General features: G+C 68.8%; 53 protein-coding genes and 4 pseudogenes (1 of these 57 running past the window's edge). 16 read left to right on the top strand and 41 right to left on the bottom strand.

Features of this window, described 5'->3' with window-relative positions; all coding sequences use genetic code 11:
- The 3 genes from ACFWAY_RS29810 to ACFWAY_RS29800 form a co-directional block, all read right to left on the bottom strand.
- Positions 1-2,998: the 5' portion of an error-prone DNA polymerase gene (locus ACFWAY_RS29810; protein WP_378452019.1), read on the bottom strand. The gene continues 257 nt to the left of window position 1, outside the view; 2,998 of the gene's 3,255 nt are visible here — the first part of the coding sequence; its start codon is at positions 2,996-2,998; the stop codon falls past the left edge of the window.
- 143 nt (positions 2,999-3,141) lie between these two features.
- Entirely contained in the window at positions 3,142-3,885 is a 744-nt protein-coding gene (locus ACFWAY_RS29805) for a (2Fe-2S)-binding protein (protein WP_378513088.1), read from the bottom strand.
- Positions 3,878-4,117, bottom strand: a complete 240-nt coding sequence (locus ACFWAY_RS29800) for a hypothetical protein (protein WP_378513087.1) — start codon at positions 4,115-4,117, stop codon at positions 3,878-3,880. Before ACFWAY_RS29800 ends, ACFWAY_RS29805 begins: the two co-directional genes overlap by 8 nt.
- 218 nt (positions 4,118-4,335) lie before the next feature.
- Here ACFWAY_RS29800 and ACFWAY_RS29795 point away from each other — a divergent pair, with 218 nt between their 5' ends.
- Positions 4,336-6,456 (top strand): MMPL family transporter, encoded by a 2,121-nt coding sequence (locus ACFWAY_RS29795; protein WP_378513086.1) that lies wholly within the window; start codon positions 4,336-4,338, stop codon positions 6,454-6,456.
- 32 nt (positions 6,457-6,488) lie between these two features.
- Positions 6,489-8,483, top strand: a complete 1,995-nt coding sequence (locus ACFWAY_RS29790; RefSeq protein ID WP_378513085.1) for an SDR family oxidoreductase — start codon at positions 6,489-6,491, stop codon at positions 8,481-8,483.
- A gap of 5 nt (positions 8,484-8,488) precedes the next feature.
- Here ACFWAY_RS29790 and ACFWAY_RS29785 read toward each other — a convergent pair whose 3' ends face one another.
- The 9 genes from ACFWAY_RS29785 to ACFWAY_RS29745 all read right to left on the bottom strand — a co-directional run bounded on the left by ACFWAY_RS29785 (position 8,489) and on the right by ACFWAY_RS29745 (position 15,987).
- A complete protein-coding gene (locus ACFWAY_RS29785) occupies positions 8,489-9,367 on the bottom strand; it encodes a sucrase ferredoxin (RefSeq protein WP_378513084.1) in 879 nt (292 codons plus the stop codon).
- Between the two features lie 29 nt (positions 9,368-9,396).
- Positions 9,397-9,975, bottom strand: a complete 579-nt coding sequence (locus ACFWAY_RS29780) for a YdeI family protein (protein WP_378513083.1) — start codon at positions 9,973-9,975, stop codon at positions 9,397-9,399.
- A gap of 10 nt (positions 9,976-9,985) precedes the next feature.
- Complete coding sequence (locus tag ACFWAY_RS29775; protein ID WP_378452012.1) at positions 9,986-10,498, bottom strand: hypothetical protein; 513 nt, start codon at positions 10,496-10,498, stop codon at positions 9,986-9,988.
- A 36-nt stretch (positions 10,499-10,534) separates the two neighbouring features.
- Positions 10,535-11,509: a R2-like ligand-binding oxidase gene (locus ACFWAY_RS29770; protein WP_378452011.1), complete on the bottom strand. Its 975-nt coding sequence runs from the start codon at positions 11,507-11,509 to the stop codon at positions 10,535-10,537.
- A 151-nt stretch (positions 11,510-11,660) separates the two neighbouring features.
- Positions 11,661-12,446: an alpha/beta fold hydrolase gene (locus ACFWAY_RS29765; RefSeq protein ID WP_378513082.1), complete on the bottom strand. Its 786-nt coding sequence runs from the start codon at positions 12,444-12,446 to the stop codon at positions 11,661-11,663.
- Between the two features lie 28 nt (positions 12,447-12,474).
- Entirely contained in the window at positions 12,475-12,858 is a 384-nt protein-coding gene (locus tag ACFWAY_RS29760; RefSeq protein WP_378513081.1) for a VOC family protein, read from the bottom strand.
- A 144-nt stretch (positions 12,859-13,002) separates the two neighbouring features.
- Positions 13,003-13,605 (bottom strand): dihydrofolate reductase family protein, encoded by a 603-nt coding sequence (locus tag ACFWAY_RS29755; RefSeq protein ID WP_378513080.1) that lies wholly within the window; start codon positions 13,603-13,605, stop codon positions 13,003-13,005.
- Entirely contained in the window at positions 13,598-15,151 is a 1,554-nt protein-coding gene (locus ACFWAY_RS29750; protein ID WP_378513079.1) for a DNA polymerase Y family protein, read from the bottom strand. The genes ACFWAY_RS29755 and ACFWAY_RS29750 overlap by 8 nt, the downstream gene beginning before the upstream one ends.
- The gene (locus ACFWAY_RS29745; RefSeq protein WP_378452079.1) at positions 15,148-15,987 is read right to left on the bottom strand and encodes a hypothetical protein; all 840 of its coding nucleotides are present in this window, start codon (positions 15,985-15,987) and stop codon (positions 15,148-15,150) included. Before ACFWAY_RS29745 ends, ACFWAY_RS29750 begins: the two co-directional genes overlap by 4 nt.
- Positions 15,988-16,198: 211 nt before the next feature.
- Between ACFWAY_RS29745 and ACFWAY_RS29740 the strand changes: the two genes are divergently transcribed.
- Positions 16,199-17,410, top strand: coding sequence for a serine/threonine-protein kinase (locus ACFWAY_RS29740; protein WP_037244821.1), 1,212 nt, complete (start codon positions 16,199-16,201; stop codon positions 17,408-17,410).
- Positions 17,411-17,422: 12 nt separating this feature from the next.
- Here the strand turns inward: ACFWAY_RS29740 and ACFWAY_RS29735 are convergent, their stop codons facing one another.
- The 3 genes from ACFWAY_RS29735 to ACFWAY_RS29725 form a co-directional block, all read right to left on the bottom strand.
- On the bottom strand, positions 17,423-18,082 hold the full coding sequence (locus tag ACFWAY_RS29735; protein WP_015889975.1) for a response regulator transcription factor: 660 nt from the start codon (positions 18,080-18,082) through the stop codon (positions 17,423-17,425).
- A 38-nt stretch (positions 18,083-18,120) separates the two neighbouring features.
- Entirely contained in the window at positions 18,121-18,462 is a 342-nt protein-coding gene (locus ACFWAY_RS29730) for an RDD family protein (RefSeq protein WP_378513078.1), read from the bottom strand.
- A gap of 97 nt (positions 18,463-18,559) precedes the next feature.
- Positions 18,560-18,718 (bottom strand): hypothetical protein, encoded by a 159-nt coding sequence (locus ACFWAY_RS29725; protein WP_378513077.1) that lies wholly within the window; start codon positions 18,716-18,718, stop codon positions 18,560-18,562.
- A gap of 443 nt (positions 18,719-19,161) precedes the next feature.
- On the opposite strand from ACFWAY_RS29725, the gene ACFWAY_RS29720 reads away from it, so the two are divergent.
- Positions 19,162-19,437 carry a hypothetical protein gene (locus ACFWAY_RS29720; RefSeq protein ID WP_378513076.1) on the top strand — a complete coding sequence of 92 codons (276 nt, stop codon included), beginning with the start codon at positions 19,162-19,164 and terminating at the stop codon, positions 19,435-19,437.
- 74 nt (positions 19,438-19,511) lie between these two features.
- Positions 19,512-21,316, top strand: a pseudogene (locus ACFWAY_RS29715) (zinc ribbon domain-containing protein).
- Between the two features lie 161 nt (positions 21,317-21,477).
- On the opposite strand, the pseudogene ACFWAY_RS29710 reads toward ACFWAY_RS29715, so the two are convergent.
- Together ACFWAY_RS29710 and ACFWAY_RS29705 are read right to left on the bottom strand one after the other, a co-directional pair.
- A pseudogene (locus ACFWAY_RS29710) lies at positions 21,478-21,582 on the bottom strand (hypothetical protein); the annotation flags it as partial.
- Positions 21,583-21,797: 215 nt separating this feature from the next.
- The gene (locus ACFWAY_RS29705; protein WP_378452003.1) at positions 21,798-23,180 is read right to left on the bottom strand and encodes a PspC domain-containing protein; all 1,383 of its coding nucleotides are present in this window, start codon (positions 23,178-23,180) and stop codon (positions 21,798-21,800) included.
- A gap of 68 nt (positions 23,181-23,248) precedes the next feature.
- Here ACFWAY_RS29705 and ACFWAY_RS29700 point away from each other — a divergent pair, with 68 nt between their 5' ends.
- Positions 23,249-24,706, top strand: a complete 1,458-nt coding sequence (locus ACFWAY_RS29700; RefSeq protein WP_378513075.1) for a PspC domain-containing protein — start codon at positions 23,249-23,251, stop codon at positions 24,704-24,706.
- Entirely contained in the window at positions 24,699-24,926 is a 228-nt protein-coding gene (locus ACFWAY_RS29695; RefSeq protein ID WP_378452001.1) for a hypothetical protein, read from the top strand. The genes ACFWAY_RS29700 and ACFWAY_RS29695 overlap by 8 nt, the downstream gene beginning before the upstream one ends.
- A gap of 59 nt (positions 24,927-24,985) precedes the next feature.
- Here ACFWAY_RS29695 and guaA read toward each other — a convergent pair whose 3' ends face one another.
- The 4 genes from guaA to guaB form a co-directional block, all read right to left on the bottom strand.
- Positions 24,986-26,557, bottom strand: coding sequence for a glutamine-hydrolyzing GMP synthase (gene guaA / locus ACFWAY_RS29690; RefSeq protein ID WP_378452000.1), 1,572 nt, complete (start codon positions 26,555-26,557; stop codon positions 24,986-24,988).
- Between the two features lie 64 nt (positions 26,558-26,621).
- Positions 26,622-28,364 (bottom strand): GMC family oxidoreductase N-terminal domain-containing protein, encoded by a 1,743-nt coding sequence (locus ACFWAY_RS29685; protein ID WP_378513074.1) that lies wholly within the window; start codon positions 28,362-28,364, stop codon positions 26,622-26,624.
- A gap of 209 nt (positions 28,365-28,573) precedes the next feature.
- Positions 28,574-29,713 (bottom strand): GuaB3 family IMP dehydrogenase-related protein, encoded by a 1,140-nt coding sequence (locus ACFWAY_RS29680; protein ID WP_378451998.1) that lies wholly within the window; start codon positions 29,711-29,713, stop codon positions 28,574-28,576.
- A 33-nt stretch (positions 29,714-29,746) separates the two neighbouring features.
- Positions 29,747-31,270: an IMP dehydrogenase gene (guaB, locus tag ACFWAY_RS29675; RefSeq protein WP_005570999.1), complete on the bottom strand. Its 1,524-nt coding sequence runs from the start codon at positions 31,268-31,270 to the stop codon at positions 29,747-29,749.
- A 243-nt stretch (positions 31,271-31,513) separates the two neighbouring features.
- Here guaB and ACFWAY_RS29670 point away from each other — a divergent pair, with 243 nt between their 5' ends.
- Positions 31,514-31,918 carry a DUF5319 domain-containing protein gene (locus tag ACFWAY_RS29670; protein ID WP_005239778.1) on the top strand — a complete coding sequence of 135 codons (405 nt, stop codon included), beginning with the start codon at positions 31,514-31,516 and terminating at the stop codon, positions 31,916-31,918.
- A gap of 85 nt (positions 31,919-32,003) precedes the next feature.
- On the opposite strand, the gene ACFWAY_RS29665 is transcribed toward ACFWAY_RS29670, so the two are convergent.
- The 5 genes and pseudogenes from ACFWAY_RS29665 to ACFWAY_RS29645 form a co-directional block, all read right to left on the bottom strand.
- Positions 32,004-33,041: an anti-sigma-D factor RsdA gene (locus ACFWAY_RS29665; protein WP_378513073.1), complete on the bottom strand. Its 1,038-nt coding sequence runs from the start codon at positions 33,039-33,041 to the stop codon at positions 32,004-32,006.
- Positions 33,025-33,603: a sigma-70 family RNA polymerase sigma factor gene (locus ACFWAY_RS29660; protein ID WP_072945778.1), complete on the bottom strand. Its 579-nt coding sequence runs from the start codon at positions 33,601-33,603 to the stop codon at positions 33,025-33,027. The genes ACFWAY_RS29665 and ACFWAY_RS29660 overlap by 17 nt, the downstream gene beginning before the upstream one ends.
- Positions 33,604-33,763: 160 nt before the next feature.
- Complete coding sequence (locus ACFWAY_RS29655; protein WP_378513072.1) at positions 33,764-34,597, bottom strand: hypothetical protein; 834 nt, start codon at positions 34,595-34,597, stop codon at positions 33,764-33,766.
- Positions 34,598-34,631: 34 nt separating this feature from the next.
- Positions 34,632-35,279: a transcriptional regulator gene (locus ACFWAY_RS29650; protein WP_378513102.1), complete on the bottom strand. Its 648-nt coding sequence runs from the start codon at positions 35,277-35,279 to the stop codon at positions 34,632-34,634.
- A gap of 120 nt (positions 35,280-35,399) precedes the next feature.
- Positions 35,400-35,648: pseudogene (locus tag ACFWAY_RS29645) on the bottom strand (MerR family transcriptional regulator); the annotation flags it as partial.
- A gap of 247 nt (positions 35,649-35,895) precedes the next feature.
- Between ACFWAY_RS29645 and ACFWAY_RS29640 the strand changes: the two are divergent.
- From ACFWAY_RS29640 to ACFWAY_RS29630, 3 genes are all read left to right on the top strand, one after another.
- Positions 35,896-36,189, top strand: coding sequence for a WhiB family transcriptional regulator (locus ACFWAY_RS29640; RefSeq protein WP_005239766.1), 294 nt, complete (start codon positions 35,896-35,898; stop codon positions 36,187-36,189).
- A gap of 165 nt (positions 36,190-36,354) precedes the next feature.
- Entirely contained in the window at positions 36,355-36,987 is a 633-nt protein-coding gene (locus tag ACFWAY_RS29635; RefSeq protein ID WP_378452077.1) for a sigma-70 family RNA polymerase sigma factor, read from the top strand.
- Position 36,988: 1 nt separating this feature from the next.
- Entirely contained in the window at positions 36,989-37,708 is a 720-nt protein-coding gene (locus ACFWAY_RS29630; protein WP_378513071.1) for an anti-sigma factor domain-containing protein, read from the top strand.
- Positions 37,709-37,803: 95 nt separating this feature from the next.
- Here ACFWAY_RS29630 and groL read toward each other — a convergent pair whose 3' ends face one another.
- Complete coding sequence (gene groL / locus ACFWAY_RS29625; protein ID WP_378451994.1) at positions 37,804-39,417, bottom strand: chaperonin GroEL; 1,614 nt, start codon at positions 39,415-39,417, stop codon at positions 37,804-37,806.
- A gap of 92 nt (positions 39,418-39,509) precedes the next feature.
- Positions 39,510-39,809 (bottom strand): co-chaperone GroES, encoded by a 300-nt coding sequence (groES, locus tag ACFWAY_RS29620; RefSeq protein WP_003940763.1) that lies wholly within the window; start codon positions 39,807-39,809, stop codon positions 39,510-39,512.
- Between the two features lie 230 nt (positions 39,810-40,039).
- On the opposite strand from groES, the gene ACFWAY_RS29615 reads away from it, so the two are divergent.
- Positions 40,040-41,758, top strand: coding sequence for a TIGR03767 family metallophosphoesterase (locus ACFWAY_RS29615; RefSeq protein ID WP_378513070.1), 1,719 nt, complete (start codon positions 40,040-40,042; stop codon positions 41,756-41,758).
- Here ACFWAY_RS29615 and ACFWAY_RS29610 read toward each other — a convergent pair.
- The gene (locus ACFWAY_RS29610; RefSeq protein ID WP_378451992.1) at positions 41,755-42,291 is read right to left on the bottom strand and encodes a potassium channel family protein; all 537 of its coding nucleotides are present in this window, start codon (positions 42,289-42,291) and stop codon (positions 41,755-41,757) included. The genes ACFWAY_RS29615 and ACFWAY_RS29610 overlap by 4 nt on opposite strands.
- A 205-nt stretch (positions 42,292-42,496) precedes the next feature.
- Here ACFWAY_RS29610 and ACFWAY_RS29605 point away from each other — a divergent pair, with 205 nt between their 5' ends.
- Positions 42,497-44,119: an Hsp70 family protein gene (locus tag ACFWAY_RS29605; protein WP_378513069.1), complete on the top strand. Its 1,623-nt coding sequence runs from the start codon at positions 42,497-42,499 to the stop codon at positions 44,117-44,119.
- Here the strand turns inward: ACFWAY_RS29605 and tsaD are convergent.
- From tsaD to ACFWAY_RS29570, 7 genes are read right to left on the bottom strand one after another with little or no spacing between them, the layout of a single operon-like run.
- A complete protein-coding gene (gene tsaD / locus ACFWAY_RS29600) occupies positions 44,112-45,149 on the bottom strand; it encodes a tRNA (adenosine(37)-N6)-threonylcarbamoyltransferase complex transferase subunit TsaD (protein WP_378513068.1) in 1,038 nt (345 codons plus the stop codon). The genes ACFWAY_RS29605 and tsaD overlap by 8 nt on opposite strands.
- On the bottom strand, positions 45,146-45,625 hold the full coding sequence (gene rimI, locus ACFWAY_RS29595; protein ID WP_378513067.1) for a ribosomal protein S18-alanine N-acetyltransferase: 480 nt from the start codon (positions 45,623-45,625) through the stop codon (positions 45,146-45,148). The genes tsaD and rimI overlap by 4 nt, the downstream gene beginning before the upstream one ends.
- On the bottom strand, positions 45,622-46,281 hold the full coding sequence (gene tsaB / locus ACFWAY_RS29590) for a tRNA (adenosine(37)-N6)-threonylcarbamoyltransferase complex dimerization subunit type 1 TsaB (protein ID WP_378451988.1): 660 nt from the start codon (positions 46,279-46,281) through the stop codon (positions 45,622-45,624). Before tsaB ends, rimI begins: the two co-directional genes overlap by 4 nt.
- A 50-nt stretch (positions 46,282-46,331) precedes the next feature.
- The gene (gene tsaE, locus ACFWAY_RS29585) at positions 46,332-46,820 is read right to left on the bottom strand and encodes a tRNA (adenosine(37)-N6)-threonylcarbamoyltransferase complex ATPase subunit type 1 TsaE (RefSeq protein WP_378513066.1); all 489 of its coding nucleotides are present in this window, start codon (positions 46,818-46,820) and stop codon (positions 46,332-46,334) included.
- Positions 46,810-47,874 (bottom strand): alpha/beta fold hydrolase, encoded by a 1,065-nt coding sequence (locus ACFWAY_RS29580; protein WP_378451986.1) that lies wholly within the window; start codon positions 47,872-47,874, stop codon positions 46,810-46,812. Before ACFWAY_RS29580 ends, tsaE begins: the two co-directional genes overlap by 11 nt.
- 3 nt (positions 47,875-47,877) lie before the next feature.
- Positions 47,878-49,083 (bottom strand): alanine racemase, encoded by a 1,206-nt coding sequence (alr, locus tag ACFWAY_RS29575; RefSeq protein WP_378513065.1) that lies wholly within the window; start codon positions 49,081-49,083, stop codon positions 47,878-47,880.
- Between the two features lie 20 nt (positions 49,084-49,103).
- Positions 49,104-50,582, bottom strand: coding sequence for an NAD(P)H-hydrate dehydratase (locus tag ACFWAY_RS29570; protein ID WP_378513064.1), 1,479 nt, complete (start codon positions 50,580-50,582; stop codon positions 49,104-49,106).
- A gap of 52 nt (positions 50,583-50,634) precedes the next feature.
- Here ACFWAY_RS29570 and ACFWAY_RS29565 point away from each other — a divergent pair, with 52 nt between their 5' ends.
- Positions 50,635-51,009 (top strand): cupredoxin domain-containing protein, encoded by a 375-nt coding sequence (locus ACFWAY_RS29565; RefSeq protein ID WP_378451983.1) that lies wholly within the window; start codon positions 50,635-50,637, stop codon positions 51,007-51,009.
- 33 nt (positions 51,010-51,042) lie between these two features.
- On the opposite strand, the gene glmS is transcribed toward ACFWAY_RS29565, so the two are convergent.
- A complete protein-coding gene (gene glmS, locus ACFWAY_RS29560; RefSeq protein ID WP_378451982.1) occupies positions 51,043-52,905 on the bottom strand; it encodes a glutamine--fructose-6-phosphate transaminase (isomerizing) in 1,863 nt (620 codons plus the stop codon).
- A gap of 97 nt (positions 52,906-53,002) precedes the next feature.
- Here glmS and ACFWAY_RS29555 point away from each other — a divergent pair, with 97 nt between their 5' ends.
- On the top strand, positions 53,003-53,839 hold the full coding sequence (locus ACFWAY_RS29555) for a dienelactone hydrolase family protein (protein WP_037245016.1): 837 nt from the start codon (positions 53,003-53,005) through the stop codon (positions 53,837-53,839).
- A gap of 9 nt (positions 53,840-53,848) precedes the next feature.
- Here the strand turns inward: ACFWAY_RS29555 and ACFWAY_RS29550 are convergent, their stop codons facing one another.
- From ACFWAY_RS29550 to ACFWAY_RS29535, 4 genes are all read right to left on the bottom strand, one after another.
- The gene (locus ACFWAY_RS29550; protein ID WP_378513063.1) at positions 53,849-54,073 is read right to left on the bottom strand and encodes a hypothetical protein; all 225 of its coding nucleotides are present in this window, start codon (positions 54,071-54,073) and stop codon (positions 53,849-53,851) included.
- Positions 54,070-54,510: a hypothetical protein gene (locus ACFWAY_RS29545; RefSeq protein ID WP_378513062.1), complete on the bottom strand. Its 441-nt coding sequence runs from the start codon at positions 54,508-54,510 to the stop codon at positions 54,070-54,072. The genes ACFWAY_RS29550 and ACFWAY_RS29545 overlap by 4 nt, the downstream gene beginning before the upstream one ends.
- Before the next feature lie 592 nt (positions 54,511-55,102).
- Positions 55,103-55,495, bottom strand: a complete 393-nt coding sequence (locus ACFWAY_RS29540) for a hypothetical protein (protein ID WP_378513061.1) — start codon at positions 55,493-55,495, stop codon at positions 55,103-55,105.
- Entirely contained in the window at positions 55,488-56,369 is an 882-nt protein-coding gene (locus ACFWAY_RS29535) for a transposase (protein WP_378513060.1), read from the bottom strand. The genes ACFWAY_RS29540 and ACFWAY_RS29535 overlap by 8 nt, the downstream gene beginning before the upstream one ends.
- Positions 56,370-56,661: 292 nt before the next feature.
- Here ACFWAY_RS29535 and ACFWAY_RS29530 point away from each other — a divergent pair.
- Positions 56,662-57,671: pseudogene (locus tag ACFWAY_RS29530) on the top strand (transposase); the annotation flags it as partial.

The following is a 57,671-nucleotide window of genomic DNA, read 5'->3' as shown; positions in this document are numbered from 1 at the left end:
CCACCAGAACCCGATCGCCGTCGGGGACATCGAGCAGGTGCGCCGCCGGGATCACCCCGAGCGCGTCGAGTTGCGGGCGCAGGAACTGGGTGGGGTACGTGTCCGGTGACACCCCGGTGGCCCACACGTCGGCCGCGGCCAGTTCCAGATCGCTCATTCCCGGCAGGGTCGGCGCGCGGGTGGACGCCCCGATCCCCGGCAGCCGGTCGCGGCGCTCCCCCGCCGCGGCGCCTGCCGCCCACAACGCCTCCCGGCGGGACAACCCGAAACTGTCGAGAGCACCTGCGGTAGCCAGTGATTCGGCTTGCGCCGTGCTCAGTTCCACCCGCCCGGTGAGGTCGAGGAACGACGTGTACGGCCCTCCGTCGCCGCGCGATTCGACGATTCGCTCGGCCAGCGAGGTGCCGATGTGCCGCACCTCTCCGAGCCCGAGACGTACCTCCGTCCCGCCTGCCTCGACGGTGGCGTGCGCAAGACTTGCATTGATGTCCGCGCCGTGCACCTGCACCCCGTGCCTGCGGGCGTCGGCCACCAGCGACTGCGGCGAGTAGAACCCCATCGGCTGCGCCCGCAGCAGACCGGCGCAGAACGCCGCCGGGTGATGCAGCTTGAACCACGACGAATAGAACACCAGGGCGGCGAAACTCTGCGAATGACTTTCGGGGAAACCGAAATTCGCGAACGCGTACAGCTTCTCGTAGATCCGGTCGGCCACGTCGTCCCCGATCCCGTGCATCTCCCGCATGCCCTGGTAGAGCCGCCCCCTCAGCCGTTCCATCTTCTCGGGCGACCGCTTGGACCCCATAGCCCGGCGGAGCTGGTCGGCCTCGGCCGGACTGAAACCCGCCACGTCAACCGCCATCTGCATCAACTGCTCCTGGAACAGCGGCACACCCAGCGTCCGCTTCAGCGCCTTCTCCAGGGACGGGTGGTCGTAGGTCACCGGTTCGAGCTTGTTGCGGCGGCGGATGTACGGGTGCACCGATCCGCCCTGGATCGGACCGGGGCGGATGAGCGCCACCTCCACCACCAGGTCGTAGAAGTTCCGTGGTTTCAGCCTCGGCAGGGTGGCCATCTGGGCCCGTGACTCCACCTGGAACACCCCCACCGAGTCCGCCCGCTGCAACATCTCGTAGACGGCCTCCTCGGAGAGGTCCAGCTGCGCCAGATCCACCTCGATCCCCTTGTGCTCGGCCACGAGGTCCATCATGTAGTGCAGCGCGGAGAGCATGCCGAGGCCCAGCATGTCGAACTTCACCAGACCCACCGCCGCGCAATCGTCCTTGTCCCACTGCAGAACACTGCGGTTCTCCATGCGCGCCCACTCCACCGGGCACACGTCGGCGATCGGCCGGTCGCAGATCACCATGCCGCCCGAGTGGATGCCGAGGTGCCGCGGAAACCCCTCGATCTGAGCGGCCAGTTCGAGGACGGCCGGCGGAATGTCGGTGCCGACCTCCTTCCCGATGCCACCCCAGCGGCTGACCTGTTTGCTCCACGCGTCCTGCTGCCCCTGCGAGAAACCCAGCGCCCGGGCCATGTCCCGCACCGAGGACTTTCCGCGGTACGTGATGACATTCGCCACCTGCGCCGCGTACTGGCGTCCGTACTTGGCGTACACGTGCTGGATGGCCTCCTCCCGCCGATCGGATTCGATGTCGACGTCGATGTCCGGGGGGCCGTCGCGTTCGGGCGAGAGGAAACGTTCGAACAACAGCTTGTTGCGGACGGGATCCACGTTGGTGATGCCGATGGCGTAGCAGACGGCGGAGTTGGCCGCCGAACCCCTTCCCTGACAGAGGATGTCGTTGTTCTTGCAGAACGACACGATGTCGTGGACCACCAGGAAGTAGCCCGGGAAGTTCAGCCCGGTGATGATGTCCAGTTCGTGCTCGATCTGCCGGTAGGCCTCCGGGCGGTCCGCCGGCGCACCGTAGCGGCGGCGGGCCCCGTCCATCGTGAGCTGACGCAGCCAGCTCGCCTCGGTGTGCCCACCCGGAACGTCGAACGGTGGCAGTTGCGGCGCGATGAGCCGCAGGTCGAACGCACACTCCAGCCCGAGGTCCGCGGCACCGCGGACGGCTTCCGGGTACGCGGCGAAGAGGTGCGCCATCTCCTCACCGGACCGCAGGTGCGCTCCCCCGGCAGGCGCCAGGTGCCCGGCCGCGTCGTCGAGGCTCTGCCGGGCCCGGACGGCGGCCATCGCCATGGCCAGTCTCCGGCGCGGCGGTCCCGCGAAGTGCGCCGCCGTGGACGCGATCACCCGAAGTCCGTGCTGCTGTGCGAGTTCGGCGAGGTCGGCGTTGCGCTCACCGTCCTCCGCGATGCCGTGATGGGTGAGTTCCACCGTGACCCGGTCGGCGCCGAACCGGTCGATCAGCTCCCGCAGCCGGGCGGCCGCGGCATCCGGGCCACCGTCGGCCAGCGCCTGCCGCACATGCCCTTTCCGGCACCCGGTCAGGATCTGCCAGTGCCCCCCGGCCGCGTCGGTGAGACGGTCGAGGTCGTAGCGCAGTGTGCCCTTCTCCCCGCCCGCGAGATGCGCCGCCGCGATCTCCCGGGAGAGCCGCCGATACCCCTCCTGACCTCGCGCCAGCACCAGCAGGTGCGCGTCGTCCAACGTCAGTTCGGACCCGAACACGGTGCGCATGTTCAGTTCCTTCGCCGCCTCCGCGAACCGGACCACACCGTAGAACCCGTCGTGGTCGGTCAGTGCGATGGCCTCGAGACCGAGCCGGACGGCCTCCTCCACCAACTCTTCCGGTGGGGAGGCGCCGTCGAGGAAACTGAACGCCGAGTGCGCGTGGAGTTCGGCGTACGGAACGGTGGAGCCGGTGCGCTCCTGCGGGCCCGCGCGGTACTCCCCCCGTTTGCGCGACCACGCGGGGCTGTCGCCGCCGTCGCCCGGATACAGCGACTCCGGGCTGACCCGCCCCGGCCTGCCCGACAGGACGCGCTCCATCTCGGACCACGTCGGCGGACCGTTTCCCCAACCCATCTGGCACACCTCTTCATGTCGCGCACGTGCCGTGCCGAAACCATGGAAGATGCCGCCGGGGAAGATGCATCATTCGAACGGGAGTTCGAACGCTTTCAGTCTGCCATCACACGCGCGGACCGGTCAACGCGGGTCACCCGGACTTACGTCACGAGCGCGGCCAGACCTCTCAAACGGTCCTCGGCCGGCCTCCTCGGGCAGCTCACACACTTGCCCGACCCCGGGGTCTCGTAGATCAGGCAGCACGACGCCCGCTGCGTGAACCGGCGCGACAGTGTCCCGGCCCGGACGTCGACGAACCGCGGGTCCGGCATCACCACACCGACGCGGCGGAGTGCGTCCACCAGCCCCCGGGCGAAGATGCTGCCGCGTGCGCGATCACCGCACGCCGTTCCCGCGTCGAGCGCCCGGTTGGCGATCGAATCCGTCGTGATCGCCCACATCGCGGCCCGCCGCACCCCGGACGCCGCGGCGAGAGCGTCGATGATCGGCGTCAGCGCCGCGGCCATCTCGGACGCCAACTCGGACAGCCCCTCGGTGACCGGCAGCGCCGACGACGCGGTCAGGCCGCCGAGATACCCGTCGTCCCGCAGGAATGCCACGGCGTCGCCGAGCCTCGGCCGGGCGGCGGCACCCGTGACGAGCGCGGTCGCGATCGGAATCCCGGTCAGTGTCGAGCTGGCCGAGTACCACCACAGGGTGCCGTTGACCCGGGGGTCGTCGCTGCCCCACCGCCTCGCCGTGTCCGCGACCCGGTCCGCGAGCCAGCCGGGATCGGTCAGGCGCACGGCCGGGAACGCGGCGACGCCGCGGTGCCCGATCTGGTCGGCGATCATCGGGACGCGGCGGGCGGTCAGTTCGTACGCACGCCGCAGTTGCTCATCCATCGGCCAACCCCAGGATCTCCATCGACAGCCGCGGCGTCGACCGCACGGCGGCGCGGATGCCGAACACCCCGCCGAGCACGGCGTCGTCCAGCACGTCGGCAGGCGGACCGATGCTGATCATCCGTCCATCCTGCATCACGGCCAGCGTGTCGCAGTACTCGACGGCCAGCCGGAGGTCGTGCATGGTCACGACGATCGCCAGACCGTCGCGTCCGAGGAAACAGATTCGCACACAGTCAGTCCCGCGGACAGCCGTGGTTCCTGGGTGCTCGCCCCGTTGCGGGTCAGCGCCGGATTCGGCCCGGCTTCCCCCGTGCGTGTGGCTGCAAGTGCGATGCCGAGTATGCACGATTTGCCGGGAGCCGCGTCACACCCCCCGCCGGTGTCACCCCGATCCGCACTACAGTCGGCAGTCGCAGTTGCCCGCCCCAGACAAGCCGGAGATGACGCATGACTCGTTGGGCCTCTACCGTTGTTTCACGCAAATGGTGGGTCCTGAGCCTCGCCGTCGTCGCCGTTCTGGTGAGCGGCGTGTGGGGCACCGGTGTCTTCGCGAAACTCAGCTCGGGCGGGTTCACCGATCCCGGTAGCGAATCCGCCGAGGTGGCCCGGATCGTCCAGGACAACCTGGGTCCGCAGACGCCGGACATCATCGCCATCTACACCGCACCCGACGGGAAGACCCTGGACGACATCGGCCCCGAGGTCACCGCGAGTCTCGACCGGTTCGCCGCCGAGGTGCCGACGTATTCGGTGACGTCGTACTGGACCGCGGACGCGACGAGGAAGCAGCTGATGGTGTCGCAGGACGGCACCAAGGCGTCGGCCGCGATCACCGTCGACCCCGACGCCGGGATCACGGCCGCCACGTTCAACGACCTGCTACCCAAGCTCGAGGTGGAGGGCATCGACACCGAGTTCGCGGGCAATTCGGTGGTGGGTGTCGCGTTCAACAACCGGCTGCAACAGGACCTGGTGCTGGCCGAGGCGATCGCGCTTCCGATCACGCTCGTGTTGCTGGTCTTCATCTTCGGCGGACTGGTGGCCGCGGCCGTTCCGGTGTTCGTCGGGCTGCTCTCGATCTTCAGCGCCCTGGCCACTCTGCGCCTGCTGACCCTGTTCACCGATGTCAGTTCGTTCGCGATCAACGTGGCGTCCCTACTCGGCCTGGGGCTCGCGATCGACTACGGCCTGTTCATCGTCGGACGTTTCCGCGAGGAACTCGAGTCCGGCGCCGACGTCGCCGAGGCGACCCGGCGCACTGTGCTGACCGCGGGCCGCACCGTGTTGTTCTCCGGTCTGCTTCTCGTGTGCGCGTTCTCGGGCATGCTCGTGTTTCCGCAGGACGTGATCAAGTCGCTCGGGTTCGGCGCGATGGCCGCGGTCGCGAGCGCGGCGCTGCTGTCGCTCACCGCGGTCCCGGCGCTGCTCGCGATCCTGGGACACCGCATCAATGCACTGACGTGGCGCAAGGATGCGGCGCAGCGTGGTGAGGTTCGCGCCCGTAAGTTCTGGGGCTCCGTCGTCACGTGGGTGATGCGGCGGCCGGTCGCCATCGCGGTCGGCATCGTCGCGGGGTTGATGGTCCTCGCCTCGCCACTGCTCAGCGCGTCCCTCGGCGAGGTCACGTACACGGCGCTGCCGGAGAACGACCCCGCCCGCATCGCCACCGACACTCTCACCACCGAATTTCCCACCACCGGAAACGGCGCAACCCTCATCGTCAGGGGCACCGACGGCGCGGCCCCGACGGCCGCCGACGGCGCCGCGGTCGCCCAGGCCGCCGGCCAGGTGGAGGGCATCGGGGCGGCCACCGTCGTGGCGTCCGGCAACGGACTGGTCGCGGTCCAGGCCGTCTACTCCGAGGGTGTCACCACCGACGACCAGAGCGCCGCGGTGGACGGTCTCCGTGCCATCACGCCGCCCGAGGGAACCGAACTCCTCGTCGGCGGCGGACAGGCGACCGTCGACGACGGGAACGCGGCGATCGTGCACTGGATGCCGGTCATGATCGCGATCATGGTGGGCTCGACGCTCGTGTTGCTGTTCCTGGCGTTCGGCTCGGTGGTGCTGCCGATCAAGGCGGTCGCGATGGCGGGCCTGAGCCTCGCCGCCACGTTCGGTGTGCTCACGTGGATCTTCGAGCTGGGCAACGGCGCGAGTCTGCTCGGGGTCAGTCCGGCACCGCTCGAGGCGACGTTCGTGGTCCTCATCCTCGCCGTGGTCTTCGGCCTGTCGACCGACTACGAGGTGTTCCTGATGTCACGCATGGTCGAGGCGCACGCGGCGGGCGCGACCACGGAGGAGGCGGTGCGCTTCGGCACCGAGCGCACCGGCCGCATCGTGACGGCCGCGGCGCTGCTGCTCGTGGTGGTGACCGGAGCGTTCACCATCTCCGGTCTGTCGATCATGAGGTTCCTCGGTGTGGGCATGATCGTCGCGCTCCTCGTCGACGCGACGGTGGTCCGCATGCTCCTCGTTCCGTCCCTCGTGAAGCTGATGGGCGAGGCCAACTGGTGGGCCCCGGCCTGGATGAAGAAGGTGCACGCCAAGGTGGGTCTGGGCCACTAGTGCATTATCTTACTTTGGAGTAAGTTCGGGTCATGGCCACCTACCTCGTCACCGGCGGAACCGGATTCCTGGGCCGGCACGTGCTGCCCCTGATCCTCGACCGCGGCGAATCAGCCGAGATCCACGTCCTCGTCCGGCGCGCGTCCGTCGCACGATGGGAGGCGCTCGTCGACGGCATGCCGGGCGGCGAACGGGTGAATCCACTGATCGGCGACCTGACCGAGCCCGGCCTCGGACTCACCTCGGCGCCGGTGGCCGACCACGTCCTGCACCTCGGCGCGATCTACGACCTCACGGCGGGCGACGAACAGGCCACCACGAACGTCGACGGCACCCGCTCGGTGATCGCGCTGGCCCGGGAACTGGATGCGACTCTGCACCACGTCTCGTCCATCGCCGTCGCGGGGGATCACGAGGGTCCGTTCAGGGAAACCGATTTCGATCTCGGTCAGGGATTCCCCACCCCGTACCACCGCACCAAGTTCGAGGCGGAGAAGCTGGTCCGGGAAGCCGAGGGCCTGCGGTGGCGCATCTACCGCCCCTCCGCGGTGGTCGGCAGTTCGGTCACCGGCGAGATGGACAAGATCGACGGCCCGTACTACCTCTTCCCCGCGATCGCGGGGCTCGCGAAACTCCCCGCGGCCCTGCCCGTGGCCGTCCCCCGGATCGGATCGACCAACGTCGTACCCGTCGACTACGTGGCCGCGGCCATCGTGGAGCTGATGTCGGCGCCGGGAAGGGACGGCCAGACGTTCCATCTCGTCAATCCGCGTCCACAGCCGGTCCGCGAGATCTATGCCGCGCTCGCCAAGGCCGCCGGCGCACCGCATCCCGCGGCCGGACTACCCGGCGGACTCGTCCGCCCCTTCCTCACTCCCACCCCCGACTCGGCCCTCGACACGGGCCGCAAGGTGGTGCTCGGCGCCCTCGGCATCCCGCCGGTGCTCGTCGAGAACATGACCCTGCCCACGGTGTTCGTGAACGACGACACCCGGGAGGCGCTGCGCGGCACAGGCATCGACGTCCCGCGGTTCGCGTCGTACGCCGACCGGCTGTGGTCGTATTGGCGCGAGAACCTCGACCCGGATCGGGCGCGCCGGCCCCATCCCGCCGGACCGCTCGTGGGCAGGCATGTGGTGATCACCGGGGCGTCGTCCGGGATCGGCCGGAGTTCCGCGATCGCGACGGCCCGCAAGGGCGCAAAGGTCATCCTCCTCGCCCGGCGCACCGAGGAACTCGACGCCGTGGTGGCCGAGATCCGCGCGACGGGCGGCGACGCCTACGGCTACCCCTGCGACATCACCGACGACGAGTCGGTCGAGCACACCGTCAAAGCTGTTCTCGCCGAACACCATCACGTCGACATGCTCGTCAACAACGCCGGCCGGTCGATCCGGCGAGGCCTCTACCACTCCACGGACCGGCTCCACGATTTCGAGCGGACCATGGCCGTCAACTACTTCGGCGCGGTCCGGCTCGTCCTCGCCTTCCTCCCGCAGATGCGTGAGCGGCGGTTCGGGCACATCGTCAACATCAGCAGCGCCGGGGTCCAGGGCGCAACGCCGCGGTTCGCCGCCTACATTGCCAGCAAGTCGGCCCTCGACGGCTTCACCGACGTCGCGGCGTCCGAAACTCTCTCGGACGGAATCACGTTCACCACCATCCACATGCCGCTGGTCGAGACGCCGATGATCGCGCCCACCGGCCGGTACAACGTCGGACCGATCACCTCCCCGGAGAAGGCGGCCGCGATGGTCGTCCGGGCGCTCATCGAACGTCCCAAACGCATCGACGTCCCGACCGGCACACTCGGGGAACTCGGCCACCTCTTCGCACCCGCCGTCAAGGATCGCGTGATGCACCAGATGTATCGCATGTTCCCCGATTCCCCGGCGGCGAAGGGGCAGAGCACGGACGACGCAGCACCGGCGAATCAGCACACGCCGGAACCCCGGCACCACACGTCGTCGGTGCTCGGCCGCGCCGCCCGGAAGGTCGGAAGGCTGGTGCCCGGCACCCATTGGTGACCGCCTCAGGGGGCGAGGGCGCGGACTCCGGTGGCGACGACGGGTCGCACCGGCTTCGGTGCCGCCCCGCAACTCGCCGGCCGGGGCGGCAGTTCCCGCTCCTCCAGCTCGACGACCCAGCGGCGCCCGTCGCGATGCGCGACAACCGAGTTCGCGTCCACCGCGAGCTCGTCCGCGGTCGCGTCCACGAGATCGCGGACGGCGAGTTCCGCCACCTGCCCCGGCGCGTCCCAGCAACTGCGGCCGCGCAACCCGGCCGGGTATACCTCGCCCCGGGCGGCGGCGCGGACCGCGTCGACACTCTCCTGCGTCGACAGCCGGCCATAGGTGTAGCCCGTCGGCAGCAGGATCAGCGACGGCGCGAAACGATGCCCACCCGTGTGCGAGCACTCCCACACCGCGTCGCCGAACTCCGCGGCAAGGCCGGCCGCGACCGGCCGTCCGAGGACGGCGCAGCACTGGTCCCGCTTCCCGTGCGCGCACACCAGGACGACCGGGTCCGTCACCGGTGTGCCCAGACCGGGCGCGGTTCCCGCGATCAGCCCGAGGTCCAGGTCGAGCAGGTCTTCCGGGAAGGCGATCTCGAGCCGCTCGCACCACGACCGCGCGGGATGCGACTGCGCCAGCAGCACCGTTCGCCGATCCGGATCCGCGGTGCTGCGGCCCGGTCGGCGGATGAACATGACCCGTACCCCTGCGGCGTCGGCGCGGGCGTCGAGCTCACGGGCCAGGTCCGGTCCGAGCGCGGTGCCGTCGAGTACGTCCCGGCCCCACGCACCGGGGAACTCCAGGCACACCCAGCCCGTGACGTGCGCAGCGGTGCCCGCGAGGGGTTCGTCGGTCGCGGACAGCGCGGAGCAGGTGGCGGTGATCGTGTCAGGCACGGTGCCATTGTGTCAGTCGCGAAAATCGGTCAGTCATGGAACTTCCTGCGCTCCGACAACTGCTGGACGAACTTCTCGATGCGGCGGGCACGCGTCTCCGGGCGGGTGGCGTCCTGCAGGCGGTAGTAGACGGCGTACCGGTTGTGGCTGTCGAGTGTCGCGTAGAAGGCCTCGGCCTCGGGGTTCTGCGCGAGGGCGTCCAGGAAGTCCTGCGGTATCTCCGCCGCCTTCTGTCCCGCGTACGCGCGGTCCCAGCGGCCGTCTGCCCTGGCCCGCTCCACCTCCGCCGCGCCCGCCGTCTCGAGGAGACCGGCCTCGGCGAGTTTCTCCGCGAACTCCCGGTTCCGCTTCGACCACGGACTTCGCGACGAGCGCGGGGTGAACCGCTGCACGAAGAAGTCGTCGTCGACGCGACGGACCTGGCTGTCGATCCAGCCGTAGCACAGCGCGACCTCGAGGGCCTGGTCGTAGTTGATCGACGAATGCGCCGACCCCTTCTTGGCCATCTTCAGCCAGATGCCGGGTGAGGAGTCGTGATGAGCGCCGAGCCATTCCCGGAACTCGGCCTGACCGGGGAAGTACTCGACGCTGAGCTCGGCAGCACACATGTGCCCGAATCTAGCGGGAGAACAGCTTTCCCGCCCAGACCCGGACGAATCCCTGGGAGAGATATCCGAGCGCCCCGAGCGCCAGCACCCATTTGGTGACGCTGACCGCACTGGTGGTCCGCACGGTCACGTCGGTGATGTGCTCGCGATGAGACAGCAGATACAGCCCGACGACGTTCTCGGCGTAATCGCCTGCCGCGGAGATCACCGGGGCCGCCGCCAGCACCCTCTGCGTTCTGGTCGAGAGTGGTGTCAGCTCCGCCAGTCGTCGCGCGCCCGTGCGCAACGCGACCGCGTAGATCACGGGATGGACGAAGTCCGGGTAGTAGTGGCTGCGGTAGCGCGCCGTGTCGGCGGCGGTCATACCGTCGAGGATCGCCGTGTAGGACCGGGCGGAGCGGGCCGTCTGGATGTCGGCGAGCCGGGGTGCCACCGGGCCGAGCAGCCGGACGATGTTCGCCTGCGAGATCACGAATGCTGCAGACCAGCCGATCAGTCTGCGGTCGAGTGCGGTGAGCGCCATGAGCCGATCCTGCCATCTGCCACCGCGACGCGTGCCTCAGCCCGCAGCCTCGGACATCGCCTTGGCATCCTCCTCGCCGAACTTCTCCTCGAGGGCCTCGGGTGAGTAATCCAGATCGATCTCCTCGACCGGGCGTCCCCGCGCAGACTCGATCGCACCCAGGCGGCGCTGCGCCCGGTCTGCGGCGTACGCGATGAACTCCTGGTCGTCAAGCCCGTACGGCTGGACCTCGAATTGCTTGTTGACCCAGTCGATCATGCCCAGTGCCATCGGCATCAGCTCCGCCATCCGCTCCTGGACGACGCCCCAGTTTCCGTCGTCGGCGGCGACGTGCCGGCGACAGGTGAACGTTCCCCACGCCATGTGGCGTCGTTCGTCGTCGCCGATCCTGCGGACGAGTTCCTGCATGCCCGGCAGGATCCCGCGCGTCGTGCACACCTTCTGCCAGGCGTAGTACCCGGTGAGCGCGAGACTGCCCTCGATGACGTGGTTGTAGGTGACGCTCGCCCGCACCTGATTGGCCGGGCTGGGATCGGTCTCGAGCACTTTCAACGATCCCGGCAACTCCTCGTAGAACAACTGCCGGTAGTACGGGTTCTCGGCGACGAAGGGGTGCAGGTCGCGTGTCAGGCCCACCGCGTCCATCCACAACCGGAACACCTGGGTGTGCTTGGCCTCCTCGAAACAGAACTGCGTCAGGTACATCTCGTCCCCGAAGCGCCCCTCGGCGGCCATCGCCTTCATGAACGGCTGGATGTCCTCGGTGACCGCTTCCTCACCGGCGATGAACTGTGCGACCAGATACGTGGAGTTGCGCTGCTGCTCCGAGTTCAGCCCCTCCCAGTCCTCCGCGTCCCGGCCGAAGTCGAGGTCCGTGGGGTTCCAGAACTTGGCGTTGCCCTTCGTGAACAGCCGCAACGGGAACGCATCCCAGTTGAGGCCCCCGGCGCGGAGCGAGCTGAACCCTTGCCTGCCGGGCGCGTAGGGGCGTCCGGGCGTGAGTGTCGACATCGTTGGCCTTCTTCCGGACGTGCGGAAGACGTCGTCGGACGCCCCGCAACTTCGGGGCGCTCGTCTGACAACCGGCTCGTTCCGAGCCCCCGCTTCGGTTCCCACGCTAGTCCTGTCGCAACCGTCGCGGTTTACATTTTCGGACTTTTTGTCAGCTCGCCTCGGGCTTCATCAGGAACGGCAGGACCGCCGCCGCGAAGTCGTCGTAACGATCGCGGTGAATGCTGTGCCCGCTGCGGAACACCACCACCCGGCAGTTCGGTATCCCCGCCACGGCGGACTCGAGTCTGCGCGGATCCACCATTCCACCCGGACCGCCCCGCAGGATCAGCGTGTCAGCCTCGATATCCGGCAATCTGTCCCACCACAACGGATCCGGGCGGCGGAACTGCTCGAGCGCCGAGCCCGTCATCGACCGATCGAAGGCGAACGCGGCCCGCGGATGCCGGATCAGGCTCGTCGTCGCGTGCCACAGTTCCGGCAGCGACGGCAGCCGATTCGCGAAGACCTGTTCCGGATCACCGGGACGCAACGGGACCGGGGCCTCCTCGATCACCAGCCGGCGAACCAGCCCGGGCCGGGCCTGGGCCGCGAGCGACGCGGCATGACCACCGAGCGAATGCCCGACGAGATCCACCCGCGTCAGCCCGAGGTTGTCGCACACCTCCACCACGTCGGCGCCGAACTCCTCGAACAGATACGACGCGGCGCGGGCACTGCGACCGTGTCCCCGCAGATCCAGGACGAGGACGCGTCGCCCGCGGGCGACGAGTGCGCGGGCGAATCGGTCCCAGGTGCCGCCGTCACCGCCCATCCCGTGCACCAGAACCACCGGCACGGGATGGATGTCCGACGGCCCCGGCACCGAGGACTCGTCACTGTCTCGGTAGGCGATCTCGATACCGGCGCGCGTCGGGGTAGTCCTGCTCGTCTCCACGAGAATCCAGACTAGCGACGGCCGCGGACTACCCGCCCGACCCGTACGGGCGGGTGATGATCTCCAGATAGTGACCCGACGGGTCGAGGAAGTAGACGCCCCGCCCGCCGTCGTTGGTGTTGATAGTGCCCGGCAACGTCTGCCGCGGATCCGCCCAGTGATCGAGACCCCACTCGACGATCAGACCGTAGATCCGGTCGAAGTCGTCCTCTCCGACGAGGAACGCATAGTGCTGCGGCTGGAATTCGATCGGCGGTTCCGCGAAGTCGAGAGACACCCCGTTATCGAGGGCGACCGCCAGGAAATGGCCGGCAGGCACGGCGTCCGGCAGTCCGAACAATGCGGTGAAGAACGTCGCCGACTCCTGCTTGTTCTTGGCAGCGACGATGGTGTGGTTGAAAGAAATGGTCACAGTCGACCCTTTCGGAGTATGCCACGAGCCGACGTGCGACTGTGGCCGGCCTCCATGCCTGACGCTGTCCGCCACCGGCACGCGACCCTATGCACAGCAAAGCATTTCGAACGGACGGTTCGCAAGGGAGGCCGGCTGGGCGGGTTACGCCGCCCGCCCCACCCGATAACGCAACGTGACGACCCCGGAGTCGTACCCCTTCGACTCCAGCAACGTCAGCGCATGCATCCCGGTGTCCTCGTCGAGGAGCCTGCGCCCGTGCCCCAGAAGGATCGGCACCACGTGCAACTGGATTTCGTCGACCCGTTCGGCGGCGAGCAGCGCCCGCGCCAGGGTGATGCTCCCCCAGACGATCATGTCGCCACCGGGCTCCTGCCGGAGTTGCTGCACCCGCTCGACGGCGTCGCCCGGCCACAGCCGCGCCGGCTCCCTATCGCCCCACGGCGCACTGTCCAGCGTCGAGGAGAACACGAGTTTCGGGATCGAGTTGACGGTCTCGGCCACGACCTCACCCTGCGCCTGTTCGGTGGGCCAGTAGTCCGAGAACATCTGATACGTCTTCCGCCCCAGCAGGGCGAGGTCCGTGTCGGCGAGCAGATGCAGGTTGTACCGGTCCACCTCACCGTAATCCGGCACCGCATCGAAGAAGTCCAGCTCGCCGGACCGCCCGGCGACGAACCCGTCGAGGCTCGTCAATTCCTGGACGACGACCCTGCGGTGCGGCGCGTCCCGCTCTGTGTCACTCATAGATTCCCTCCACCGACCAGCGGCCTGCCGTGCAGATCACCAGCAGCGCCCGCGACTCTTCCAGCAGCACCTGGGCCCGGGCCGCCGTCCGGGCGGCCGGAGGGTCCCACCACCGCTCGTCCACCGGCCACGGTCCGGCCCATCCACACACCGCCCACTCTCGGCTCCCCCACCGCAACCGCGCGGGAGGCGCGCTGAACACACCACGTTCCGTGACCGTCACAGCCATACCCCGCTCGTCCGACATCCACACCTCCGGATATGCGGTCAGCACCGCGGCAGGCGCCGGTTCCGGCAACGTGCCCGGCCACGGCTCCAACGGATCGTTGCGCGGAATCAACTCGTCGCCCAACGGCAGCAACGTGATGCGCTCCGCCGGGCCCCGCCCACCGCTGAGGACCCCCACCTGCACGGCTTCCCCGCCGAGCAGGCCCTGCACCCGCACCAGAGCCCGCCGGGCCCGCTCATCCTGGTCACCGACCCCACCCCACAGCCCCAGCTGCAGGGCGCCGGCCGCCACCACTTCCACCGGTTCGAGCCGCAGGACGGCGATACCGGCGGTGGGCCGCTTCTCGCTGCGCCCGGTCAGCCACCCGTCCAGCTGCCACCGCACCCGGTCCGCCGTCGCCTCCGGGGTCAACGGTTCCGCACACCTCCAGATCCGGGACAGTTGCTCACCGTTGCCGGTGCTCGCCGAGATCGACAGCCGGGTGCAGGCCACCGCGGCGTCCGACAGAGTGCGATGAAGTTTCTCCGCCAGCGCACGACCCGCGAAGGCTGCGGCGTCGACACGTTCGATGACGGGATCGCAGCGTTCCTCGACCTCCAGGTCGGGAGGCAGCGACCGCCCCGACGGGGGACGCTCCGGCTCACTCCGCGCGGCCCGATGCGCCAGCACCGCATCGGTTCCGAACCGCGAGGCCACATCGCCCGCCGACAGCGCGGCGAAACTGCCGATCGTGCGCAACCCGAGCCGGTGCAGCAGATCGACCAGCTCACCGCGGTGAGGTGCCGCGAGGCTCGGCTCGGCGGCCAGTTCTCGCATCGGGAGCGGTTCCAGGAAGGCGGCCCCCTCGCCGGGTGGCACGAGAGTTGCTCTGCGCGCGGCGATCACAGCCGTGGACAGCTGATCGGCGATACCGACCTGACACTCCACCCCCACCGCCGACACCTGGTCCACCAACCGCTCCGCGGCGGCTTCCTCCGAACCGAAGTACCGGGCGACGCCGCGAGCGGACAGCACCACCAGACCGGGCCGCAGCACCTCGACACCGGGCGCCACCGCGTCGACGGCCGAGGCGACCGGCTCGAACAGCCGCGCGTCGCGGTCGGGATCGGCTGCCACCACGTGCAACCGGGGGCACCGGGCCTGGGACTCGCGGCGGCGCAGGCCTCTGCGCACCCCGTCCGCGCGAGCCGGCGCCGAGCAGGCGATCACCCGATTGCCCGACGTCACCGCCACCGGATGAGTCGGCGGGAGGTCCGCGGCGGCTGCCGCCGCGACCGCAGGCCAGTCGGGGCACCACAACGCCAGCACCCGGCTCACAGACCCACCACCTCCACCGGCGCCGGGAAGGGGGCTGCCTCGAGGGACACCACCGGTTCCGGAGTACTCACCCATTCCACCCGGCCCTGCGCCGACCGCACGTCCAACCGGGTGGTGCGCGGCTGGAACGACCGCCCCCTGGCGCACACCGCCAGGCTGAGGGAACGCAACCGCCCGCATCCCCGGTCCTGAGATCCGTTGCCCAGTCCGGCGTAACCGCGCACCCGGGCTTCCAGCCGCATCTCCGCGCCGTCCCAGTGCCCGTCCGTGACGACCAGGGTCGACCCCTTGCTCCGGGCCCGGGCCACCACCGCACGCGCCCGGGACGGCGCCACCGACGCCCCTCCCAGTCCGAGCACCACCAGATCCATTCCGTCCAGCAGCACCGCCGCGATCTCCACCGGATCGGCACCCGGGTCGGGGATCAGGGCCAGCCGTTCCAGCTGCGCCCCCATCTCGACCGCTGCCAGCACCCCGAGCCGGGGATGCCCGATCACCGCGACGTGTCCGCCGCCCGCGGTCACGGACGCGACCAACCCCAGCAGGAGCGAGGTGGCACCCGACACCGACACCACCGAACCGCGCACCAGCCCACCCCGGGGAAGGAGTTCGGCCAGCGCAGCCGGAACCGGGAGTACCCCGGCGGCGTGGGAATCGGGTGCTGCGGAAGTGCCCGCCGCGGGGAACGCACTCTCCACCGGGGCGCGGCTCGCCACCGATTCACCGCGCGCGGGGACAGCGGCCATCCGTCGTCGGAGGTAGTCCAGACGCTCCTGCCGGGACAGCCCGGACAACTCGGGAGACCCCGGCACCGGAAACCCCGGCTCGCCGGCCACTTCAGCCAACTCGACACCCCTGACACTCGGCACCAACAGCGGTCGGCAACCACGGGGAAGACGCGGCTCGAACAGACGCTTTATTCGAACGTATTTTCGAACTCATTTCAAGTAAAGCCGGTCGGTGGAGGCCCGTCAAGTGGACCCCGAATGGCCAGGTCAGGACCGTCGCGCATCCCGTGTCCGCGCAATCCTCTAACCTGAACGCGTGATGGAGCAGGAGCAGAGCGAAAGGGGCATCGGACCCGAATACCTGGTGGCCGGAAGATACCGCCTGCGATCCAAACTGGGCGGCGGTGGAATGGGCGCGGTCTGGCTCGCACGGGACACCCTGCTGCACCGCGACGTCGCCATCAAACAGGTCACCACGACGGCCGGACTCGACCCCGACGAGGCCCGCCGTGTCCGCGAACGCACAATGCGGGAAGGTCGCAACGCCGCCAAACTCGCCCACAGCCATTCCATCGCGATGTACGACGTCGCACTCGAGGCGGGCGAGCCGTGGCTGGTCATGGAGTACCTGCCGTCCCGCAGCCTCGCCCAGGCGATGAACATCGCCGACACCCTACCCCCGCTCGAGGTCGCCCAGATCGGCGCGCAGGTGGCCGACGCACTCACCGCCGCGCACGCCGCCGGGATCGTGCACCGGGACATCAAGCCGGGCAACATCCTCGTCGCCGACCGCGGCCGGGAACTCGGCACCGTCAAGATCAGCGACTTCGGTATCGCCCGCGCCAAGGGCGACTCCGCCGACACCACGAACGGAGTCATCACCGGCACCCCCGCGTACTTCTCCCCCGAGGTCGCCCGCGGCCAGGACCCCACCGAGGCAAGCGACGTCTTCTCGCTCGGTTCCACGCTGTACACCGTCGTCGAGGGCCAGCCGCCGTTCGGGATCGACTCCGATTCCATCGCACTCCTGCACCGGGTCGCGAAGGCCGAGATCTACCGTCCCAGTAAGGCCGGACCGCTCACCGACACGCTGCTGCACCTGCTCGAACCCGACCCGGCACGTCGTCCGACGATGGCCGAGGCCCGCGACGCCCTGGCCCGGGTGGCAATGGCCGGGGACGGGAACGTCGCGCACCTCGTCGGCTCGCCCGTCTATTCCGCAGACGGCACCATCCCGGCGTGGGCACAACGCTCGACGCCGTTGCCCGACTCACGCCGGCGCAGCAAACTCGTGAGTTCCACCCAGGCCGGTCTGCCCGCCGTGCATCAGAGCACCCCGCTCAAGAACGTGCCGCGTCCGCTCGGCCGGTTGCAGTGGCCGCCGCGCCCGACGAAACCCGCTCCCGGTTCGCCGGCCCCCACTGTCCGCGACCAGGTGGTGGCGTGGGCGCCGATCGCCATGGGTGTCATGGTCGCGATCCTGATCCTGGCCGTGCTCGTGGCCGTGATCGTCCTCCTCGCGCAGCCCTGACACCCCGGGAGGTCAGTCGATCCGCCGGCGGTGCGCCCACCTCGTGAGCGCATTCCGGTTGGACTGCTGCGTCTTCCGCAGCACATTCGACGCATGCGTTTCGACCGTCTTCACCGAGATCACCAGTTCCTCGGCGATCTCCCGGTACGTGTAACCCCGCGCGAGCAGCCGCAGCACTTCCAGCTCCCGCGGCGTCAGCGAATCCAGCTCCGGATCCAGCTGCGGCTCAGGAGCATTGGACCGTCCGGTGAAGGAGTCCAGCACGAAACCCGCGAGCCTCGGACTGAACACGGCGTCACCGCCGGCGACCCGGCGCACACCGTCGGCCAGTTCCGCACCCGAGATCGTCTTGGTGACGTACCCGCGTGCCCCCGCACGGATCACGGCGATCACATCCTCGGCGGCGTCGGACACACTCAGTGCCAGGCACACCGGACCCGACTCGATGCCCCGCAGCACGGCGACACCGCCGCCGTCGGGCATGTGGACGTCGAGCAGCACGACGTGCGGTGAGGTGGCGTTGATCCCGGACACCGCCTCCGCGACACCGCCCGCCTCGCCCACCACCTCCATGTCCGCTTCCCTGCCGAGCTCGGCGCGGACACCGGAACGGAAAACGGCATGATCATCGACGAGAAAGACACGGTACGGGGGTGTTTCAGGCAAAGTCACTGCTGCTGTTCCTTGCGTGGGCGGTAGTGTCACCCACTCTAGAGCCTGTCGAATGATTCACTGTGTCGCCGCACCACCGCCGGCATCCCGTCTTCCCCGTCGGTTGCGGTATCCGATTGGAGGGCCGCACCGGCACTTCGGAACCAGGCCTTCACCAGATATCCGAAGCTCGGCCACGTTCCGTCCTCCGGCCGCACGACGCAGAGACCCGTCATCCACTTGCCGAACGTCGCATGGAATCGCGCCTGAATCGCGGTCCTGTGGACGAACGAGAACACGAGCCACGCCGGTATCACCGCGAACCCCGCCGTCCCCTCCGCCCCAGTCGGCGCCACCGACTGTCCGGCCGTCTGCACGACGTAGACGATGATACCGACCACGGCCCGACGAGCGCGTGCAACACGAGGTCCAGCGCTAGGGCGACACCACGCCGTAGGTGACCGGCGGGCCCGACCCGCTGCAGGCTGTCGACCCCGTTCACGGCAGACGCCCGTCGATCTCGTCGCGGGCCCGCCGGATGTCGTAATCGAGTCCGGTCCGGTCGAGCACCTCGTCGACGACGGCGTCGCTGAACCTCAGTTTGCCGTTTCGTCCGCGTCGGGCCAGTCCGTCCCGACCACCTTCTCCGCCAGCCACCGGACACTGCCCGGAACCTCGATGCCCATCAGAACAGCCCGGCGAAACTGTCAACTGTTGCCGATATATCTAACACTAATTAATAGGTTCTGCCACTGTCTGCCGGTGCGAATTGGTGCTGCGGAATACTTGGGCATGTCGGTGGTTGGGCTGTGCAAGGCGGCATGGGAGGGCCGGTTGCCTTCTCGGCGCGGCGGTTCGGGTCACCACATCTTTGACCGCGCGGACCTCGGCTCCTATCTAGGCAGGCCCGCATCGGAGTGTGTGGGAGCAACGCCAGCGAGGGTCGAGTCGTTGCATTGCCGGGTGTCGGGCTCGACAGGGCAAGAGGCGTCGCTGACCAATCCGAAAAGATATTGCGGGAGAGCGCTACTGGTGAGGTGTGTCGGGTCCGCAAGGATCGCGGTTCAGGCCTGAGGGAGCGGCGGGCGGGACGCGGCCGGATGCTTGACGACGCGGCCAACGGCCGGTTCACGATGGTGCAGGTGGTGCGCGAGATCGATTGGCCCGGTTCACCGGTGGCGTGGATCGAGCGGTACGTGTCGGAGGTCGGCGTTACAGTCGAGGCCCTGCGCGACAAGGGCGGCCCATCGCTGACGGAGGAGTTGATCGATGACGTCATGGAACGGCTGGCATCGGTGTCCGGCCGGTTCTATCGGTCGAAACAGAATCAACACCGGATTCGGAGCGACGCCGCCGCACGGCTGGGAAAGGGATAACTGGTGAGCATCTCGGGCGATCGCGGGTCTTCTCGGAACGCGAATGTGCTCGGCGATCGTGAATTGTGCCCGGCATGACCGGGCCGGGATCGACCGCGCCGCGGCAGTTCGCGTTCACCACCCGCGCCCATGTGGCGGTCGACGACGCGACCGGCGAGCCGATCGGCCTCGACGACGTCGATGCTCGGGTGGGGTGGCTCCTCGACCTGATCACCGCAGCCGGCGACGAGTTGGTGTCGCGACTGTGGCAACCGGCGACGTTCGATGTCCTCGCGGCCGGTCGTGACCGCCAGGACCGCAGACTGCCCGCGCAGGGGCATGTCGCCGCGGCGCGTCTCGGCTGGAACCCGGCCTACCCGGACCGGCTCTACGTGCCGTCGCGGGTGACCCGGGTGGTGACCGCACAGGTGATGACCACCCTGCGGACCCTGGCATACCGGGACGCCGCGATCGCGGCGCTGTCGGCCCGGTTCGACCCGGCCACGGGAGCTGTGGCGCCGCCGACCGAACCGGGCGACTCTGTGCCGCCTGGCTTCGCTCGGGGCGTGCAACGTCAGCTCGTCGCACGCGCCCGCCGCGACGGCGGGGCACCGGCCGTCCGGTTGCGGATCACCGAGGTGCAGGGACCGCCGCGGATGGCGGCGATGGCCCAGCTGTCGGCCGCCGATCGGCAGCTCGCACAGATCACCGTGACAGAGCGTGAGCTGGTGTTGACGGTGAAGCTGCCCACCTGCCCGGCCCCGGCGGGGCGGGCGCAGTGGCGGCGGGTGCGGCTGACCGCGGCCATCCCCGCGCACCTGCACGGCAGGGCTGTCACCGACTGGCATCTGCCGACCCTGGTCCTCGATCGCCGGGGTCTGCTGTGGCGGTGTGCGGCGACCGAACTCGTCCCTGCAAATGACCTGGACTCGGCCACCGTGGCGGTGGGGGTGGATTGGTCTCCGTCGACGCTCGGTGCCGCCGCCATCGCCGGCGACAGCGCGGACGGGCTTGCCTCGGACTACCGGGGCTGGACCTACGACGATCGCGGCCTCGGGATCAAACTGGCGCGCCTGCAGGCCGAAGGGCAGCTGCTGCACCGCAAGGCTGCCCGGTTGACGCGACTGGCCGCCGCCGCCCCGCCCGAGGTTCGCGCCCAGCTGGAGGAGAAGATCGCCGTCCTCGACGCCCACCGCACCGCGGTGGGTATCAAGCGGGGGAAGATCAACCGGGAACTGGCGTTCCACTTCGGCCGGCAGGTCACCGACTACGCCAACGCAGCCCAGGCGCAGGTGATCGCGGTGGAGGATCTCACCACCCTCGAGACCCGCGGACACGGGCGGGTCAACAACAATCGGGCCGCGCAGTCCGCCCGCCGCCAAGCGGTCGCCGCCCTCGCCCATACCGCCGCAGAGGTCGGCATCACGTGGTCTCGGTGCCGGCCCGGGGATCGTCCGCACAATGTCCGGGCTGCGACGAACCGCTGGCCCGCCCCGGCGGCTACCACAACGCGTGGTGTCCCCGCTGCGAGGTCGGCGGCAACCGGGACCACATCGCCGGGGTGAACCTGGCCAAACGCGTACTGCTCGGCAGAAACAACGTCACCCGGCGGCGTGGGCAGTTGCCCGCGGTCCGGGTCGCCGAACACGCGCCGGTGCGCCGGTGTCGCGACAAACACGGTCCCACCCCCAGCAGGCCGCGGCATCGCCGGGTCCGCCACAGCCTGCCCACCGCGACACCGCGGTTGGGGGTGACTCCGAAACAGCATGCTCCTGCACCACAAGCGTCGGTGTGGGACACGGTCAAACCCACACCACCGCACGGTGATGCGAGTAGCCGTGACACACGTACATCTCCACCGCCCGCCACATCAGTGGCAAATAGTATGAGATCTACGTAGACGCTGGATGCGGTGCCGCGGTCGGTGTCGTCGAACGAGTCGGCGGTGCTCCTGAGCCTGGATCCGAGAGCGGCCAGCGCCCCGACGGCGAACCCCAGCGACTGCTCGGCCGCATCCGGTGCGAGGCGCACGTCCACCACGCCGCCCACCGAGTTCACCACCACCTGCACCAGTCCGTCCGCCGACGCCCCACTCACCCGCAGCTGCGCCACCTGCTGCTGAGCGGCGTGCAGATCCTGCGTCTGCCGGTCGAGCGTGGCCAGCATCGAATCGATCTGATTCTGCAACTCGTGCTCGCGCACGCGCAGACCCTCACGGTCGAACATGAAATCCCCCCTTGACATCTCGCGTCCCACCCCGCCGCAGCACGGTGCGACCACACGACCCCCACAGTCGTGTCGCCGGCGAACATTACCCCTTCATTGGGACTGCATGCGAGCAGGCACCGCGCACCAGTGCGCCGACGCGGCGAAAGTGGTGCTCACGCACCCCGACTGAACGGCACGTCCTCGACGCCGGCACCGTCCGAGTCCTCGGCAGCGCCCGCTGCCGCCCACGTCCGGCCGTTCCGCGGCATGTGGATTCGCACCTCGGTGCCTTTGCCGGGTGCGGACCGCACGTCGACGTGCCCGCCTCGCCGCTCGATCCGTCCACGGATCGACTTCGCCAGGCCCTGACGGTCCGGGGACACCTCGTCGACGTCGAATCCGACGCCGCGGTCCCGGACGAACACGCTGACCTGTTCGCGCTCGGCTTCGGCGAACAGATTGATGTCCGTCTCACCGGAGTGTTTGGCCGCGTTGACCAGTGCCTCACGGGTCGCGCCGAGTACCGCCGTGAAACTCTCCTTCGACAGTCCCTCGCCCGTGCCCTCGACATCGAGTGCCACGTCGCCCACCGTCACCGGCCGCACCGTGACGCCGTGGTGGTCCTCCACCTCGCCGGCGATGATGCGCAACGCCTCCGCGAGACTCGAATGGTCGGTGTCTCCCCCACCGAACAACCACTTCCGCAGTTCCCGTTCCTGTCCCCGGGCCAGCCGCGCGACCTCCTGCGGATGGTCGGCCTGTTTCTGGATCAGCGCCAAGGTCTGCAGGACGGAGTCGTGCAGGTGTGACGCGATTTCCTCACGCTCGTCGTTGCGGATCCTGGCGGCACGCTCCGCGCCCAGCGCGCGCCACAGCCGCAACCACAGGGGAACGGTCAACAGCCCGGCGCCGACGAGAGTGACCACCACGGCCAGCAGCGACGAGCGCAGCGCAGCGAAGTCGACCTGCGCGAGGATCACCACGCCGAGACCCGACACGATCAACGTCACGCCGCCGAGCACCCGAGCCCACGTCAGAACTGTGGGACGCTGCGGCAGCCCGATGACTGTGCGCGGCCCCTCAGAATCGAATTCACGCCACACCAGGGCCGCGCCGACCGCCACCACGATGATCGGTGCGATCACCGAACCGACCCGCCCACTGAACAACCACGACAACGCGGACGCGCCGGCCAGGCCGATCGCGATCAGTCCGTACGCTCTCCGCCGCTCGGAGGCACTGGGCTTCTCGGTGTCGGAACCTGCGGCCGTGAAGATCCACAACAGTCCGTAGCCGACGATGCCCGCGCCGGCGAGCGCGGCGAGACAGGCGAACGCGACCCGCACCTTCATCACGTCGACACCCAGCTGATCGGCGATACCACCCGCGACGCCGCCGACGATGCGCCCACCGGTCCGGCGTTCGAGCCGCGGCATGGGGATGCCGCCGGGCGGGGCCGGTGCGGTCACGGCGCCCGCATACTGGGCACCGCCCGCGGACGTGTTCGACACAGGTTGCACATCTTCGATACTGGCACGATCCCCGGGCCGCGGCATCAGGGTCCAACCCTGACTTCGGCACGCGTTCCGGCCCACCCCGACCGGAAAGATCAGGGTAGTTCCCGATGTACGCGCGCCGCGCCGACCGGAACGATGGTCGTATGAGCAATGGGAGCTTCCAAGAGCAGATACAGGATCTGTGGCGGACCCGGCCGGTGCGGTTGCCGGGCCGCGGTCACGTCGCCGGTGTCTGTGCGGGAATCGGCTACCGCTACGGCGTCGATCCCGTACTGATACGAGTCGCCTTCGTCGTGTCCACCATTTTCGGTGGCGCCGGTGTGCTGCTCTACCTGGCGTGCTGGCTCGCCCTCACGAAGTCGGGTGACCCGGCCTCCCCCGCGGAGTCGCTGGTAGGACGCGGTCACAGCTCCGACTCGGGCACCAAGACCATCGTCCTTCTCGTCGCACTGGCCATCGCGCTGAGCACCGTCGGCCCCTTCGGCGTCGGCCTCGGCGGCTCCGGGCTGATCAGCATGGCGCTGATGCTCGGCGGGCTGTGGCTGCTGTACCAGCGGCAGCCGATACCTCCGCCGTTGCCCGCCGGGGCCGTTGCCCCGGGTGTCGGGACCGGCTATCCCGGGACGAGTTTCTCGCCAGGTCAGTTCGGCGCCAACCCGTTCGGCCCGGGCACGTACGGTCCGGGTGCGTACGGTCCGTACACGAAGCTTCCCGACTCCTACACGCCGAGCACGCCTCCCACCTCGGACGAGCAGCAGACCGACGCGCCGACCGAGGCACTGAAGCCCGAAAGTGCTGCCGCCCAGACCGATCCGGTGTCGTTCGAGAAGTCCCCGACCTCCGGACCGCAGGTCGACGCACCCTCGGCCCCGTTCGCGCCGCTCGAACCGCGACCGCCGGCGTGGGACCCGCTCGGGGTCGCCCCGTTCGCGTGGGACCTGCCCGAACCGGCCAGGACCACCACTCCCGCAGTACAACCGGAGCGCACCCACTCCCGCCTGACCACCATGGTGATCGGGTTGGCCATCCTCGCGGCCGCGGCGGCGACGGCGTTGTCGGTCGCCACCGGATCCGACTGGTTGAACCCCGGTCGCATCGGCGCCGTCGCGCTCGCCGTCATCGGAGTGGGGCTGCTGATCGGCGGATTCCTGCGCAAGGGCTACGGACTTCTCGTTGTCGCCGGCCCGCTGATCGGTTTCGTGATCCTCGCCTCGATCATCGGGTCCCTCGACTTGAACAGCGAGAACATGGGCGATCGGACCTGGAACCCGGCGACAGCGGCCGCCATCGAGCCCGCCTACTCCGGCGGATTCGGCAGCTTCACGCTCGACCTCCGGAACGTCACTCTCACCGAGGACAAGACGGTCGACGTCAGCGGGCAGTTCGGTGAGGTCGTGGTGCTCCTGCCGCCAGGCATGAACGTCGAGAACCATTGCACCGCCCAGTTCGGCGACGCGCAGTGCCTCCGGGACGGTCTCGACGGCGGCGTCGACGGTACGGACGGTCCCATCCTGACCCTCAATGCCGATGTTCGATTCGGAAGTATGGAGGTGCGCCGTGGATGACATCGACGACACTCAGGACAGCGAGCAGACCCGGACGCGGAAACGCCCGTCGCCGCTACTGCTCCTCGCAGGATTGGCAGCACTCCTGGTGAGCGGCTGGGCGCTCGCGGGGCCGTTCTCACTGGAACCGCTCGCGAACGTCGAGTTCCGCTGGCTGTTCGTGCTGGTCGCGGTGCTGGTCGGCGTCGTGCTCGTGTTCGCACCGAACCGGCGTAAATAGGGGCTCGAGCGCAAGTGCGCGGTGAGCGAGTCCGAGGACTCGCTCACGCGCACAGTGCGTCACTCCCACTCGATGGTGCCCGGCGGCTTGCTCGTGATGTCCAGCACGACACGGTTGACGTCGTGCACCTCGTTGGTGATCCGGGTGGAGATCCGCTCGAGAACGTCGTAGGGCAGTCGCGTCCAGTCCGCGGTCATCGCGTCCTCGCTGGACACCGGGCGGAGCACGATCGGGTGACCGTAGGTGCGTCCGTCCCCCTGCACGCCGACGCTGCGGACGTCGGCGAGCAGCACCACCGGGCACTGCCAGATCTGACCGTCGAGCCCGGCGGCCGTCAGCTCTTCGCGCGCAATGGAATCCGCGTGACGCAGGATCTCGAGCCGGTCCTGGGTGACCTCGCCGATGATGCGGATGCCGAGCCCGGGCCCGGGGAACGGCTGGCGTCCCACGATTTCCTCGGGCAGACCCAGCTCGCGTCCCACCGCCCGGACCTCGTCCTTGAACAGCAGGCGGAGCGGTTCCACGAGCGTGAACTGCAGGTCTTCCGGCAGTCCGCCGACGTTGTGGTGGCTCTTGATGTTGGCCGTGCCGGTACCGCCGCCGGATTCCACCACGTCCGGGTACAGCGTGCCCTGCACGAGGAACTCGACCGTGTCGCCGTGCGCGGCGTTCTCGCCCAGCACGTCACTGACCGCGCCCTCGAAGCTGCGGATGAACTCGCGGCCGATGATCTTGCGCTTGGTCTCCGGGTCGGACACCCCGGCCAACTCACCGATGAAGGTGTCGGCGGCGTCGACCGTGATCAGCTTGGCGCCGGTGGCGGCAACGAAATCCTGTTCGACCTGGGCACGTTCGCCCGCACGCATCAGACCGTGGTCGACGAACACACACGTCAGGTTGTCGCCGATGGCGCGCTGCACGAGCGCCGCCGCGACAGCGGAGTCGACACCGCCCGAGAGTCCGCAGATCGCCTTGCCGTCGCCGACCTGCTCGCGGACCTGCTCGATGAGGGCGTCGGCGATGTTCGCGGCCGTCCACGCGGGAGGAATGCCGGCGATCTCGTGGAGGAACCGGCTGAGCACCTGCTGGCCGTGCGGCGAGTGCAGCACCTCCGGGTGATACTGCACACCGGCCAGCTTGCGGGCCCGGTCCTCGAACGCGGCGACGGGTGCGCCCTCGCTCGTGGCCGTCACCTCGAAGCCCGCCGGGGCCTCGGTGACCGCGTCGCCGTGACTCATCCACACCGGCTGGCTGGACGGCAGCCCCTCGTGCAGCAGACCGCCCTGCACTTTCAGGTCGGTGCGGCCGTACTCACGGGTGCCGGTGTGTGCCACCGTCCCGCCGAGTGCGCCGGCCATGGCCTGGAATCCGTAGCAGATGCCGAACACCGGAATGTCCAGATCGAACAGTGCCGGATCGAGCTGGGGCGCCCCGTCGGCGTAGACGCTCGACGGCCCGCCCGACAGCACCACGGCGAGGGGATTCTTGGCCGCGATCTCCTGGACGGTCGCGGTGTGCGGAACCACCTCGGAATAGACCTTGGCCTCGCGCACCCGCCGGGCGATCAGCTGCGCGTACTGCGCGCCGAAGTCGACGACGAGGACCGGTCTCTGTTGCTCGATATCTGCCACCCGGTCAGTCTAATCGCCGCAGCTCTGTGGTCTGCGCGACCCCATGACCTGGCCATCTCCGGCCCTATGCAACGCCGTGCTTCTGCGGGTCGGGCACCACGGAGCTGTTACGGATCTCGACGATCGGCAGCACCAGCGCGGCGGGCGCTCCTTCCGGGACGACCGGTGTAATCGGCGCGACCGGGTTCAGGCGCCGGTATCCCTCCCCCTGCGCCGGACGCAGGTCCTTCTCGCCCTTGTTCGGCCACAGCGAGGCCGCACGCTCGGCCTGCGCCGAGATCGTCAGCGACGGGTTGACGCCCAGGTTCGCGGAGACGGCCGAACCGTCGACCACGCTCAGCGTCGGGTAACCCCACACGCGGTGGTACGGGTCGATGACGCCCTGCGACGGTTCCGACGCGATCGTGCAGCCGCCGAGGAAGTGCGCGGTGAGCGGGATGTTGAACACGTCTCCCCAGGTGCCGCCGGCGCGACCGTCGATCTTCTCCGCGATCCGGCGGGTCGCCTCGTTGCCTGCCGGGATCCAGCTCGGGTTCGGCTGGCCGTGGCCCTGCTTGCTGGTGACCTTGCGCCGACCGAACAGGCCCTTCTTCGTATATGTGGTGATGGAGTTGTCGAGGTTCTGCATCACCAGCGCGATGATGGTGCGCTCGCTCCACTTGTACGGGGTGAGGACCTTCAGAGCCGTCGGATCCTTCGCCAGTTCCTTCAGGAACGTCATCCACCGCCGGCCGCCGCCGTCGGTCAGCAGCGTCTGTAGCAGCGCCATCGAGTTCGATCCCTTGCCGTACCGCACCGGCTCGACGTGGGTGTCTGACGTCGGGTGGAACGACGACGTGATGGCGACGCCTTTCGTGAGCTCGAGAGCGGGGTCCACCTTGTTCTTGGCGGCGCCGAGGATCGACTCCGAATTGGTGCGGGTGAGTACACCCAGGCGGTCGGAGATCTTGGGCAGCGCGCCCGTCTCCTTCTGGTCGAACAGCAGATGCTGGGTGCCCCACGTTCCCGCGGCCAGGACAACGTTCGCGGCCGTGTACGTCTTGCGATTCCGGTTCTTCCGCGGCCCGCTGCGCCGGGTGAAGACGTCCCAGGTGCCGTCGGATGCCTCGCGCAGACCGGTGACCGTCGTCATCGGGATGATCTCGGCGCCGGCCTTCTCCGCGAGACCCAGGTAATTCTTGAGCAGGGTGTTCTTGGCGCCGTGCCGGCACCCGGTCATGCATTCGCCGCATTCGATGCATCCGGTGCGGTCGGGGCCGACGCCGCCGAAGTACGGGTCGGGCACGGTCTTGCCCGCTTCACCGAAGAAGACACCGACCGGGGTCTGGATGAACGTGTCGCCCACGCCCATGTCCTCCGCGACCGACTTGATGATCTCGTCGGCGGGCGTCATGTGCGGGTTCTGGACGACGCCCAGCATCTTGCGGGCCTGCTCGTAGTACGGCGTGAGCTCGTCGTGCCAGTCGGTGATGTCCGACCACTGCTTGTCCTGGAAGAAGGACGCGGGCGGCTTGTAGAGCGTGTTCGCGTAGTTGAGCGAACCGCCACCGACGCCGGCGCCGGCGAGGATGAGGCAGTCGCGCAGCAGGTGGACGCGCTGGATGCCGAAGAAACCGAGCGCGGGCGCCCACAGGAACTTCTTGAGATCCCAGCTGGTCTTCGCGAAGTCCGCGTCGGCGTAGCGACGGCCGGCCTCGAGGATGCCGACCTTGTAGCCCTTCTCGACCAATCGGAGTGCGGTGACACTGCCACCGAATCCGGAACCGACGATGAGGACGTCGTACTCCGTTGCGCGCTGCTTGCTCATCACTCGACCTCCAACGAAACCTGAGTTATTACTCGCCAGTATGCACCCCTCAGCTGTGACAGCTGCCACAAGGGTCACCTAACTGTAACGATAGGTATCAGGAACGGTCGAGATACCCGCAAAGGCTCGTCGCCCAATGCCTCACCAGTGCAGTTGAACTGCACCGATGTGACATTGGGCGACGAGAGAAGCGGTGGCGAACAGTCGCCTCAGGCGCGGACCGTCAGGCCCACCTTCTGGAATTCCTTCAGATCCGAGTACCCCGACTTCGCCATAGAACGGCGCAGCCCGCCGACGAAGTTCAGCGAACCGAACGGGTCGTCGGACGGACCCGTGAGGACCCGGTCGAGCGACGGCCGGTCACCGAACGAGACCGGCAGCATCGTGCCGCGCGGGACCGAGGGGTGCGCCGCGGCCGACGGCCAGTACCAGCCGCCGCCGGGAGCCTCCGCGGCAACGGCCAGCGGTGCGCCCAGGACTGCGGCGTCCGCGCCACAGGCGATCGCCTTGGCGAGGTCGCCCGAAGACGTGATGTTGCCGTCCGCGATGACGTGGACGTAGCGTCCGCCCGTCTCGTCGAGGTAGTCGCGGCGGGCAGCAGCGGCGTCGGCGATGGCCGTGGCCATCGGAAGACCGATGCCCAGCACCTCACCGGTAGTCGTGGCACCCTCGGTGGAGCCGTATCCGACGATCACACCGGCCGCGCCGGTCCGCATCAGGTGCAGTGCGGTGCGGTGATCGCTCACCCCACCGGCCACGACGGGGACGTCGAGCTCGGAGATGAACGTCTTGAGGTTCAGCGGCTCGCTGTCGCCGTGGGCGACGTGCTCGGCGGAGATGATCGTGCCGTGCACGACCAGCAGGTCGATGCCGGCCTCGAGCAACTGCGGGGTGAGCGCCCGGGCGTTCTGCGGGCTGACCCGCACGGCGGTCGTGACCCCTGCATCGCGGACCTGGGCCACGGCAGCGGCCAGAAGTCCCGGCTGCAACGGCGCCGCGTGCAGTTCCTGCAGCTTCTTGATCGGCGCCTCGACGTCGACGTCCGACTCGGCCAGTGCGACGAGTTCGGCGAGCTTCGCCTCGACGTCCGCGTGCCGGCCCCACAGACCCTCACCGTTGATGACCCCGAGGCCACCACGCTTGCCGAGTTCGATCGCGAACGACGGCGACACCAGCGCGTCGGTCGGATGCGCCAGCACAGGAATGTCGAACCGGTATGCGTCGAGCTGCCAGGACGTCGACACCTCCTTGGAGGAGCGGGTCCGGCGGGAGGGGACGATGTCGATGTCGTCCAGCTCATAGGTTCGTCGGGCTGTTCGGCCCATGCCGATCTCAACGAGGTCGCGCACGCGCGCCCCTTTCTCGTGAATCGTGACTGGTTGCTAGCGAGCGGTGTAGTTGGGAGCTTCGACCGTCATCGTGATGTCGTGCGGGTGGCTCTCCTTCAGACCCGCAGCGGTGATCTGCACGAACTGCGCGTTCTGCAGCTCCTCGATCGACGACGCTCCCGTGTAGCCCATGGCGGCCCGCAGACCGCCCGTGAGCTGATGCGTGACCTGGGACAGCGGACCGCGGAACGCGACCCGGCCCTCGATGCCCTCCGGAACCAGCTTGTCCTCGGACAGCACGTCGTCCTGGAAGTAGCGGTCCTTGGAATACGACTTCGCGGCGCCACGGCTCTGCATCGCGCCGAGGGAACCCATGCCGCGATAGCTCTTGTACTGCTTGCCGTTCACCAGGATCAGCTCACCCGGCGACTCCGCAGTGCCTGCGAGCAGCGAGCCGAGCATGGCCGTCGACGCGCCTGCCGCCAGGGCCTTCGCGATGTCGCCGGAGAACTGCAGTCCACCGTCGGCGATCACCGGCACACCGTGCGGCTTGGCCGCGGCGACCGCTTCGAGGATCGCGGTGATCTGCGGGGCGCCGACACCGGCGATGACGCGGGTGGTGCAGATGGAGCCGGGACCGACACCGACCTTGACCGCGTCCACTCCGGCCTCGATGAGAGCGGCCGCACCGCTTCGGGTCGCGACGTTGCCGCCGATGATCTGCACGCGCTCGTCGACCTCGGCCTTGAGCTTCGAGATCATGTCCAGCACGCCTGCCGAATGACCGTGGGCGCTGTCGACGACGAGCACGTCCACTCCGGCGTCGGTGAGAGCCATTGCGCGGCTCCACGCCTCGTCGCCCACACCCACGGCGGCACCGACGAGAAGCCGGCCGTCGCGGTCCTTGGTGGCGTCCGGGTGCTGCTCGGTCTTCACGAAGTCCTTGACCGTGATGAGGCCGGTGAGCTTGCCCTGACCGTCCACGATCGGCAGCTTCTCGATCTTGTGGCGGCGAAGCAGGCCCAGCGCCACCTCCGCGGTGACACCCTCCTGCGCCGTGATCAGCGGGGCCTTCGTCATGACCTCGGACACGGCGCGGTTCTGATCGACCTCGAAGCGCATGTCGCGGTTGGTGATGATGCCGACGAGCTGCCCGGCCTCGTCGGTGACCGGAAGTCCGGAGATCCGGAAGCGGGCGCACTTGGCGTCGACCTCGGCGAGAGTGTCCGACGGCTTGCAGGTGACCGGGTCGGTGACCATTCCCGCCTCGGACCGCTTGACCGTCTCCACCTGCCCGGCCTGAGCCTCGACCGACAGGTTGCGGTGCAGGACGCCCATCCCACCGGCACGGGCCATCGCAATGGCCATCCGCGCCTCGGTGACGGTGTCCATCGCGGAGCTGACGAGCGGCACTCGCAGCCGGATGTCCCTGGTCAGCTGGCTGGACGTGTCGACCTGGCCGGGGATGACATTCGACGCCGCCGGCAAGAGCAGGACGTCGTCGTACGTGAGACCCAGCATCGCGACCTTGTTGGGGTCGTCACCGCCGGTGTGTACATGCCCTGCTGAACTTGTCATGCGGTTCGGGCCCTCCATGGAACATAGGTGCGGCGCCGGTGGCGCCGTCTGCGGACATTCAGATCTTCGATCCGATGGAAACATTCGGGAACACGGATACAAGAAAAAGGCCGGAGCGACGATCGATATTCCCAGCTCCACAAACCATGATATCGGCTCGACGCGATCACCACGGAGCCCACCCACGCTGGGCCTACGCCGAACGGCTGGCGCAGACCGGGCTGACCTGCGTACCGTGGTGCTGTGCGCGATCAACTGCCTCCAGGTCTGCCCCCGGACCCCTTCGCCGGCGACCCCGCCGACCCGTCCGCAGCTCTCGATGCGATCGAACCGGGCCAACCACTCGACCCCCACGAGCGTCTCGCCGTGGAGGAAGATCTGGCCGACCTCGCCGTGTACGAGGCGCTGCTGGCACATCGCGGGATCCGCGGTCTCGTCGTCTGCTGCGAAGACTGCCAGCAAGATCACTACCACGATTGGGACATGCTCCGGGCCAACCTCCTCCAGCTCCTGGTCGACGGCACCGTGCGCCCGCACGAGCCCGCCTACGACCCGACACCCGAGGCGTACGTCACATGGGACTACTGCCGCGGCTACGCGGACGCCTCGATGAACGACGCTCTGCACGGCGACGGTTTCGACGCCTGATCCGGCACAACCCGATACAGACCACTGTGGCCCGACACGCGAAGTGTCGGGCCACAGTGGTCTGTGCGGGAGGGCCGCCGAACCGCTAGCTGGTGGGCGGCAGCACCGGGACCGGGGTCGTGGTGGTGGGTAGCGGCACCGTCGAAGGCACCTGCGGCGGCTGCTGCTGGGTCGACGGTTGAGTGGCCGGAGTGTCCGACGGCAGCGTCGGAACCATCATGATCGTGGGATCCGGGTTCGTGGACGGCAACGTCTCCGGCGGAAGCGGAAGCGCCGGCAGCGTAGGCAGCTGCGGCAGCGGAATGGGCGGCAGTCCCGGAATCTGCAGATCGGTGGGCGGCAGGGTGCCCAGGCCCGGCAGCGGTCCGACTCCCGGTAGCGTCGTGGAACCGGGTGTCCCCGGCACGGTGGCCGGCAACTCGGTGGCCTGTGTCGGCGCGCCGGTGGTGGTGGTTCCCGGCGTCGTCGTCGCCGGCGGCGTGGTGGGAGCGATCTTCTCGACCTCCGCGGCGAGCTTCGCACGCCACACGTCGAGTTCGTTGCGCATGTCGGAGTCGCGTACCCCGTCGGCACGACCGGCGGCGCCGGCGAGCATGTTCTTCGCCGCCTCCGCGTCGCCCGCTGCGATCAGCCGCTCGGCCTCCTGCAGCTGTGAGGTGGTGTCGATCTGCGCAACGGTCGAATCGGCCTGCTGGCTGAACACGACCGACTTGACACTCCACAGCGGATCGCCGGGTGCGGCGTTGTACGAGAAGATGGTGGCACCACCCATGACGACCGCGATCGCGGCGGCAGCGCCGGCGATGGGTCGCAACAAGCGGAGCTTGCCGCGGGCAGCGCTGCGTGCGGAACGGGTGTCCGAGGCGTCGATGGCCGCGATCACGTCGTCGAGCAGCGGCCCGGTCGGCATCGGCGTCGCGACGATGTCGGCGCGCCAATTGGTCAGCAGAAGCGCGAGCTCGTATTGCTCCGGCGAATCCGTCGCGACGGGACCGCCACCGGCGATCGCGTCGATCAGCGCGTCGTCGCGGCGCACTGCCGCGACGTCCACCGGTGCGTCGTCTCCTGGGAGATCGGCATCGGGATTGCCGTTGCGCTTGATGCCCCTAGCCAAACCTCTCACCTGCCTTTGTCACTTCTTTTTTCAGTTTCGCGATGGCTCGGTGTTGAGCCACGCGGACAGCTCCCGCGGTACTACCCACGGCCGCAGCCGTCTCCTCTGCTGACATACCGACCACGAGGCGGAGGATCAAGATCTCCCGGTGCTTCTCCGGCAGCGTGCTCAGCAGTTCGTTCATCTGCCTGCTCGCTTCCGAGTCCAGCGCCCTCTGTTCGGGTCCGTCATCGTTGGCTACGACATCCGGTACTTCGGCGACGGGCTCCGACTTGTTACGTGCGGAGTTCCGATGCGCGTCGGCGACCTTGTGCGCGGCGATCCCGTAGACGAATGCCATGAACGGCCGGCCTTGATCCTCGTAACGAGGCAAGGCCGTCATCACGGCGAGGCACACTTCTTGTGCCACGTCGTCTGCGGAGAGTTGTCCTCTCTCCGCAGCACCGACCCTGGCTCTGCAGTAACGCACAACCAGGGGCCGAATGTTTTCCAGGACCAGAGCTAAAGCGGCCCGGTCACCCTGCGTTGCAGCGGCGACGGCGGAGTCCAACTCCTCGCTCGTATTAGTCATCGTTGCTGAATATCCTGGCGTTACAGTGGCACCTCCCCCGATGGGTGTGCTCCCGCTCTCAGCGGAACACTCCAAGAGTAACGGTGCGGACCGAACGGTATTCGCCCGGATTCGCGCCGATTCGCGTGCAACCCGACCGTATGGCGCCCGACCAGCGGGGTCAGATTCGGAAGCGCCCACCTCGCGCCCTGATGACGGCTTCGCACTCCTCACGCACCGCTTCCGCATGTGAGTCACATGTCACACCACCCAGCAACATCGCAGCCGCCCACTTCAGAGGTATCAGGCCGTACCGATCGCACCGGTCGAGCACGTCCGCGGCAAGCCGTGCCGCCGGACCGGAATCGGGCTCCCCCGTCATCGACGCACTCCGCAGTAGATCCGATTTGACGTGGTGCCGCGCAGACCCGGCGGCCTCCGAAATTTCCGCCGCGGTCTCGGCGTGGCGGCGCGCCGAAGCGAAGTCTCCGCACGCGAGAAACAATTCCGCGCTGACCCAGTGCCTGCGGACGCGCTGTCGCCACAATTCGTCGGGAGCACGCTCGCCCAGGTACTCGGAGCACCTGTCGAGCAGCCGCCGGCTCAGTGCCAGCCGACCGCACCCCAGCGCGTCGGCGGCGAGCCCCGTCAGCGCGTCGCACCGCGCTTCGTGAACCAGGACGCCGTCTTCGTCGTCGGGACGCGTCCCGACGACGGCGAGAGCCCGGCCGTCGAACCCGGACGCCACGGCGTGCCGGCCGAGCTGCCTCAGCAACGACGCCTGCGTGCTCCAGGCGAGCGAGACGACCGCGGGTTCGGCCGCCCCTCCGCGCGTCAGTGCATCCAGTTCTGTGCGGGATCGGGCGTAGTGCCCCTGGGCGCCCCACGCCACCGCTCGCATCCAGCGGTCGACGGGAATGTCGGACGCCGGCAGCGGGGACGCGCCCGGGTCGGCGCCGAAAGCCGCGCGGATCAACGAATTCGTGGCGTCGGAACGGAGACTGGAGTCGGGCACGCCGAGATCATCGCATCGTCCGGCCGCTCTGCGGTCAGGTGACCGCGGTGACGGCGTCCACTGCCTCGTCCAGCGCGCCCAGCACCGCTATCGACCGGGGCAGTGACTGTGTCCGGCATCCGGGGCCGCCCGCGAGCATCGTCAGTCCTGTGCGCCGGCGGCGGATCGCCCGCAGGAGAGACGGAAGGTCGCATCCGGCGGCGGGCAACCACAGGACGATCACGTCCGGCTCGGCGTTGGTCACGGCGGCGAGGAGGGCCGACCGGCACAGTGGCAGCGCCATCCGCGTGTCCACCGAGGCCGTGGCCAGGGCGGCACCCAGGGCCCGGAATTCGAGGCCGTACGGGTCGGCGGGAACCGCCTCGTGCGGGTCCGCCGGCACGTGCACGAGCAGGACACGGCCACCGCCGCCGATCGGCGCATCCAGCGTCATCGTGGACAGAATCCCTGCGACGCATTCGGCGAAGACCCGGACACTCGCAGCGGCGGCGTCCGAATTCCTCCCCTCGTCCGCCCACTCGAGCACCGGAACGACCAGAGTCGACCACATGGCGCTGAAGCCCCGCTCTGCGACGGCCCGCACGACGATCCGCCGGATTGTCACGACGTCTCGCGCCAGCAACGCACCCGACAAATTCCGGACGGAAGCCTCGGCGCCGCCGAGGCCGGAAAAGGATGACAAAAGGTTCGACGGGTCTGTTTTCGACCCGTTCACCGAGTTGTCACCCAGATTTTTCACATCCGGTCGGCGGCCGCTTTCTGACGAATATGTAGCCATTGCGTTAATCGCATATCTCGCGGCCTCCGCGGAGTTTGCACCCCCGTCCAGAGCGTGTTGCATGCATTCGAGCCGGGCGACGTCGCGCGGCGTGTACCGCCGGTGACTTCCCTGCGCGTGAACGGAGGGTCCGATACCGTATCTGCGGTCCCAGGTGCGGAGCGTCGACGGAGCTACCCCGAGCTTCCTGGCCAGGGCAGATACCGAGATCGTGGGTCCCTCGTCCGGGGATCCGGAAGGGGGCTGGGTTTCAGGCTCCGCGGGCTGGGGCACCCGGACATCGTGACCCGTGACCGGGGGTCTTTCAACCCGAAACGGAATCACGGAACCGCGGGAAAGTAAATATTTTCCAGGTTAACTTTCAGTTCGTGGGATATGTAAATCGCCACTGTGAACAACTATTGACGCGATTTCACAACCGACTCTACGGTTAGCGACGTGAATGATTAGTGGCTTGAACGTACCTACGAGCCCACGGTCCGCTCGTCGCCCGAGGCGAGCTTGCAGCTAAGGAGTCCACATGCCTGCACCCAACCACCTGCCCGGCCCGAACGCCGATATCTGGGATTGGCAGATGCACGGACTGTGCCGCGGGGTCGACTCCTCGATGTTCTTCCATCCCGACGGAGAGCGTGGCCGGGCGCGCGCACAGCGGGAGACCCGGGCCAAGGAAATGTGCAGACGCTGCCCGGTCCTCGCCCAGTGCCGCAACCACGCCCTGAGCGTGTCCGAGCCATACGGAATCTGGGGCGGAATGTCCGAGACCGAACGCGAGATGCACGCCCGGCACAGACGCGGCCGGATAGCCGTCTGACCACTCGACCACACTCACCGGGGAACCCTCGTCGCCGTACGGGGGTTCCTCGCGTCACATCGATCCCTCGACACCCATCCACCGCGACGCGGTCTCCGAATGCCTACCGGCTGGAGGAGATGAGTGGATGTGCACGCTACCGTGGTTCTCGATGAAGCGAGACGAGTGCCGGTGACGACCCCCGAGGGCAACACTCCAGCAGAAGACGTGTGCTCGGCGGACGCCGTCGGGGCACACAGGGCCCGGACCACCGAATCCGCGGAACTCTACGACACCATGGCCCGCGTCGCGAACGGGGATGCCGACGCGTTCGCGGAACTCTACGACCGGACGAGCGCCCGCGTCCACGGCATGGTCCTGCGGGTCCTGCGCGACCCCGGGTATGCGGAGGAGACGACGCAGGAAGTCTTCCTCCAGGCGTGGCGCACCGCGTCGAATTTCGATCCGGCCCGCGGCTCCGTCCTGTCCTGGCTGATGACGCTCGCGCACCGCCGCGCGGTCGACCGCGTGCGGTCGGAGCAGGCAGGCACCGACCGCGAGGCGCTCTACGAGACCACCAACATCGCAGGGCCGTTCGACCACGTCACCGAGGAGGTGACCCGCCGGCTCGAGCATCAATCGGTCCTCGCCTGCCTCGACTCGCTCACGGACACGCAACGTGAGTCTGTCGCGATGGCGTACTACGACGGCCGCACCTACCGAGAGGTCGCCTCCCAGCTGGGGGTCGCCCTGTCCACGGTGAAGACGCGCATCCGCGACGGACTGACGCGTCTTCGCGGGTGCCTGGGAGGTCTGTGACATGAACGACGACCTTGTGGCCATGGCCTACCCGTACGCACTCGACGCGCTCGACGACGGCGAGCGCCGCGAACTCGACACCGATCTCGCCACCACCGACGAAGACACCCGTTCCACGTTCACCGGCGAGGTCCGGCGGATCCGCGAAGCGTTCGCGGTGGTGAGCGCGGTGGGAGCCGTCGAACCCCCGCCCCGGGTGCGGACGCGAGTCCTCGACGAGGTCAGTCGATCCGCGTCCGGGCCGTCGTCGCTCAACGAACGCCGCTCCCGCCGGCGCCGCTGGCAGGTCGCCGCCGCCGCCGCCGCAGCCGTAGGGGTGCTCGCCGGCGGAACGGTGATCGTCCGGCAGCTCACGGAAGGTCCGTCGCCGACGGTGGCGGAGCAGGTTCTCGACGCCTCCGACGTGCACTCGTCGACGAGTGCGATCGCCGCCGGCGGGTCCGCGACCGCCACCTACTCGAAGTCGCAGGACGCCGTGGTGTTCGTGCTGGACGGTGTCGCCCCGCCCAGCGCCGACACCGTGTACCAGCTGTGGCTGATGCCGGCATCCGGGGACGCGCCCGTGCCCGCCGGGACCATCTCTTCCGGAGAGGTGCAGCCGACCACGACGATCGTCCTCGACGACGTGGGGTCGATGTCGAAGCTGGCCGTCACCGTCGAACCGCCCGGCGGATCACCCCAGCCGACGTCGGAACCGTTCGCGGTGCTGCAACTGAGCTGATCCGGCGCTGCCGACAGAAGAAACCCCCGCGCGGTGATCCGCACGGGGGTTTCTTCGCTCGAACGATCGGAGCCCGATCGGTCGCGACGCAGAGCCTAGTGGCTGTGCCCGTGACCGGTCTGCTGCTCGTCCTGTTCCACAGGCTTCTCGACCACGGCGCTCTCCGTGGTGAGGATCATCCGCGCGACCGAGGCCGCGTTGACGACTGCGGAGCGGGTGACCTTCACGGGGTCGACGACACCGTCGGCGAGCAGGTCGCCGTAGGTCAGGGTCGCGGCGTTGAAACCGTGGCCCTTGGGCTGCTCGGCAACCTTGCTGGTGACGACGGCACCGTCGAGACCGGCATTGCTGGCGATCCAGAACAGCGGCGCCTGCAGTGCTTCGCGCACAACCTTGACGCCCGTGGCCTCGTCACCGGTCAGACCGAGGTTGTCGGCCAGCTCGGTGCTCGCCTGGACGAGGGCGGAACCGCCACCGGGGACGATGCCCTCGGCCACGGCAGCCTTCGCGGCATTGACGGCGTCCTCGACGCGGAACTTGCGCTCCTTGAGGTCCGTCTCCGTGGCTGCGCCGACCTTGATGACGGCGACGCCACCGGCCAGCTTCGCCAGACGCTCTTCGAGCTTCTCGCGATCCCAGTCGGAGTCGGTGTTCTCGATTTCGCGGCGCAGCTGCGCGACGCGGCCCTTGATGTCGTCGTCGGTTCCGCCGCCGTCGACGATCGTGGTCTCGTCCTTGCTGACCACGACGCGGCGTGCGCTGCCGAGCAGGTCCAGCCCGGCGTCCTTCAGCGTGAGGCCGACGTCGGAGTTGATGACCGTGCCACCGGTGACGACGGCGAGGTCGTCGAGGAACGCCTTCCGGCGGTCACCGAAGAACGGCGCCTTGACGGCGACGGCCTTGATGGTCTTCCGGATGGAGTTGACCACGAGCGTCGAGAGAACCTCGCCCTCGACGTCCTCCGCGATGATGAGGAGGGGCTTGCCGCTCTCGGCAACCTTCTCCAGCAGCGGCAGGAAGTCGGGCAGGGACGTGATCTTCTCGCGGAACAGCAGCACGAGCGCGTCCTCGTACACAGCCTTCTGTGCATCGAGGTCCGTGACGAAGTACGGCGACAGGTAGCCCTTGTCGAACTGGACACCCTCGGTGATCACGAGCTCGGTCGCCAGGGTCGAGGATTCCTCGACCGTCACGACGCCGTCGGTGCCGACGCGGGTGAGCGCCTCGCCGACCATTTCGCCGATCTCCTCGTCACGCGAGGACACGGTCGCGACCTGGGCGATGGACGTCTTGCCCTCGACCGGCTTGGCGGCCGCGAGCAGTGCCTCGACGACCTTGTCGGCCGCGGCGTTGATGCCGATGCCGAGCGCCATCGGGTTCGCACCCGCGGCGATGTTCTTCAGACCGCCCCGCACGATGGCCTGAGCCAGCACGGTAGCGGTGGTGGTGCCGTCGCCTGCGACGTCGTTGGTCTTGGTGGCGACGCTCTTGACGAGCTGCGCGCCGAGGTTCTCGAACGGGTCCTCGAGCTCGATTTCCCGGGCGATGCTGACGCCGTCGTTGGTAACGGTCGGGCCGCCGAAGGCCTTCGCCAGCACTACGTGGCGGCCACGCGGACCCAAGGTCACCTTGACCGCGTCGGCAAGCTTGTCGACGCCGCGCTCGAGAGACCGGCGTGCGGTCTCGTTGAACTCAATCTGCTTGGACATGTGTTCTGTCTTCTCCTGGATCTCAGGGTTACGCGCGTGAACGCACTCCGCCCCGGGATCCTGTGGGGACTCCGGGGCGGATCACGTATGGCTTACTTGGAGACGACAGCCAGCACGTCGCGTGCCGACAGGATCAGGTACTCCTGGCCGGCGTACTTGATCTCGGTTCCGCCGTACTTGGAGTAGATGACCGTGTCACCCTCCTTGACGTCGACCGGGATGCGGTTGCCCTGCTCGTTGACGCGGCCTTCGCCGACTGCGACGACAGTGCCCTCCTGGGGCTTCTCCTTGGCCGTGTCGGGAATGACCAGGCCGGAGGCAGTCGTCGTCTCAGCCTCGTTGGCCTGGACGAGGATCTTGTCCTCGAGCGGCTTGATGTTGACGCTCGCCACGATGAGCCCTCCACTTTGGGGTATGCGGATCCGGAGACTTCTCCGGACTCCTGTTTGAGTGTTCCGTTTACGGCACTTCACACAGCCCCGTCGTCGCGGGTGCCGGAGCTCGATCGGCGCCACTTGGCACTCTATACGTGAGAGTGCCAACGCTCAAGGAGAAGGGGGTGGTTGACCACGCCGAGCCGAATATCGGCCTGTCTCACGGGTCGTCACCTAAGGTTCCTCTGGTGTCTGACATCAATCGGCGTAAATTCCTGACATTTGCCGGACTCGGGGCGATCGGGGCAGTGGGGTTCGGGGCCCGACCGTGGGGGATGCAGTACGCGGGCGCGGCCCCTCTTCCCACGTCCGGGGCAGGCACCACTCTCGAAGCGGTGGCCGTCCCCCTCGGCAGCTCCGGCTACCGCAGGCTGGGTGCGGGACCGGGGTGGCCGACGATCGTCCGCACCGAACTCGCCGAGGCCCGCAGCGGGCGCGAGGACCGGCGCACCGCCCTCGCGTCCCTCGTCCAGCTCACGGACGTCCACCTGGTCGACGCCCAGTCCCCGATGCGTTTCGAATACGTGCACCCCTTCACCGGTTCCGCGTTCCGCCCGCACGAAACACTCACCGCACAGGGTCTCGTCGCCCTCGTCGCACGCGTCAACGCGCTCGCGTCCGGCCCGCACACCCAGCGCCCGTTCGACGCGGTCGTGAGCACCGGCGACAACACCGACAACAAGGAATTCGCCGAACTCGGCTGGTTCCTCACCGCACTCAACGGCGGCACCATCGTCCCCAACACAGGCGCACCCGAGCGCTACGAAGGAGTGCAGAACTCGGGTGCGGATCTGTACTGGAACCCAGAGTCCTCCATCCAGGACATGTACAAGAAGGCCGGGTTCCCCGAGATACCCGGTCTGCTCGGCGCGGCGATCGCTCCCGTCACGAGCCCCGGCCTGCGCACCCCCTGGTACTGCGTCTTCGGCAATCACGACGACTCGGTGGAAGGCACCGTCCCGAGCGGCATCCCCCCACTCGAAGCCATGTACACCGGTTCGCTGAAGTTCGAGGTCCCCGGGTCGCCGGAGCAGGCGAAGGCGGTCGACATCGCCACCAAGTTCGACCCCGGCGCCATCCCCGCCGCCCTGTCCGCATTCACGACACCGCCGCGGGTCGTCACACCCGACCCTGCACGGGCGCCGTTCACGCCCCGCCAGTTCATCGCCGCCCACCTGGACCCGGCCAACACCGGGCCCGGACCGGTCGGTCACGGCTTCACACCGGACGCCGGTGAGACCGGGATCGGCTACTACTCCTTCGAGATCGCACCCGGCGTGGTCGGGATCAGCATGGATTCCACCAACCGGGCGGGGTTCGTCGACGGCTCGCTCGGCGCGGCGCAGTTCCGGTGGATCGAAGACACCCTGGCGGCGGGCAGCAGCCGGTACTTCGACACAGCGGGCAACCCGGTGACGCAGGCACGCAGCGACACCTGGTTCGTCCTGTTCAGTCACCACACCAGCGGCAGCATGGACAACGTCCTCCCCGACCCCTCCACCCCGGCGGAACCCCGGATCCGGGGCGCGCGACTGGTGGATCTGCTGCACCGATTCCCGAACGTCCTCGCCTGGGTCAACGGACACACCCACGAGAACCGGATCACCCCGTGGCCCGGATCGACTCCGGAGCAGTCGTTCTGGGAGATCAACACGGCCTCGCACATCGACTTCCCCCAGCACGGGCGGATCATCGAGGTGGTCGACAACGTCGACGGAACCGTGTCGCTGCTCACGACGCTGTTCGAGGCCGACAGTCCCTACGCCGTCGAGCACACCGATCTCTCACCGCTCGGGTTGGCGTCGCTGTACCGGGAGTTGTCGTTCAACGACATTCACGCCGACCCCGACCTGCTCGGCGGCACACCCGACCGGAACGTCGAACTGGTGCTGGCGTCGGGTCGTTAGACCCGGCGCCTGCGGGCCCAGCCGACCGCCGCGACAATCACCCGGATGCCGAGGCCGAGAAGGATCAGATTTCCGATGATCTGGACACTCACGACGGCTCGCGACGGATCGGTCGTCGCGGCGATGTCGCCGAACCCGACGGTCGAGAAGACGGTGAGCGAGAAGTACAGCGCACCCATCCGTGTGAGGGGTTCGGTGAAGTAACTCGGATCACTTTCGGACATCAGGCAATAGCCCGCCGCGAACCCGAGCAGGTAGAGCGGCAGAATCAGGGCCAGCGCCTCGATCGCCTGGAGCGCCGGTATGTCGGACTGGACGATCCGCCGGATCTGCCAGCCCGCGACCACCGCGACCACGAGCAGGCCGCCCGCCAGGAAGAACACGCCCGACACGTCCCCGAACGAGGTCCACGGCAGGGCGAAGTAGACCACTCCGGACAGGACGACGGTGATCAGCGGGCGCAGAAATGCACGCAGCAGAAGCCGTCGGCGCTCACGTCTCGTGAGGTTGCGGAAATCGCTGGCGCGTCGCATGAGATTCCTTTGGACAACTGTGCAGGTGGGACCGGATATCGAGCGCCATCCTCGTCTCCGAGAGCCGAAAGTCGGGAGCGAAATCCGTTTGTTTTCTGTAACGTTCAGATAACAGTCGCCGATTCAACGGGCAGGGATTCCCCGCTGAACAGGGCGTTCCGACAGAGATGGCAGGTCACGCGTCGAAAACGTGAGGGGGTGTGTGATGGGTATGTCCTTGGGGATGTCCACCGGTGCGTCCGGTGTGGGTTCCGCCCTCGTCACGACGGCCTCCAACGGTTCGCAGAACGTCGAGTTCCGTTACCTGTCGGCCGATCAGGCGCACACCGACCTCGGTGACCTGGTCCGCTCGTCGATATCGCTGATGACCACTCAGGTCCCCGCCGATCCCACCACTCCCGACGCGTTCGCCGTCGCGTACCGCACGGCGGAACAGGCGCATTCGATCCGCAGCGCCGTCAGCAGGCAGCGGCACCGCGTGCATCTCGTGCCCGAGACCGCCGCCACCCTCACCTACCTGCGGCACACCGGCGAGGTCGCCCAGCATGCCACGGTCGCGATCGTCGACTTCGGCGAGTCCGGACTGTCCGTCGCCGTCGTCGATCAGGTGGACGGCACCGTCCTGCACGCCGACCGCACGAGCCACGTGAGCGGCACCGGAATCGACGATCTCGTCTTCCACCACGTCGTCGGCAGCCTCTCCACCCCGCATCCCCTGCGGCACCTGGACCGCGACCTGCTCTCGGCGCGGTGCCGCGTCGCCAAGGAGCAGTTGTCCTCGGAGCCGAACGCGCACGTCGACATCGACCTGCAGGGCATCCACCCGATCGAGATCAGCCGCACCAGGTTCGACGAGATCGCCGCACCGACCGTCCGGGTCGCGGTGGAGTTCATCCGTGTCACCGTCGCCGACTCGCCGCGTCAACCGGACGCCCTGGCCCTCGTCGGTGGTGGCGCGAACATTCCCGCGATCACCGCCGCCGTCGCCGACGCGTTCACCGCACGGGTCGTCGTGATGCCCGAACCCGACACGGCGACCGCGAAAGGTGCGGCGTTGCTCGCCGTCTCCTCCGCCATCCGCGACTACCCGGCCACCGAGTCGAACCGCCCCGGTTCGGCCGCCAAGGTGTCGGGGGCACTCGTCGGCGCACTCGTTGTCGGAGGGCTCGTTCTCGGCTACGGCGTAAAGGAACTCGCACCCGCGCCCGATCCCAACGTCTCCCCCGCGGGGACCGACATGTTCCAGACCACCGAGCAGGTCACGACCACGACGACGGACGAACCTCCCGCCACGCGGATTCCGTCCTACGATCCGACGCCGACGTCGGAGTACTACCCGAATCAGGTTGCCCCGCCCACGTCCGAACCGCAGACGAACCGGACCCCAGAGCAGGCGCCCAAGTCGACGAACGAGACCACGACGCCGCGCACCACCACCCCGGTGCCGACACCCACGGCTCCCCCGCGTCCGACGCTGCCCGGAGCGAACCCGTCACAGCCCTCGTGGCCGCACATCGAATGGCCAGCGATTCCGCCGCTGTGGCCGCAGGTTCCGGGAGAATCCACGCCGAACGAACCGAGCCCCGGTGCGCCCGCACCCGACGTTCCCGAGGTGGCGCCGCCGCCCACGGAGACGCCCGCCGCGCCCGCGGAACCGACTGCACCCGCGGCACCCGCGGCACCCGCGGCACCCGAAGGGATCTTCCCGATGATCCCGGCGCCGGGCACGGTCGCTCCGAGTCCCGATGCGGCGAAACCGAGTGGTGCTCAGCCCGGTGAGGCGCTCACTCCCCCGGCCACGCAGACCGTCACGATTCCGGTCAGCTGAACACCTGACTGGTCGCCACCGACAGTCCGGGGTCGCTGGCCACGGTCAGGAGGGAAGGCGCGGCGCCGCCGGCGATCAGATGCGCGCCGAGCGAGGCGATCATCACTCCGTTGTCGGTGCACAAGCGCGGTTTCGGAACCCGCAGGGTCAGTCCGGCGTCAACGCAGCGTTCCTCGGCGAGTGCGCGGATGCGCGAGTTGGCCGTGGCACCGCCACCGAGAACCAGTGTGTCCACGCCGACGTCGCGGGCTGCGCGGACCGCCTTCATCGTCAGCACGTCCGCCACGGCCTCCTGGAAGCTCGCGGCGATATCCGGCACCGAGCACGCCTCCCCTGCCCGCTCCTTCGACTCCACGTACCGTGCGACAGCCGTCTTCAGCCCGGAGAACGAGAAGTCGTGCCGGGCGTCGCGGGGCCCGGTCATCCCGCGTGGGAAGGGAATGGCGTTGCGGTCGCCGTCCTGCGCCGCGGCGTCGAGAGCGGGGCCGCCGGGGAATCCGAGGCCGAGGAGGCGGGCCACCTTGTCGAAGGCTTCGCCGGCCGCGTCGTCCACGGTGGTGCCGAGTTCGACGATGGGTTTCGCAAGGTCCTCGACGTGCAGGAGGTGGGTGTGCCCACCGGACACGAGCAACGCCACGCACGGCGGCATCGGTCCGTGTTCGAGGGTGTCGACCGAGACGTGACCGCCGAGGTGGTTCACCGCGTAGAACGGGACGTCCCACGCCGCCGCATAGGCTTTCGCGGCCGCGACACCGACGAGCAGGGCGCCGGCCAGACCGGGTCCGATGGTGACGGCGAGAGCGTCCGGCTTGGCGATCCCGGCCACGGCGAGGGCCCGCCGCATCGTCGGGACGATCGCCTCGAGGTGCGCGCGGGACGCGACCTCCGGCACCACCCCGCCGTAGCGTGCATGCTCTTCGACGCTGGATGCGACCTCGTCCGCGAGGAGTTCGCACGTTCCGTCACCGTTCCATCGGACGATGCCGACTCCGGTCTCGTCACAAGAGCTTTCGATCCCCATGACGATCATTGCACCGGCTCCTCACCCGATCCGGGGCGACGCATCGTGAAGGCGTCCGCACCGCTCGGTTGGTAGTACTTCTTACGGGTTCCCACGATCTCGAATCCTTCACGTCGGTAGAGGGCGATCGCCGCGTCGTTGTCGGTTCGCACTTCGAGAAACACCGGGCCACCCCGGGTGTCGGCCACCCGGAGGAGCTCGTCGAGGAGGGCCCCGCCGATCCCCCGGCGCTGACACGCCGGATCCGTTCCGATCGTGTGTATCTCGGATTCGGGATGTGAACCGTTGCCCAGCAGGGCGATTCCGGCGTACCCGACGACGTGACCGGTCTCGTCCCGCGCCACGGTGTAGTGCACGTGCGGGGCGGCGAGTTCCGCCCTGAATGCGCCTGCGCTCCAGGGTCCGTCACCGGCGAAGAGGAGTGTCTCGAGCTCCGCGCACCGTTCGGCGTCGGCGACCGCCATCGGTTCGATGCGGAAGGTCATTTCTTCCGGTCCGCCAGTTCGACCGCGTCCGGACGCCGCAGGTAGAGCGGTACGAGCGCCGCCGGGGCGGTATCACTGAACAAGGCCTCCGCGGCCACCGCGACCAGCCCTGCGGGCGACGGTGTTTCCACGGGCTCGACCGGCAGATCGAAGAAGTCGACGTGTGACGGCGACCCCGCCACCACCTCGGACGGCATCGGCTCGAGCTCGCGCGGCTTCACCACCGCGGGACCTTCCACCCGCACCCCTGCCGAGTATCGCGCCCAGTACACCTCACGCCGGCGCGCATCCGTGACGACGAGCAGATTCCGGTCACCGTCCACCTGTGCGGCGATGGCGTCGAGGCTGCACACGCCGTGGGCCGGAATACCGAGGGCGTCGGCGAACGCGGCGGCGGTGGCCATCCCCACGCGCAGTCCGGTGAACGGCCCGGGTCCGGCGCCGACCACCACCGCGTCGAGGTCCGCGGCGACGTGACCCGACTCGGTGAGGCACTCGAGGATGTGCGGGGTGAGCACTTCCGCGTGGGCGCGCGGGTTGACCGTCACGCGCACCGCGAGGGTGTCCACCGCCTCCACCGATGCGGAATCGGCCGAAACCCGGACGACTCCGGCGGTCACGGCAGGCGTGGACGTGTCGATGGCGAGAACAAGCACGGTAACTGAGGGTACTCGCACGTCAGAACCGCTCCCGACACCCGACCCCGTCAGGAAATCCACTCCCAGTGGGCGGTGCGGACGTCCGTCTCCGGTTCGCGGCGCAGGCGGACCCGCAGGTGACGATCGGCCAGCTGCTCGGCGATGCCCTCGCCCCATTCGACGACGACAACCGCTGCAGCCAGGTCGGTGTCGAGGTCGAGCGCGTCGAGCTCGTCGAGCGCGTGCGGGCCGCTTCCGCCCAGCCGGTACGCGTCCACGTGCACCATTCCGACCGGTGCGCCCCCGTCGGGTCGCGTGCCCGCCCGGTGCTCCCGCGCGATCACGAATGTGGGCGAAGTCACTCGCCCCTGCACGCCGAGCCCGGCTCCGATTCCCTTCGTCAGTGCGGTCTTCCCCGCACCGAGGGGTCCGTCGAGGACCACGAGATCACCGGCGACGAGCCCCCGGGCGAGGTCCCGGCCGAACTGCTCGGTGTCCTGCGCCGTCGGCAACACCATGGTCCCGCTCACGGGCAACACTCCCTCTTCAGCCGACATCGGACTGCTCACGCGACTCGTGCGTCGCCAGGCCACGATGCAGCACCCGGTCGACGGCGTCCGACACCACGGACGGGAACTCGAGCTGCACCAGATGGCCGGCCCCGCGCACCCGCACCAGTTCGGACTCCGGAAGGTCCGCTGCCAGTTTCCGGGAACTGCCGAACGGGATGATCATGTCGCTGTCCCCGCACACCACGACGGACGGGGTGTGCGCGATCGCCTCGAGTGACGCGGACTCGTCGTGCAATTCGAGTGTGCGCAGAAAGTTGACGATGGTCACCACCGACGTCCGGTCCAGCATGGAGTCGGAGAACTGGTGCAGCCGCGGACTCACGTCCGTGCCGTACGACGCCGCCCGCAGAATCGGGGTGATCAGGACGCGGGCCGCGCCGCGCGCGTGCTGGACCAGTTCGGGCGAGGTCCGGACGGCAAGCCGGAAGCCGTCGATGACCGGGTTCTGCAGGTTCCGCGTCAATCCGGTCTCGCTGAGACCCGCAGCGGCCGTGGCCACCAGGCACACGGCGACCACCCGTGACGCCACCAGTTCGGGCCGCTGCCCGGCGAAGGCCAGCACCGTCATCCCGCCCATCGAATGCCCCACGAGCACAACCGGTCCGGTGGGAGCCTTCGCCTCGATCACGGTCGCGAGATCGGCGCCCAGCTGAGCGATGGTGCAGCTCGCCGTGGACGGCACACCCGAATCGCCGTGCCCGCGTTGGTCGTAGAACACCATCCGCACGTCGTCGCCCCACCGCTCGGCGAGCTGGCGGCGCTGGAAATGCCACGACGTCATGTCCAGGCAGTAGCCGTGCACGAACACCGCCGTCACCGGCGCGTCCTCCGGGCCGACCTCGCGGACCGTGAGCGCGACGCCGTCCTCGGTGACCACGACGCTGCGCCGGTCCTGCGACATCAGGGTGAAGTCCTCGTCGCCGTAGATCTCGCGGCCGGGCCGGGTCGCGCTGCGCAGCGCGTTGACACCGGCAACCGAACCGAGCGCCAGCGCGCTCAGCACGCCGCCGACGAGCCCCAACCGCTTCGACAACCCCATGATCTAGGTGCCCGTTCCGCCGACGTAACTGCGCACCGTGCGTCCGCGGACCCCCGTCACCACCTCGTAGTGAATGGTGTCCAGCTCGTCGGCCCACGCCTGCGCGTTGGGCTCGCCGAGATCTCCGTTGCCGAAGAACACCGCGGTGTCCCCCTCCCGGACTCCGCCGCCGTCCGGTCCGAGATCCACGACCACCTGGTCCATGCACACACGCCCGATCCCCGGCCGTCGCTCCGAACCCAGCTGGACCTCGAATCGGCCGCTGAGCGAACGTGGGAGCCCGTCCGCGTACCCGAACGGCAGCAGCGCCACCGTCGTATCCCGTGGGGCCACCCACTGGTGCCCGTAGGACACGCCCTCACCTGCCGCCACGTTCTTCACCAGAGCCACCCTCGATCGCAGTGTCATCGCCGGGCGCAACCCGAACTGACCGAGTTCGGGAACGGGCGACAACCCATATATCGCGATTCCCGGGCGAACCATGTCAAACCGCAGGTCGGGACGGGTCAGGGTGGCCGCCGAATTGGACAGGTGCACCACTTCGGGGACCAGTCCCTGACGCTTGGCATCTGCGATCGCGCTGACCAGTCGATCGCGCTGGGAATCGATCCAGGCGTGGTGCGGCTCGTCGGCGTGGGCCAGATGCGAGAAGATGCCGCGCAGCCGCACCGAGCCCTCGGCCTGCGCGCGCGCCAGATCGACGAGGACCTGCGCCAGCTCGTCGGGTGCCACCCCGTTGCGGTTCAGTCCGGTGTCGACCTTGATCGTGACGATCGCCGTGGTGCCGACGCTCCGGGCGGCAGCGACCACCGCGGCGAGGTGGCGGGGCGAGGAGACGCCGAGTTCGACACCGGCCGCGATCGCGGGGGCGAAATCGGCGTCGACGGTGTGCAGCCAGGCGAGGACGGGTGCGTCGATGCCCGCGCGGCGCAGAGTCAGCGCCTCCGACACCGTCGTCACGCCCAGTTCCGACGCTCCGGCGGCCAGCGCCGCGCGTGCCACGGGTACCGCGCCGTGGTTGTAGCCGTCCGCCTTCACGACGGCCATCATCGCCGCGTCCCGGGCGCTGTCGCGCAGGATGCGGACGTTGTGCGCAATCGCATCCAGATCGACCACAGCTTCGGCCTGCGGTGCCGGCGCCGCCTGTGCGGGCGCTGCGGGTTCGCTGTGTCCGTGGTCGTCGGCCGGTACTGCTTCAGCAAGCGTCATATGTTCGATCCTGCCATTCACTATGAGGCCGGCATTTCCTCGGGTGACACCCCCGCACGGAGGACTCTGATCGACTCCCTGAGGTGTGCGAGCAGCGTCCCGGCGGAGATCGGCGCTGTTCCGCGCCCTGCCGAGAGGTCCGCGCCACCGCCTCGGGCCGCCAAGTTCGCGGCCAGCGAGTGTGCTCGCGCACCCACCGCGGCGGCCCGGGCCGGGGCGATGCCCGCGGCCATGAGTGAGCCGATGATCCCGGCGAGCACGTCGCCGGCCCCCGCGGTGGCGGACCACGACCCGCCCGCCTCGTTGACGAAGACCCGGCCCCCGGGTTCCGCGATCACCGTGGCCCGCCCCTTGAGCAACAGGTGAATACTCCAGTCCGCAGCGAGAGCGCGTGCCGACGCCACCCGGTCCGGACCCGGATCCTTCCCCGTCAGCCGGGCGAACTCCCCGCCGTGCGGGGTCAGCAGTGTCGCTGCGGTCCGCGAACGCACCAGGTCCGGGCCCTCGGCGAGCAGGGTCAGACCATCCGCGTCGACCAGCACGGGCACGTCGGAGTCGAGCACCGTCCGCAGTGTGCGACGGGCGGCGTCGTCGGTTCCCATACCCGGCCCGACCACCCACGACTGGACGCGTCCCGCCTTCGCGAGATCGGCGGTCGCGATCACCTCCGGCGAGTGCGCGAGCACCTCCTTCGTGCACGGCCCGGCGTAACGCACCAGCCCCGACGTGGCCGTGACCGCGGCGCCCGTGCACAGCACACCGGCGCCCGGGTAGCCGTCGCTGCCTGCGACCACCCCCACCACGCCCTGCGAGTACTTGTCGTCGTCCGCTCCCGGCACCGGCCACGCGGCACCCACGTCAGCGGCGTCGAGGGCGGCGATCCCGGCATCCCCGAGCGACAGTCCGATGTCCACGAGCTCGACTCGGCCGCAGTGCGCCGCGCCGAGCGCGTGGACCGGTTTGAGGGCACCGAATGCCACGGTGACGGCGGCGCGCACGGCGGGCCCGTCGACAGCCCCCGTGTCCGGGTCCACACCGCTCGGCAGGTCCGCCGACACGATCGGCGCCTCGATCCGGTCGACCAGCGCCGCAGCATCGGGTCGCAGTGGTCCCCTGCCGGAGATCCCTACGATCCCGTCGATCGCCAGATCGGGCAGGCCCAGCTCCTCGGAAGGCGCGGCCACCCGGCCACCGGCCGCGGTGAACGCCGCCAGCCCGGCCTCGTGCGCCTTCTCCGGTTTCAGCAGGACCGCGGTGGCCGCGACACCGCGCTTGCGCAGCATCGACGCCGCCCACAGCGCGTCCCCGCCGTTGTCCCCCGACCCCACCAGCACCGTGATCATGCGACCGGCGACGCCCCCGGTCCGCGCTCGCAGCTCCGCCGCCACCACCGCGGCGAGTCCGTGCGCTGCGCGTCGCATCAGTGCGCCGTCGGGAAGAGACGCCAGCAACGGCGCCTCTGCGGCTCGAACCTCGTCAGCGGTGTAGTAGCCCCGCATGGGAACTCCTCGTCGAGAAGGGTCGGTACCGGGCCAGACTACGCTCGACGTCATGCGTGGACGTGGAAGCTCGTGGATCGCCGGAGTGGCTCTCGCCGCAAGCATTTCGATGGCGGGCGTCGTGTCCGGGTGCAGTTCGCCGGACACCGCGGCACCCGAGGCCCCGACCGGACCCGTCGTGCAGGTCGCGAACATGGCGTACGCGCCCGCGACGCTCACCGTCAAGGCCGGAGACACCGTCACCTGGAATTTCGACGACCGGGGTGTCACCCACGACGTGGTGGGCGTCGGCACCGCGAAGAGTGTGCTGCGGAGCCGGTTGATGCAGACCGGCACGTTCACGCACACATTCACCGAACCGGGGACCTACGAATACACGTGTTCGCTGCACCCCGAGATGACGGGCACCGTCGTCGTCACGCCGTAGGTGCGCGGCCCTTCCACCCCCCTACGGTCGCTGCTATTCGACGGTGACGGACTTGGCGAGGTTCCGCGGCTTGTCGACGTCGTAGCCCCGGGTCTGCGCGACCTCCGCAGCGAACACCTGCAACGGCACCGTCGACAGCAGCGGCTGCAGCAGCGTCGGCGCCGCCGGGATCTCGATCAGGTGGTCGGCGAACGGACGCACGGCCTCGTCGCCCTCCTCCGCGATCACGACGGTCCGCGCACCGCGGGCCTGGATCTCCCGGATGTTGCTCAGCAGCTTCGAGTGCAGCACCGCGCGCCCCTTCGGCGACGGCATCACGATGATCACCGGCAGCCCGTCCTCGATCAACGCGATCGGCCCGTGCTTGAGCTCGCCGGCCGCGAAGCCCTCGGCGTGCATGTACGCCAGCTCCTTGAGCTTGAGCGCACCCTCGAGCGCCACCGGGTAGCCCACGTGGCGGCCCAGGAACAGCACCGTCGACGACGACGCCAGCTCCCGCGCCAGTGCCCGCACCGGCTCGACCGTCTCGAGGACCCGGCTCACCAGATCGGGCATGGCCTCGAGATCGGCGTACTCGCGTGCGACCTCGTCCGGGTACTTGGTGCCGCGGGCCTGGGCGAGGGCCAGGCCGACCAGGTAGTTCGCCGTGACCTGCGCGAGGAACGCCTTGGTCGACGCGACACCGATCTCCGGACCTGCCCGGGTGTAGAGGACGGCGTCGGCCTCGCGCGGAATCTGGGCGCCGTTCGTGTTGCACACCGCCAGCACCCGCGCCTTCTGGTCCTTGGCGTGGCGCACGGCCTCGAGGGTGTCTGCCGTCTCACCGGACTGCGAAATGGCCACGACCAGCGTCGACCGGTCCAGGACCGGGTCGCGGTAGCGGAACTCGCTGGCGAGCTCGACCTCGACGGGCAGCCGGGTCCAGTGCTCGATGGCGTACTTCGCGAGCAGCCCCGAGTGGTAGGCGCTGCCGCACGCGACGACGAACACCTTGTCGACGTCGCGCAGCTCCTGATCCGACAGTCGCTGCTCGTCGAGAACGATCTTCCCGTCCGCGAAATGCCCCAGGAGGGTATCCGCGACCGCGGCCGGCTGCTCTTCGATCTCCTTGAGCATGAAGTAGTCGTGGCCGCCCTTCTCGGCGGCAGCGAGATCCCAGTCGATGCGGAACGGGCGGCCCTGCGCCTCGGATCCGTCGAAGTTCAGAATCGAGTACCCGTCCGCCGTGATCACCACGACCTGGTCCTGCCCCAGCTCCACCGCGTCACGGGTGTGCTCGATGAACGCCGCGACATCGGACCCGAGGAACGTCTCTCCCTCGCCGACACCGATGACGAGGGGCGTCGAGCGACGCGCCGCGACGATGGTGTCGGGGTGATCCGAGTGCGTGAAGACGAGCGTGAACGCGCCCTCGAGCCTGCGCAGCACACTCAGCGCGCTCGCGACGAAGTCACCGGCCGTCTCGCCCGAGGCGTACGCCCGCGCGACGAGGTGCACCGCGACCTCGGTGTCGGTGTCGCTGGCGAAGTCGATTCCGTCGTGCTCGAGTTCGGCCCGCAGCGGAGCGAAGTTCTCGATGATGCCGTTGTGCACGACCGCAACCGTGTTGCCCGCATCACGGTGCGGGTGCGCATTACGGTCGGTCGGCCTGCCGTGCGTGGCCCACCGCGTGTGACCGATCCCGGTGTTCCCGGTGAAGTGCTCGGCCCCGACCTCGTCGAGTTCGGCCTCGAGATTCGCGAGACGACCCGCCTTCCGCTCGACCGCCATGCCGCCGCGTCCGTCGAGCACGGCGATACCGGCAGAGTCGTATCCGCGGTACTCCATTCGCCGCAAGGCCTCCACCACAACAGTCAGAGCCTGCCGGTGGCCGACGTATCCCACGATTCCGCACATGGTTAATCAGGGTACTTGGACCTGGCGACGCGGCGAAGTCGGAGTGTGGGCCGCATCGGCTCTCTCGCCGGACCGCGAATCGGATAACGTTCTCCCCGTGGCGCCGAAACCGAAGACCCTGGCCCGTGAACTGTCCAAGCGAGGACCGCACCGCGTGCTGCGGGGTGACCTCGCACTCGCCGGACAGCCGGGCGTCGTATACACGCCCGAATCAGGCTTCAACCTGCCCGCCGTCGCGTTCGCGCACAGCTGGATGGCAGGTGCCGACCACTACCGGAAGACGCTCGAGCATCTGGCTTCATGGGGAATCGTCGTGGCCGCCCCCAACAGTGAACGCGGTCCCGTGCCCTCCCACCTGGGCCTCGCCACCGACCTGCGGGCCACCCTCGATATCTGTGTGGGTGTCCGCCTCGGTCCCGGCCAGATCAGCGTGCAGCCCGACCGCGTCGCGTTCGCAGGACACGGGATGGGTGCGGGTGTGGCAGTGCTCGCCGCCGCGCAACGGGACGTGTCGGCGGTCGCCGCCCTGTTCCCGGCGCCGACCGCGCCGAAGGCCGAGAAGTATGCGTCCAAGATCACAGCGCCGGGTCTCGTCGTCGCCGGTGCCGACATCGACACCATGAACAGCAACGCCAAGGCGCTGGCCGAGGCATGGGGCGGGGAACACGTCCTGCGCGCCGTCAACGGCGCCAAGGAGTCCGGGCTCACCGAAGGACGCCGCCTCCTCGGTGCACTCGGCATCGGCGGTTCCGAGCGGAAGACCCAGCAGATCACGCGCGCGCTGCTCACCGGCTTCCTCCTCTATCACCTCACCGAGGACAAGAAATATGAGGTGTTCGCGAAGGCGGATGCCGAACTCCCCCACACCACGCTCGTCGATCCACACGAGGAGCACACCGACGCCGGCTTCGAGGGTGTGCTCCCGCACATCTGAGGTCGCCGGTCACACCAGCCAGCTGCGCTGACGATAGAACTCGTCGTCGTCGACTGTTGTCGGTCGCGGAGCCGCGGGCGGTGCCGCTGCAGCCCCGGGCCGGCCGCGGCCGGCCCGGTTTCCCGCGGCGTCCTCGTCTCTGGCTCTGCGCTCGTCGATCCGCTCCCGGAACATTTCGAGGTCGGCTCGCATCTGCACCCGTTGTGCACGCAACTGCGCGGCTCGGTGGCTCACAGCGGCCCGGCCTCGGCCAACTCGGCGCCGCTGTCGAATCCGGCCACGGGACCTGTCGCCAGTTCGGGTGCGGACCGCGGTTCGTCCAGCGGTGGGGGCTCGGCAGGTTTCTCGGGAACCGGCTCCTGATGCACTGACACCACCTGTGGTTGCGGGATGGCTGCGGCTTCTCCGGCCGGCGCAAGGGCCGGTGTGTTTTCGTGGTCCGGCACGGCGTCCGCGGCAGGTCGGCCGGGCGTCGCTGCTTCTTCGGGTGGTGCATCCGGCGCGTCTTCGGCATCACCGCTGACCGGCGATTCCGGGGTCGGCGAGGCGGGTGCGCAGTCGACATCGCCGGAGTCTCCTTCGCCCGCAGCGGTTTCGGTCGTAATCTGCGGCAGACCGTCCGGGCCGATCTCGACTCCGAACCTGGCCGTCCCGCCCTGTCCGTCGCTCATCTCGAGATGAATTTACTGACCGTCGGCATCGACGGCGAGCGTCCACGACTTTCCGTCGAGGTTCAGTTCGAGGCTTTCAACTGTTGCGGGTGTATCTAACACTAATTAATAGGTTCTGACATTGTCTGCCGGTGTGAATTGGTGAGGCGGCGGAATGCTGGGGATGTCGGTGGTTGGGGTGTGCAGGGCGGCGTGGGAGGGTCGGTGGCCTTCTCGGCGGACCGGTTCGGGTCACCGAATCTTTGACCGCGCGGACCTCGGCTCCTGTCTGGGCAGGCCCGGAGTGGAGTGTGCGGGAGCGACGCCGGAGAGGATGGAGGCAGTGTATTGCCGGGTGTGGGGCCCGACATGACAACGGGGCGTCGATGGCCGATCGGGAAAAGGTGTTGCGGGAGAGCCCTGCTGGTGAGGTGTATTGGGGGTATGCGTGGATCGCGGCTCGAATCGGCGGGGGCAGCGGGCGGGGTTGGGCCGGATGCTCGACGGCGCGGCCGAGGGCCAATGCACGGGGGTGCGGGGTGCTGTGGCGAGACCGGTTGGCCGGGTTTTCAGCTGACGGAGATCGTCGGGGAGTTTGAGTTCCTAACGGAGGTCAAGTCACCTGGCGGCTCGTAGGCGGGTCTTGGTGGGCTGGGCTGTTGGAGCGCATCGCGACTGCTGGGACTCCTGGCCCGCCGCATGCTTGTCGGCGCTCACACATCCGCTTGTGTCGGACGTTGTCGCGCCGCCGTGGGTTCAGCTTGTAGCGCGCCTTGACGATCGCGCGGCCCTCGGCCTCGGTGATCGGCGTGCCGTCGACGTCCCGCAAGGCGTGCGGCCGGCCGGTGCGTATGCAGGCGGCGATCCGGGTGACCAGATCGGTGGCCAGATGACAGATCGCGGACTCGTGGTGCCGGTCGCCGACCATCAACCGCTGGTACTTCGCCGCGAACTGGGGATCGACCCTGCGGGCCTGGTCGGCGGCGGTGCACAACATCTCACGCAACAGCGGGCGCCATGACCTCGGCGATCGCCGAAGTCGCATCTGCCCCGGCCTTGGTGATCGAGGACTCGACCTTGCTCACGCCGGACTGGCTGACCTTGGGAACCAGACCGGTGTACGCGCGGATCGCGGCCAGCGACGTGAACCGGTGCGGGTCGCCGATCCGTCCCGCGCTGATCACCGCCCCTACGCCGGGAGCGGAGGCAACGATGCCGTCCGGGTCGGCGTCGGCGTAGAGGTTCGCGACTCGCTCGTCGATCTGCTTGATCCGACGGGTCAGGAACAGTGCCTGTTCGGCTTCGTGGGCGAGGGTCTCGCGGGCCGCGGTGACGAGCCCGGCGGCGTGATCGTCGCGCCACGCACCGCGGGACCTGGTCAGCCGCGCTCGGCCCAGCCGGATCACGGCATGCGGATCGGCATCGCGGGCCAGGAACCTGAGCGCCGCGATGCCGTAGTTGGACCCGAGCACCGCCGACCACGCCGGCCCGAGCAACTCGACCAACGCATCGAGCCGGGCATAGACCGCGACCCGGCGCTTGACCATCGTGGAGCGCTGCTTGACCAGTCGTCGCAGCGAGTCGGCGGGCCCCTGCCCGGAGTACTCGCGCAGGCCTTCGGGGTGTAGCAAGGGCAGCCGGGCGAGCAATTCGGAGTCGATCCGGTCGTTCTTGGTGTGCTTGGAGTAGTACCTACGCAGGTCGGCCGACTGGGTGGTCGGGACCATCACCACGCGTGCACCGTGGCGACGGAACCACTCCGCCAGCACGATCCACGCGTTCCGGGTCGGCTCGACCACCACAGTCAGCTCGGCCGGATCGGGCAGGTCCACATCCGTTCCAGATCGGCCGGCCGTGTGCAGAACTTTCGGCCACGCCATACCGTGGCACATCACGGGCCAGCGTCGCCTGATGCTCCGCCCGGACGGCCACGTCGATCCCCAACGTCAATGCCATCGTCATTGCTCCTGTCGGTCCACATCCTGTTCACCAGGACACCGCTCCACCAGACACCGAGCCCGCAGGCAACCACTCAAAATGCCAGGGATCACCAGGTGTCCCGGTCGGACGTTCGGCCCGCCTGCGGACTCCCCACACAGGCTAAATGTCGGAGGTCGGCGTTACAGTCGAGGCCGTACGAGAGGGGGTGCCACATTGCTAGTCGGAGGGTTGATGGATGACGTCAGGGCGGTGTCGGCATCGTTGTCCGGCCCGTTCTCTGGGCGCTGTGGTCGACACAGAATCAACGACGGGGTCGCCACGACGCCGCGGCAGTTCGCGTTCACCACCCGCGCCCACGTGGCGGTCGATGACGCGACCGGTGAGCCGATCGGCCTCGACGATGTCGATATCCGGGTGGGGTGGCTCCTCGATCTGGTCGCCGCGGCCGGTGGCGAGTTGGTGTCACGACTGTGGCAGCCGGCGACGTTCGACGTGCTCGCCGCCGGTCGTGACCGCCAGGACCGCAGGCTGCCCGCACAAGGCCATGTCGCCGCGGCCCGCCTCGGCTGGAACCCCATCTATCCGGACGGGGTCTACGTGCCGTCGCGGGTCACGCGGGTGGTGACCGCGCAGGTGACGGCAACCCTGCGGACCCTGGCCTACCGGGATACCGCGATCGCGGCACTGTCGGCCCGATTCGACCCGGCCACCGGGGCTGTGGCACCGCCGACCGGGTCGGGCGACTCTGTGCCGTCGGGCTTTGCGCGGGGCGTGCAACGTCAACTCGTCGCATGCGCCCGCCGCGGTGGCGCGGCACCGGCCGGCCGGTTGCGGATCACCGACCTGCAGGAACCGCCGCAGACGAGCGCGATGGCCCAGCTGTCGGCCGCCGACCGGCAGCTCGCACGGATCACCGTGACAGGACGGGAGCTGGTGTTGACGGTGAAGCTGCCCACCAGCGAAACCCCGGCGGGGCGGGCGCAGTGGCGGCGGGTCCGGCTGACCGCCGCCATCCCCGCGCACCTGCACGACAGAACGGTCACCGACTGGCACCTGCCGACCCTGGTCCTCGACCGCCGGGGCCTGTTGTGGCGGTGCGCGGCGACCGAACTCGTCCCCGCAGCCGACCCGGAATCGGCGACCGTCGCGGTGGGGGTGGATTGGTCTCCGTCCACGCTCGGTGCCGCCGCCATCACCGCCGACAGCCCTGAGGGGCTGTTGTCGGATTACCGGGGCTGGAC

The organism is Rhodococcus sp. NPDC059968, from assembly GCF_042738615.1.
GTDB lineage: Bacteria > Actinomycetota > Actinomycetes > Mycobacteriales > Mycobacteriaceae > Rhodococcus_F.
Note: the sequence above shows the minus strand (reverse complement) of the source record. Positions and strands in the feature narration are given on the sequence as shown.

Coding starts and splice junctions, on each gene's coding strand:
- ACFWAY_RS29805 (WP_378513088.1), bottom strand. CDS start 3,885: ATGGATGAGCAACTGCGGCGTGCGTACGAACTGACCGCCCGCCGCGTC.
- ACFWAY_RS29795 (WP_378513086.1), top strand. CDS start 4,336: ATGACTCGTTGGGCCTCTACCGTTGTTTCACGCAAATGGTGGGTCCTG.
- ACFWAY_RS29790 (WP_378513085.1), top strand. CDS start 6,489: ATGGCCACCTACCTCGTCACCGGCGGAACCGGATTCCTGGGCCGGCAC.
- ACFWAY_RS29780 (WP_378513083.1), bottom strand. CDS start 9,975: ATGTGTGCTGCCGAGCTCAGCGTCGAGTACTTCCCCGGTCAGGCCGAG.
- ACFWAY_RS29775 (WP_378452012.1), bottom strand. CDS start 10,498: ATGGCGCTCACCGCACTCGACCGCAGACTGATCGGCTGGTCTGCAGCA.
- ACFWAY_RS29770 (WP_378452011.1), bottom strand. CDS start 11,509: ATGTCGACACTCACGCCCGGACGCCCCTACGCGCCCGGCAGGCAAGGG.
- ACFWAY_RS29755 (WP_378513080.1), bottom strand. CDS start 13,605: ATGAGTGACACAGAGCGGGACGCGCCGCACCGCAGGGTCGTCGTCCAG.
- ACFWAY_RS29740 (WP_037244821.1), top strand. CDS start 16,199: ATGGAGCAGGAGCAGAGCGAAAGGGGCATCGGACCCGAATACCTGGTG.
- ACFWAY_RS29720 (WP_378513076.1), top strand. CDS start 19,162: ATGCTTGACGACGCGGCCAACGGCCGGTTCACGATGGTGCAGGTGGTG.
- ACFWAY_RS29705 (WP_378452003.1), bottom strand. CDS start 23,180: ATGCCGCGGCCCGGGGATCGTGCCAGTATCGAAGATGTGCAACCTGTG.
- ACFWAY_RS29700 (WP_378513075.1), top strand. CDS start 23,249: ATGTACGCGCGCCGCGCCGACCGGAACGATGGTCGTATGAGCAATGGG.
- ACFWAY_RS29685 (WP_378513074.1), bottom strand. CDS start 28,364: ATGAGCAAGCAGCGCGCAACGGAGTACGACGTCCTCATCGTCGGTTCC.
- guaB (WP_005570999.1), bottom strand. CDS start 31,270: ATGACAAGTTCAGCAGGGCATGTACACACCGGCGGTGACGACCCCAAC.
- ACFWAY_RS29660 (WP_072945778.1), bottom strand. CDS start 33,603: ATGACTAATACGAGCGAGGAGTTGGACTCCGCCGTCGCCGCTGCAACG.
- ACFWAY_RS29640 (WP_005239766.1), top strand. CDS start 35,896: ATGCCTGCACCCAACCACCTGCCCGGCCCGAACGCCGATATCTGGGAT.
- ACFWAY_RS29630 (WP_378513071.1), top strand. CDS start 36,989: ATGAACGACGACCTTGTGGCCATGGCCTACCCGTACGCACTCGACGCG.
- groL (WP_378451994.1), bottom strand. CDS start 39,417: ATGTCCAAGCAGATTGAGTTCAACGAGACCGCACGCCGGTCTCTCGAG.
- ACFWAY_RS29610 (WP_378451992.1), bottom strand. CDS start 42,291: ATGCGACGCGCCAGCGATTTCCGCAACCTCACGAGACGTGAGCGCCGA.
- ACFWAY_RS29605 (WP_378513069.1), top strand. CDS start 42,497: ATGGGTATGTCCTTGGGGATGTCCACCGGTGCGTCCGGTGTGGGTTCC.
- tsaD (WP_378513068.1), bottom strand. CDS start 45,149: ATGATCGTCATGGGGATCGAAAGCTCTTGTGACGAGACCGGAGTCGGC.
- rimI (WP_378513067.1), bottom strand. CDS start 45,625: ATGACCTTCCGCATCGAACCGATGGCGGTCGCCGACGCCGAACGGTGC.
- tsaE (WP_378513066.1), bottom strand. CDS start 46,820: ATGTCGGCTGAAGAGGGAGTGTTGCCCGTGAGCGGGACCATGGTGTTG.
- ACFWAY_RS29580 (WP_378451986.1), bottom strand. CDS start 47,874: ATGGGGTTGTCGAAGCGGTTGGGGCTCGTCGGCGGCGTGCTGAGCGCG.
- alr (WP_378513065.1), bottom strand. CDS start 49,083: ATGACGCTTGCTGAAGCAGTACCGGCCGACGACCACGGACACAGCGAA.
- ACFWAY_RS29570 (WP_378513064.1), bottom strand. CDS start 50,582: ATGCGGGGCTACTACACCGCTGACGAGGTTCGAGCCGCAGAGGCGCCG.
- ACFWAY_RS29565 (WP_378451983.1), top strand. CDS start 50,635: ATGCGTGGACGTGGAAGCTCGTGGATCGCCGGAGTGGCTCTCGCCGCA.
- glmS (WP_378451982.1), bottom strand. CDS start 52,905: ATGTGCGGAATCGTGGGATACGTCGGCCACCGGCAGGCTCTGACTGTT.
- ACFWAY_RS29545 (WP_378513062.1), bottom strand. CDS start 54,510: ATGAGCGACGGACAGGGCGGGACGGCCAGGTTCGGAGTCGAGATCGGC.
- ACFWAY_RS29535 (WP_378513060.1), bottom strand. CDS start 56,369: ATGGCGTGGCCGAAAGTTCTGCACACGGCCGGCCGATCTGGAACGGAT.